Annotated in this window: 55 protein-coding genes (2 of these 55 cut by a window edge); 34 read left to right on the forward strand and 21 right to left on the reverse strand. The window is 49.6% G+C overall.

Features of this window, described 5'->3' with window-relative positions:
* The 4 genes from E1757_RS25765 to E1757_RS25780 form a co-directional block, all read right to left on the reverse strand.
* Positions 1-713, reverse strand: partial view of an ABC transporter substrate-binding protein gene (locus E1757_RS25765; protein WP_133233591.1) — the beginning only. The gene continues 721 nt to the left of window position 1, outside the view; 713 of the gene's 1,434 nt are visible here — the first part of the coding sequence; its start codon is at positions 711-713; its stop codon lies off the left edge, out of view.
* Positions 714-786: 73 nt separating this feature from the next.
* A complete protein-coding gene (locus tag E1757_RS25770) occupies positions 787-1,683 on the reverse strand; it encodes a sugar phosphate isomerase/epimerase family protein (protein ID WP_133233593.1) in 897 nt (298 codons plus the stop codon).
* 4 nt (positions 1,684-1,687) lie between these two features.
* On the reverse strand, positions 1,688-2,590 hold the full coding sequence (locus E1757_RS25775; RefSeq protein ID WP_133233595.1) for a sugar phosphate isomerase/epimerase family protein: 903 nt from the start codon (positions 2,588-2,590) through the stop codon (positions 1,688-1,690).
* A 39-nt stretch (positions 2,591-2,629) separates the two neighbouring features.
* Positions 2,630-3,658 carry a LacI family DNA-binding transcriptional regulator gene (locus E1757_RS25780; protein WP_133233597.1) on the reverse strand — a complete coding sequence of 343 codons (1,029 nt, stop codon included), beginning with the start codon at positions 3,656-3,658 and terminating at the stop codon, positions 2,630-2,632.
* Between the two features lie 256 nt (positions 3,659-3,914).
* Here E1757_RS25780 and E1757_RS25785 point away from each other — a divergent pair, with 256 nt between their 5' ends.
* The 3 genes from E1757_RS25785 to E1757_RS25795 are packed head-to-tail and all read left to right on the forward strand — an operon-like array spanning position 3,915 to position 6,760.
* Positions 3,915-4,865 (forward strand): carbohydrate ABC transporter permease, encoded by a 951-nt coding sequence (locus tag E1757_RS25785; protein WP_133233599.1) that lies wholly within the window; start codon positions 3,915-3,917, stop codon positions 4,863-4,865.
* On the forward strand, positions 4,862-5,692 hold the full coding sequence (locus E1757_RS25790; RefSeq protein WP_133233601.1) for a carbohydrate ABC transporter permease: 831 nt from the start codon (positions 4,862-4,864) through the stop codon (positions 5,690-5,692). Before E1757_RS25785 ends, E1757_RS25790 begins: the two co-directional genes overlap by 4 nt.
* A gap of 51 nt (positions 5,693-5,743) precedes the next feature.
* Entirely contained in the window at positions 5,744-6,760 is a 1,017-nt protein-coding gene (locus tag E1757_RS25795; RefSeq protein ID WP_165972293.1) for an MFS transporter, read from the forward strand.
* A gap of 266 nt (positions 6,761-7,026) precedes the next feature.
* Here E1757_RS25795 and E1757_RS25800 read toward each other — a convergent pair whose 3' ends face one another.
* From E1757_RS25800 to E1757_RS25810, 3 genes are all read right to left on the reverse strand, one after another.
* Positions 7,027-7,404 carry a zinc ribbon domain-containing protein gene (locus E1757_RS25800; protein WP_133233605.1) on the reverse strand — a complete coding sequence of 126 codons (378 nt, stop codon included), beginning with the start codon at positions 7,402-7,404 and terminating at the stop codon, positions 7,027-7,029.
* Positions 7,405-7,487: 83 nt separating this feature from the next.
* On the reverse strand, positions 7,488-8,108 hold the full coding sequence (yqeK, locus tag E1757_RS25805; RefSeq protein ID WP_246079497.1) for a bis(5'-nucleosyl)-tetraphosphatase (symmetrical) YqeK: 621 nt from the start codon (positions 8,106-8,108) through the stop codon (positions 7,488-7,490).
* 317 nt (positions 8,109-8,425) lie between these two features.
* Complete coding sequence (locus E1757_RS25810) at positions 8,426-9,229, reverse strand: MBL fold metallo-hydrolase (RefSeq protein WP_133233607.1); 804 nt, start codon at positions 9,227-9,229, stop codon at positions 8,426-8,428.
* Between the two features lie 265 nt (positions 9,230-9,494).
* Here E1757_RS25810 and E1757_RS25815 point away from each other — a divergent pair, with 265 nt between their 5' ends.
* The 11 genes from E1757_RS25815 to E1757_RS25865 all read left to right on the forward strand — a co-directional run bounded on the left by E1757_RS25815 (position 9,495) and on the right by E1757_RS25865 (position 20,049).
* Complete coding sequence (locus E1757_RS25815; RefSeq protein ID WP_246079499.1) at positions 9,495-10,052, forward strand: helix-turn-helix domain-containing protein; 558 nt, start codon at positions 9,495-9,497, stop codon at positions 10,050-10,052.
* 443 nt (positions 10,053-10,495) lie between these two features.
* Positions 10,496-11,491 carry a Gfo/Idh/MocA family protein gene (locus E1757_RS25820; protein ID WP_133233609.1) on the forward strand — a complete coding sequence of 332 codons (996 nt, stop codon included), beginning with the start codon at positions 10,496-10,498 and terminating at the stop codon, positions 11,489-11,491.
* A 33-nt stretch (positions 11,492-11,524) separates the two neighbouring features.
* A complete protein-coding gene (locus tag E1757_RS25825) occupies positions 11,525-12,481 on the forward strand; it encodes an ABC transporter permease (RefSeq protein ID WP_133233611.1) in 957 nt (318 codons plus the stop codon).
* Positions 12,481-13,362, forward strand: a complete 882-nt coding sequence (locus tag E1757_RS25830) for a carbohydrate ABC transporter permease (protein WP_133233613.1) — start codon at positions 12,481-12,483, stop codon at positions 13,360-13,362. Before E1757_RS25825 ends, E1757_RS25830 begins: the two co-directional genes overlap by 1 nt.
* A gap of 37 nt (positions 13,363-13,399) precedes the next feature.
* A complete protein-coding gene (locus tag E1757_RS25835; RefSeq protein ID WP_133233615.1) occupies positions 13,400-14,911 on the forward strand; it encodes an extracellular solute-binding protein in 1,512 nt (503 codons plus the stop codon).
* 23 nt (positions 14,912-14,934) lie between these two features.
* A complete protein-coding gene (locus E1757_RS25840; RefSeq protein WP_133233617.1) occupies positions 14,935-15,297 on the forward strand; it encodes a cupin domain-containing protein in 363 nt (120 codons plus the stop codon).
* A gap of 95 nt (positions 15,298-15,392) precedes the next feature.
* Positions 15,393-16,148: a sugar phosphate isomerase/epimerase family protein gene (locus E1757_RS25845; protein WP_133233619.1), complete on the forward strand. Its 756-nt coding sequence runs from the start codon at positions 15,393-15,395 to the stop codon at positions 16,146-16,148.
* Positions 16,149-16,262: 114 nt separating this feature from the next.
* On the forward strand, positions 16,263-17,492 hold the full coding sequence (locus E1757_RS25850) for a Tm-1-like ATP-binding domain-containing protein (RefSeq protein WP_133233621.1): 1,230 nt from the start codon (positions 16,263-16,265) through the stop codon (positions 17,490-17,492).
* A 50-nt stretch (positions 17,493-17,542) separates the two neighbouring features.
* Positions 17,543-18,373: a phosphoenolpyruvate hydrolase family protein gene (locus tag E1757_RS25855; protein WP_133233623.1), complete on the forward strand. Its 831-nt coding sequence runs from the start codon at positions 17,543-17,545 to the stop codon at positions 18,371-18,373.
* Between the two features lie 311 nt (positions 18,374-18,684).
* Positions 18,685-19,047, forward strand: a complete 363-nt coding sequence (locus E1757_RS25860; RefSeq protein ID WP_133233625.1) for a response regulator — start codon at positions 18,685-18,687, stop codon at positions 19,045-19,047.
* A gap of 237 nt (positions 19,048-19,284) precedes the next feature.
* A complete protein-coding gene (locus tag E1757_RS25865) occupies positions 19,285-20,049 on the forward strand; it encodes an alpha/beta fold hydrolase (protein WP_246079502.1) in 765 nt (254 codons plus the stop codon).
* A 254-nt stretch (positions 20,050-20,303) separates the two neighbouring features.
* On the opposite strand, the gene E1757_RS25870 is transcribed toward E1757_RS25865, so the two are convergent.
* Positions 20,304-20,657: a DUF1904 family protein gene (locus E1757_RS25870; RefSeq protein WP_133233627.1), complete on the reverse strand. Its 354-nt coding sequence runs from the start codon at positions 20,655-20,657 to the stop codon at positions 20,304-20,306.
* A gap of 237 nt (positions 20,658-20,894) precedes the next feature.
* Between E1757_RS25870 and E1757_RS25875 the strand changes: the two genes are divergently transcribed.
* Both E1757_RS25875 and E1757_RS25880 read left to right on the forward strand, forming a co-directional pair.
* Positions 20,895-21,449 carry a PadR family transcriptional regulator gene (locus E1757_RS25875; RefSeq protein WP_133233629.1) on the forward strand — a complete coding sequence of 185 codons (555 nt, stop codon included), beginning with the start codon at positions 20,895-20,897 and terminating at the stop codon, positions 21,447-21,449.
* A gap of 64 nt (positions 21,450-21,513) precedes the next feature.
* Positions 21,514-22,488 carry a carbohydrate kinase family protein gene (locus E1757_RS25880; RefSeq protein WP_133233631.1) on the forward strand — a complete coding sequence of 325 codons (975 nt, stop codon included), beginning with the start codon at positions 21,514-21,516 and terminating at the stop codon, positions 22,486-22,488.
* A gap of 148 nt (positions 22,489-22,636) precedes the next feature.
* On the opposite strand, the gene E1757_RS25885 is transcribed toward E1757_RS25880, so the two are convergent.
* Positions 22,637-23,116, reverse strand: a complete 480-nt coding sequence (locus E1757_RS25885; protein ID WP_342774597.1) for a ribonuclease H-like YkuK family protein — start codon at positions 23,114-23,116, stop codon at positions 22,637-22,639.
* A gap of 277 nt (positions 23,117-23,393) precedes the next feature.
* On the opposite strand from E1757_RS25885, the gene E1757_RS25890 reads away from it, so the two are divergent.
* The 7 genes from E1757_RS25890 (at position 23,394) to E1757_RS25920 (ending at position 27,838) form a co-directional block, all read left to right on the forward strand.
* A complete protein-coding gene (locus tag E1757_RS25890; RefSeq protein WP_246079503.1) occupies positions 23,394-23,903 on the forward strand; it encodes a CBO0543 family protein in 510 nt (169 codons plus the stop codon).
* A 163-nt stretch (positions 23,904-24,066) separates the two neighbouring features.
* The gene (locus E1757_RS25895; protein ID WP_133233635.1) at positions 24,067-24,525 is read left to right on the forward strand and encodes a DUF4871 domain-containing protein; all 459 of its coding nucleotides are present in this window, start codon (positions 24,067-24,069) and stop codon (positions 24,523-24,525) included.
* A 186-nt stretch (positions 24,526-24,711) separates the two neighbouring features.
* On the forward strand, positions 24,712-24,915 hold the full coding sequence (locus tag E1757_RS25900; RefSeq protein ID WP_133233637.1) for a hypothetical protein: 204 nt from the start codon (positions 24,712-24,714) through the stop codon (positions 24,913-24,915).
* Between the two features lie 461 nt (positions 24,916-25,376).
* The gene (locus E1757_RS25905; RefSeq protein WP_133233639.1) at positions 25,377-25,802 is read left to right on the forward strand and encodes a MarR family winged helix-turn-helix transcriptional regulator; all 426 of its coding nucleotides are present in this window, start codon (positions 25,377-25,379) and stop codon (positions 25,800-25,802) included.
* A 65-nt stretch (positions 25,803-25,867) separates the two neighbouring features.
* Positions 25,868-26,515, forward strand: coding sequence for a DsbA family oxidoreductase (locus tag E1757_RS25910; protein WP_133233641.1), 648 nt, complete (start codon positions 25,868-25,870; stop codon positions 26,513-26,515).
* Positions 26,516-26,634: 119 nt separating this feature from the next.
* Entirely contained in the window at positions 26,635-27,066 is a 432-nt protein-coding gene (locus tag E1757_RS25915) for a MarR family winged helix-turn-helix transcriptional regulator (protein WP_133233643.1), read from the forward strand.
* Positions 27,067-27,088: 22 nt separating this feature from the next.
* A complete protein-coding gene (locus E1757_RS25920) occupies positions 27,089-27,838 on the forward strand; it encodes an SDR family NAD(P)-dependent oxidoreductase (RefSeq protein WP_133233645.1) in 750 nt (249 codons plus the stop codon).
* Between the two features lie 445 nt (positions 27,839-28,283).
* On the opposite strand, the gene E1757_RS25925 is transcribed toward E1757_RS25920, so the two are convergent.
* Positions 28,284-28,637 carry a hypothetical protein gene (locus E1757_RS25925; protein WP_133233647.1) on the reverse strand — a complete coding sequence of 118 codons (354 nt, stop codon included), beginning with the start codon at positions 28,635-28,637 and terminating at the stop codon, positions 28,284-28,286.
* A gap of 151 nt (positions 28,638-28,788) precedes the next feature.
* Here E1757_RS25925 and E1757_RS25930 point away from each other — a divergent pair, with 151 nt between their 5' ends.
* The 3 genes from E1757_RS25930 to E1757_RS25940 all read left to right on the forward strand — a co-directional run bounded on the left by E1757_RS25930 (position 28,789) and on the right by E1757_RS25940 (position 30,264).
* Positions 28,789-29,145, forward strand: coding sequence for a hypothetical protein (locus E1757_RS25930; protein WP_133233649.1), 357 nt, complete (start codon positions 28,789-28,791; stop codon positions 29,143-29,145).
* Between the two features lie 134 nt (positions 29,146-29,279).
* A complete protein-coding gene (locus E1757_RS25935; RefSeq protein ID WP_133233651.1) occupies positions 29,280-29,945 on the forward strand; it encodes a hypothetical protein in 666 nt (221 codons plus the stop codon).
* Complete coding sequence (locus E1757_RS25940) at positions 29,938-30,264, forward strand: hypothetical protein (protein ID WP_133233653.1); 327 nt, start codon at positions 29,938-29,940, stop codon at positions 30,262-30,264. Before E1757_RS25935 ends, E1757_RS25940 begins: the two co-directional genes overlap by 8 nt.
* A 270-nt stretch (positions 30,265-30,534) precedes the next feature.
* Here E1757_RS25940 and E1757_RS25945 read toward each other — a convergent pair whose 3' ends face one another.
* The 4 genes from E1757_RS25945 to E1757_RS25960 all read right to left on the reverse strand — a co-directional run bounded on the left by E1757_RS25945 (position 30,535) and on the right by E1757_RS25960 (position 34,887).
* Positions 30,535-31,689, reverse strand: coding sequence for an alpha/beta hydrolase family protein (locus E1757_RS25945; protein WP_165972294.1), 1,155 nt, complete (start codon positions 31,687-31,689; stop codon positions 30,535-30,537).
* A 45-nt stretch (positions 31,690-31,734) separates the two neighbouring features.
* The gene (locus E1757_RS25950) at positions 31,735-32,565 is read right to left on the reverse strand and encodes a carbohydrate ABC transporter permease (RefSeq protein WP_133233657.1); all 831 of its coding nucleotides are present in this window, start codon (positions 32,563-32,565) and stop codon (positions 31,735-31,737) included.
* Between the two features lies 1 nt (position 32,566).
* Positions 32,567-33,469 (reverse strand): ABC transporter permease subunit, encoded by a 903-nt coding sequence (locus tag E1757_RS36635; protein ID WP_165972295.1) that lies wholly within the window; start codon positions 33,467-33,469, stop codon positions 32,567-32,569.
* 77 nt (positions 33,470-33,546) lie between these two features.
* A complete protein-coding gene (locus E1757_RS25960) occupies positions 33,547-34,887 on the reverse strand; it encodes an ABC transporter substrate-binding protein (RefSeq protein ID WP_165972296.1) in 1,341 nt (446 codons plus the stop codon).
* 504 nt (positions 34,888-35,391) lie between these two features.
* On the opposite strand from E1757_RS25960, the gene E1757_RS25965 reads away from it, so the two are divergent.
* A complete protein-coding gene (locus E1757_RS25965; protein ID WP_165972297.1) occupies positions 35,392-36,846 on the forward strand; it encodes a sensor histidine kinase in 1,455 nt (484 codons plus the stop codon).
* On the forward strand, positions 36,843-38,435 hold the full coding sequence (locus E1757_RS25970) for a response regulator transcription factor (protein WP_133233666.1): 1,593 nt from the start codon (positions 36,843-36,845) through the stop codon (positions 38,433-38,435). Before E1757_RS25965 ends, E1757_RS25970 begins: the two co-directional genes overlap by 4 nt.
* A 400-nt stretch (positions 38,436-38,835) precedes the next feature.
* Here E1757_RS25970 and E1757_RS25975 read toward each other — a convergent pair whose 3' ends face one another.
* Positions 38,836-40,311, reverse strand: coding sequence for an MFS transporter (locus E1757_RS25975; RefSeq protein WP_165972298.1), 1,476 nt, complete (start codon positions 40,309-40,311; stop codon positions 38,836-38,838).
* A gap of 292 nt (positions 40,312-40,603) precedes the next feature.
* Between E1757_RS25975 and E1757_RS25980 the strand changes: the two genes are divergently transcribed.
* A complete protein-coding gene (locus E1757_RS25980; protein ID WP_133233670.1) occupies positions 40,604-42,451 on the forward strand; it encodes an ABC transporter substrate-binding protein in 1,848 nt (615 codons plus the stop codon).
* A gap of 55 nt (positions 42,452-42,506) precedes the next feature.
* On the opposite strand, the gene E1757_RS25985 is transcribed toward E1757_RS25980, so the two are convergent.
* From E1757_RS25985 to E1757_RS25995, 3 genes are all read right to left on the reverse strand, one after another.
* Complete coding sequence (locus tag E1757_RS25985; protein ID WP_133233672.1) at positions 42,507-42,989, reverse strand: hypothetical protein; 483 nt, start codon at positions 42,987-42,989, stop codon at positions 42,507-42,509.
* A 136-nt stretch (positions 42,990-43,125) separates the two neighbouring features.
* Complete coding sequence (locus E1757_RS25990) at positions 43,126-43,704, reverse strand: thymidine kinase (RefSeq protein ID WP_133233674.1); 579 nt, start codon at positions 43,702-43,704, stop codon at positions 43,126-43,128.
* Between the two features lie 194 nt (positions 43,705-43,898).
* Entirely contained in the window at positions 43,899-44,681 is a 783-nt protein-coding gene (locus E1757_RS25995) for a PAS domain-containing protein (protein WP_165972299.1), read from the reverse strand.
* Positions 44,682-45,441: 760 nt separating this feature from the next.
* On the opposite strand from E1757_RS25995, the gene gltB reads away from it, so the two are divergent.
* The 5 genes from gltB (at position 45,442) to E1757_RS26020 (ending at position 53,371) form a co-directional block, all read left to right on the forward strand.
* Entirely contained in the window at positions 45,442-50,034 is a 4,593-nt protein-coding gene (gene gltB, locus E1757_RS26000) for a glutamate synthase large subunit (protein WP_133233678.1), read from the forward strand.
* Between the two features lie 277 nt (positions 50,035-50,311).
* Positions 50,312-51,796 carry a glutamate synthase subunit beta gene (locus E1757_RS26005; protein WP_133233680.1) on the forward strand — a complete coding sequence of 495 codons (1,485 nt, stop codon included), beginning with the start codon at positions 50,312-50,314 and terminating at the stop codon, positions 51,794-51,796.
* A 359-nt stretch (positions 51,797-52,155) separates the two neighbouring features.
* Complete coding sequence (locus E1757_RS26010; protein WP_133233682.1) at positions 52,156-52,476, forward strand: DUF4870 domain-containing protein; 321 nt, start codon at positions 52,156-52,158, stop codon at positions 52,474-52,476.
* A 280-nt stretch (positions 52,477-52,756) separates the two neighbouring features.
* The gene (locus E1757_RS26015; protein ID WP_133233684.1) at positions 52,757-52,912 is read left to right on the forward strand and encodes an anti-repressor SinI family protein; all 156 of its coding nucleotides are present in this window, start codon (positions 52,757-52,759) and stop codon (positions 52,910-52,912) included.
* 132 nt (positions 52,913-53,044) lie between these two features.
* Positions 53,045-53,371: a helix-turn-helix domain-containing protein gene (locus E1757_RS26020; protein ID WP_133233686.1), complete on the forward strand. Its 327-nt coding sequence runs from the start codon at positions 53,045-53,047 to the stop codon at positions 53,369-53,371.
* Positions 53,372-53,680: 309 nt separating this feature from the next.
* Here the strand turns inward: E1757_RS26020 and E1757_RS26025 are convergent, their stop codons facing one another.
* The 3 genes in view from E1757_RS26025 to E1757_RS26035 are tightly spaced (at most 51 nt apart) and all read right to left on the reverse strand, a layout consistent with a single transcriptional unit that may run on beyond the window.
* Positions 53,681-55,891: a hypothetical protein gene (locus tag E1757_RS26025; protein ID WP_133233688.1), complete on the reverse strand. Its 2,211-nt coding sequence runs from the start codon at positions 55,889-55,891 to the stop codon at positions 53,681-53,683.
* Positions 55,892-55,942: 51 nt separating this feature from the next.
* Positions 55,943-56,770 carry a response regulator transcription factor gene (locus E1757_RS26030; protein WP_133233690.1) on the reverse strand — a complete coding sequence of 276 codons (828 nt, stop codon included), beginning with the start codon at positions 56,768-56,770 and terminating at the stop codon, positions 55,943-55,945.
* 50 nt (positions 56,771-56,820) lie between these two features.
* Positions 56,821-57,671: the 3' portion of a glycosyltransferase family 2 protein gene (locus E1757_RS26035; protein WP_133233692.1), read on the reverse strand. It continues 631 nt past the right edge of the window; the window shows 851 of its 1,482 coding nt (coding positions 632-1,482); its start codon lies off the right edge, out of view; it ends in the stop codon at positions 56,821-56,823.

A 57,671-nucleotide genomic window follows, 5' to 3' on the forward strand; every position in this document is an offset into this window, starting at 1 on the left:
CATGTTCCCAGCAGGAAGAAACGCAATTGAATACCGATGCCGTAACGAGTAATTTTATTATCTTTAGTGACAGAAAGTGCTTTTACTGCTTTCGCTAACTCTTCAACTGTTTTCGGCGGCGAATTTGGATCTAAGCCCGCTTCTTTGAAGTGATCTTTATTATAATACATCATGATCGATGAGTTAGAAAATGGCAGGCCAAGCATTTTATTATTATACATTGCATACTGCATAGCATTTTGATTCAAATCATCCAGGTTAATCCCTTTAGCATCTTGCTTGACAAAATCTTGGACAGGTACAATATATTTTGAATTTTTCACATCAAAAATCCCTTTAGAGCTTAGTTGCATAATATCCGGCAAATCTTTCTGAGAATCAGATTGCAGAATAGCCGCTAATTTCGTGGCTGCTTCATCGTAAGCACCTTGAAAAATAGGAGCAATTGTAATTCCTTTTTCTTTACCCACTGTTTCATTATATTGTTTTGCAGTTTGCTCAATCTTTTGTGCGGCTGTACCGGTCATAGAATGCCAGAAGATAACTTCAGTCGGTTTATTTGGCAATAAGTTTCCATCCGTTGGAACGACAGAAGTGGCTTGTTCTTCCTTAGAAATGGCGCTTGTTGAATTTGTAGCTGCGCCTGACGAACATCCCGCTATTAGAGAGATACAGAGTACGATACCCGAAAATTTAGTCAACCATTTGCTCATGTCCACTTACACTCCTCGATAATAGATGAATTGTTCATTGAATTTACTGACCTTATCAGGTTGAGCCTGATGATTATTCAGCAGCATTGGCATGAAATCGATCCACACAATACCGGCCGATTTGATAGGCATACCGAGCCGCTGAATCTTTTAATGCTTCAGGCATTTGCTTCGTTAATCCATAAATTTCATAAGTAAAATCACCCGTGTATCCTATGTCCCACAGTGCATCTATCGCTTCTTCCCAGTTGACAGTACCCATAAAGGGTACAAAATGTTGGTCAGATATTGCCGTATTATCATTAACATGAAGTGCAACTAAGCGACTTCCTAAAACTTTTACCGGACGAGATAAATCCCGATACATACGATGTCCATGACCAAAATCCCAACATACACCAATTCGCTTATCGTTGAAGGAATCTACTAATTCTACTAATTCTTCGGCACGGGCAGAAAATTTACGGTGTTGAGGATATTCAATCATATTTTCAAAAGCAAACCCAACACCTTTTTTAAGCGCTAGTTCAATAGCATCGGCGTAAAATTGTTGATTAAATGCTATACTTGCTTCCTCGTCATATTCCGTTTCCTCACATTGGGTAAACGGATGAACAACAGCCCATGAAACACCCAGCATGCTGCTGGCAAGCACACTTCGTTCCAAGTGTTTTTCGTACAAAAGTCGCTGATCTTCATTTTTCCAAGTTGGCATATATCCTGGATTATACGGTAAATGTGATTGTGAGAACGTAACACCAAGTCGTTCCGCTTCATTACGGATATTATATAATTCATTTTGCCAATCATCTTCCCATAGTTCAGTTCGGGTAAAGAAAAACTCGACAAAACTAAAATCTAAACATTCAAATCCGGCCTGTCTGCAACGTCTCACAGATTCGATATACGGTGTATGCATACGTCCGACGCGGCCTTTTCCAAACAAATTTGTAGATGTCACTAATCGCATGAGACTACTTTACCTTTCCGGATTTAGGTAAACTAGCTAGAGCAAGTAGATATTCTCCTACTTCATAGCAAAATCTAGCAGTCAAATTTTTAAGTTCATCCGGCATGTAATTGTTCGTTTTAATTTCATAAACGAAATCACCTTTATACCCGATCTCTGTAAGCAACGGCATAATCGTTTCCCAATCGATATTACCTAAGAAAGGTAATAAATGATCATCTGTCGTACCATGATTATCATCGACATGAAGGGCAATAATCTTATCGCCTAGAAGCCGAATTGGACGAACCTGGTTTTTATATACGCGGTTTCCATGACCAATATCCCAACAAATACCAACGTGTGGATCGTTAAAGGAATCAACTAAAGTAATAAGCTCCTCTGCGATTGAACCAAAACGTCGTTTATTATTCAAATCCGCCATATTTTCAAATGCAATATTTACATTCAATTTTGCAGCTTCTTCGACAATAGAATCGTAGAATTGATGGTTGAGTTTTAAGTTTGCTTCTTCGCTATGCTCTTCAACCACTTGCTCCGTTAATGGATGAACAACAGCAGCTTTCACACCTAGCACATGACTAGCAACTAGAGAGCGCCGAGTGATTTCATCAAAAAAGGTTTCTTCCTCAGAACCGGCAGGATATGGCTTATTGCCAGGTAAATAGGGTAAATGAGATTGCGAGAATTCAACACCATAATGTTGTGCGGCGATTTTAATTTTTTCAAGCTCTGCTTCCCAATTAGGGCCATTTAATTCGGTTTTGTTATGAATCATTGCACACATATTGAAATCTAGCACAGAGAAGCCTGTTTCTTTGCATCTTTGGATCGATTCAATATAGCTAATGTGATCATCAGTGCCTCTTTTTTCTCGAAATAGGGTTGTCATAGTCGCTAATCTCATATTATCGCCTCCACGATTTTTATAAATGCAATATTGTCTTCACCCCATTACTTTAACCGACCCACGTATGATCATGGATGGTTCGATAATTAAGGTTACCTCTTGTGCATTTTGCTTTTTGATACGATTAATCATCGTCATGCACGCCATTTCACCCAGCTGCATCTTATGTCCATCGATGACGGTTAAAGAAAATGGAGCGTGTGTTGAAAGCACCGACTCTTCATAACTAATGATGGAAACATCTTTCGGTACAGAAATTTCTTGTTCGTATAAAAATCGAATCATTCCTGCGGTAATCCCGTCACTTCCGCCAAAAATTGCAGTTGGTCTAACTCCCTCATTCCACAATTGCTTCAGAGCTTGATATCCCCCCATCCCTGTATACGGCGAATGTATGAAATAAATTTGCTCCATATTTACGCCTTTTTCTGCAACAGCTGCTGCAAAACCATTTTGTTTCTCTTGCGAAATCGAACTATAAGCAGGCCCGCTTATAAATGCGATTTGCCGATGTCCTAGTTCCAACAAATATTTAGCTCCTAAATAACCAACCTTATTGGCGTTAACTGAAACAGAATCAACGCCCTCATGTCTACGTCCAATAATGACAACATGAATTCCTTGTTCAAGGACAAGATTAATAAATGCATCGTCATACAATCCACCAATTAAAAATACACCGTCTACTCGTTTATTTTTAATTAAATCAGGCAGTTTTGCTTGACCCGATACTGAAAACCGTTCAGTAAGCAAACTGTAATCCGTATTTTTTAAACAAGCATTGATTCCGTATGTAACATCATAAAGCAATGTTTCAGGCACAGAGTCCAGTACATAAGGCAGAGATGTCTCGTCTGAAGTCAAAAAGATCAGCCCGAACGTTTTCGTTTGGCTTGTTGTCAACGCCCGTGCTGCCATATTGGGAACATAGCCCAGCTTATTAATCGTTTGCCACACTTTATGTCTCGTTTCTAATTTCACTTTATCACTCTCATTAATGACTAATGAAACTGTACTTTTGGAGACACCGGCAGCCTTTGCAATATCCAAAATAGTTACGTTCATCAACATGCTCCTTTTATTGGAACGTTCCAAAAAACTATCCCTATCGTAAGGTAAGATGATGAAATATTCAATTTAAGATATTGTAAAACTCTAATAAATATTAAGTGTTTATTAATCCGTTGACACTCGTTAAAAGCATAATGTAACATGAACTCCATCGAAGCGGGGTTTATCACATACCTAATCGCTCTAAAACTGGAACGTTCCGATTTTATAGTGATTACTAAGTCAATAACTAGCTGGGGGAAATTTTTTTATGGCGATTTTTACAAGCGCTGCTAAGAAGACAAATGTATTGCCGTCACTTACGCGGCTATCAAAACGAAGAAAAAGAATTCAGACCTTTAAAGCCTATTTATTTTTAGCTCCAATCATCCCATTTATATTAGCATTTGATTATTTCCCGTTTATTCGGACTTTTATTTACAGTCTTTCTAAAGTTAATTCACGAGGTGAGATTGTAGATTTTGTCGGATTGCAAAATTACATTAACATTTTCGGTCGGAAAGATTTTATAAATTCGGTTCTCGTTACTTTAAAATTTACTGCTATGTATGTTCCACTTGCTATTATTTGTCCCTTATTATTAGCGTTAATTGCTTCCCGGAAAAAACCATTTTCTAGCGTCTATCAACTTCTGTACTCCATTCCAATGGCAGTATCCATGGCGGCTACTTGTTTAATATTTGAAAATATGCTGACTCGCAATGGGTTGCTAAATTATATTTTGAGTTTATTGGGATTCATGAGCAATTCAACAGATATCAATTGGCTAGGTGATGCTACATGGGCACTTCCATCGCTGGTCATGGTTTCCGTTTGGACTTTGATGGGATTTGACTTTATGTTATTGCTTGCTGCCGTTCGTAATGTTCCGCAGGATTTAAGTGAATCGGCAGTTATCGATGGTGCTGGCTATTGGACAAAAACGTTAAAAATAACGATCCCCATGATCAGTCCAACCTTGTTTTTTGTCACTTGTACACAGATTATTGTAGGATTAACAACCATAGCGCCTGTCATGATCCTTACCCATGGAGATCCGCTTGGTAAAACCTCTACACTCATTTATTATGTATACACAACGGGATTCCGTAGTCTGAACTATACGGTTGGCAGTACAGCGAGTATTATTGCATTTTTGCTTACACTAGTATTTTTACTTGTTAACTTCTTATATGAGAAAAGAGGGGTTGTTTACGAATGAGTTTACAGCGATCGTGGAGAACCTATCTAAGTACAATATTAAGTATAATTCTTGGATTACTAGTTGCATTTCCACTGTTTTATGCAATCTTCGCGGGGTTTAAAACCGAAGGGGAATTCGGCGCTTATCCACCAACAATATTACCAAATAGTTTTGCTTATCTGGAAAATTTTAAAGAAGTCCTATTTCATACTATGATTCCTAGATTCATGTTGAACTCATTTATGATTGCAATAACAATTACCGCAGTCCGCTTAATATTATCGACTTTAGCAGCCTATGCATTAGCATTTTTAAATTTTCCAGGTCGTACATTCATTTTTATCTTCATTCTTGGAACGATGATGATCCCCTCTGAAGCATTACTAATTTCGAATTTTATTACGGTTAGTAAATTGCATCTTTTAAATACGTATTTAGGAATCATGATTGTATCCTTTGTCAGTGCTACACAAGTATTTATGTTTAGACAAAGTTTTAAGAGCATATCCGGAACGTTAAGAGAAGCTGCTTTCTTGGATGGCTGCGGTGATTTCAGATTTTATGCAAAGATTTGTATGCCTGTATCTGTTCCTATCATTACTTCATTAGGGCTATCCTCCTTCGTAAATGTATGGAATAGCTATTTATGGCCGCTGCTTGTAACGACTAAAGAAGAAATGAGAACGGTGCAGGTTGGAATAACCTTATTATCTGCGCATGAAGGTAGCAACTATGCGCTTGTATTCGCGGGAATCACCATTATCCTGATCCCTTCTATTATCTTTTTTATGTTTTTTCAACGCAATATCATCGGCGGTATGTTTAACGGCTCCGTTAAAGGTTAACTGGCGCCGTTCTTTGCTGACTAATCCAGACTAAAAAGAGAGATGACATATGTGTATGGAAGTAAAATTTGGACAAAAAGCTTCATAGCCATTTGCCTTAGCAGCTTTTTTATATATGTAACTGTTTATATGTTCAACACCACATTCCCGGCTTTTGTCAAAGAAGCCTTTCACGTCAGTGACCGGCAAATGGGCTTAGTCATTACTCTATGGTCGGTGGGTGTTGTCGCTTTTCGGTTATTTTCCGGCCGATGGATCGAACGTTTTGGAATGAAACTTACTGCTATCTTTTCATTAATATTATGTTTTCTGGCTGTAACGATTTATTTAGGCGTTTATGGTATTGTATTTTTACTCTCTATACGCTTGATACATGGCGGTAGCTTTGCGGTCGCTGCAACTGCTACAAGTGCCTTAGCTACAGATCTGATTCCTGAATCTCGAAAAGGAGAAGGCATTGGGTACTTTAGTATGTTCATGAGTATTGCCATGGTCATCGGCCCAGCAAGTGGAGCCTATTTGATAAATGAAAATCGTAACGGTCATGCTCTTTTTACCGTTAGCTTAATTTTATCGGGTCTAGCCGTTATATGCTTACTATTTGTCAGGCACTCACAACAAGCATCTGTAAAACTTGTAACGAATGAAAAAGTGTCTTGGGGTCATTTATTAGAGAAAAAAGCGATTCCAATTTCACTCGCAGGATTCGTTCTGTCATTTTCCTACAGCTCGTTAACCTCGTTTATCTTTACTTATACAAAAGAAATAAATTTAGGCCATTTATCGGGTCCATTTTTTGTTGTTTTTGCTCTTATTATTATTGTTTCAAGACCACTTGTCGGTATGATTTTGGATAATTTTCGAGAACATTATATTGTGTATCCAGGGATAATCAGCTTCGCAATCGGAGTGATACTGCTAAGTCAATCAGAAACAGGATTTATGGTATTACTTTCAGCAGCGATTATTGGGTTAGGTTATGGAGCGCTATTTCCATGCTTTCAGATATTAGTTATTCAATCAGTTGCCCAAGAGCGTTGCTACATCAACCTTTTTTTTATTTTTTGATTTAGGCTTTGGTATTGGGGCATTTGTACTTGGATGGATTGCAAGTATGACAAGCTATAAAGAAATGTATCTTGTTGCAGGAATCGTTGGCTTAACCTGTAGTGCTATTTATTATGTCGTACATCATCATCCATTTCTAAAGAAACTAAATGAGAAGTTCCAAAGCAACTCCAAGTAGATACGAATTGCTAAGATCCTGATTTCCATTTCTGAAGAGTTAATGGCGCTATTTGATGACCTGGCCGGGATCCTTTCGGACCGTTATGTTAGATCGGTTCCTCGCTTATCAGCGTCAGGCCGCAGGAAGGACATTCTTTCGTGTTCGCGGCAATCCGGAATTGGCAGGCGGGGCACCGCTCCTCCGGAATAACGGAGGCGTTCGCCGCCGCTGCCCGCAGGCGGCCTCGTCCTCCGGTAAAGTAGCTGCCGATTCGTTTGCCGTCGACCTCTATGACCTGCAGCTCTTCTGTAGGCAGCCAGACGATCCTACCGTGGGAATCGCTGACCGCCGCTGCCGGAATTTCCGTTGGATCCTCCCAAGGGGACGGATTCCCTCCCTGCCGTCCCGACCGGTGAACGAGGAAACCAGTCCCGATCAGGACATAGCGTCTGCCGGTTGGTTTATGCAGTACGATCGTGGCCATCGTCATTTCCTCCCCGAAGTGGAACTTATACTCATTACCCATCTTTTCCGAAATACGAACATGATGCGGCTCCGTTACCGGAGTCACACCCCGAGCATGACCGACAGCTCGGCATGGGCCTCGGCAAGCCAAGGGTGTACGACCTTCAGCTGTTCGCGACGGCTCCACAAATAATCGATGTAAACGAAAACTCCATGCTCCAGCGAGACGTCCAACTGCTCGAGCAGCTCGGTTAAGTAAAGAGGGCGGCCGGCTTGATCCCATTCGATCTTGTCCGCTATAAATACGATCCGGTCGAGCACGGTGCTGGACGCTTTCAAGGTTGTGTGGCATTCGATCGCATCGAGCACCGCGATGTTCTCTATACCGAATACGTCGCGGGCGATTGTCCGCGAAAGCTTCTGGTGAATAATCATCGGGAATGCTGCTTCCTCGGGAAGAACGTCGATATTGAGCTCCCAGGCGGCGCGGATTCTGTCCTGGTTGGGGATGATTGTGCTGATGTCATGCAAAAAGCCTGCCGCCCGTGCGCTGTCCGGATCACCGCCAAAGCGGGCGGCCAGTCGTTCCGCTTCATAGCCGACTTTGAGGCAGTGCCCGGCGGTATGCGGGCAATGATGGAGACGCAGGAAGCGGCTCGTATCCTGTTCCAGATTGCCTGAGAACGACATGCTTTCTTTCATATTTTGCAGCAAGGGGTACAAGACGTTCACCTCTTTCCAGGGAGTAAGATGGATGTGTGCAGGACAGGCTGACGATTGTGGCAGTTGGGAGACGGTAGAGATTAGCGGCAGGGACGAAAGCGAAGAAAAGTGATGAAGCGGAGCAGGGACCATGATCCTTCGCCGCCGCGGGTAATATTGTGCATTGCCCACCGTGGAGCGTTGTAGATGAGGCGGCACCGGTGCAATGCCATGAAGCGCTGCAGATGAGGCGACGCCGATGCGCTGCTCGCCATGCGTCTGCGGGCTGGTCGAGCGGGGCAGGGGCTTGAATCAAGTGCGCCGCGGACAAGATCGCCTCATGATTCCAATGTAAGCTTCATGCCTGTTTCCGCCAATGTTACGGCGGTGGGAAGCGGGTAGCCGACTCTGACGTCGACGCCGTGGGACATATGGGTGAACACCGTCCTCTGCGGCTGTACTTCTGCCAGCAGCCCCAGGGCTTCGACCATATCGTACACCGAGCGGCCTTCCTTGTCAGCGTGCTCCTCGTAGAAATTCGTGCCGAGCACAAGCAGCCGCAAGCCGCGCAGCGGAACCTTCTGCTCCTCGCTGAGGTTGATGGCATCCGGGCAGTAAGCCCAACTGCAGCAGTCGGCCGCAGGACCGGCAGCCCGCTTGTCGAATCGATACGCGTACGAATAGCCGTTCTTGCCGTGGCATACTTTCCATGGCCGGATGGACCAGCGTCCCCATTCCATTCCGCCGCTGCAATCGTGATAGGCCAGCTGATTTTCCAGCCACGGAAATTGCCGGCGCAGCGTCAGCAGCACGTCGGAGGGCGCATACACATGCCCTTGCTCGCGCAGCCAGCGGCAGGCGTCGGCCCACTCCGGCAGGCCGGCGATATGGTCGAAATGGGCATGCGTAATCAGCACATGCCCGATGGACTTCTTGCCCAGTCGTTCCATCTGCGTCCGCCATTCCGGCCCGCAGTCGATCAGCAGCTCGCCTGCGTCCGTCTCCAGCAGCGCGGACGAGCGTAAACGGCGGTTCCGGCCGGTTGTTCGGGCTTCATTACATACTTCGCAAGAGCAATACACCCTGGGAACCCCCATCGAATCGCCGGTACCCCAAAAGGTTAAACAGTCTGTATTCGTCATTATATGGCGCTCCGTCAGCAAGATGAGATGCGTACTACAAGCATAACAGGAATGAAGGGAGCCAACAAGCCGCCCCGCAGCAAAAAGCGGTATTGGGTCGACCGCCGTCATGCAACGCCTCACCGTGAGCTGGGAGCTTCGCGCGGGTACGGAAGATAGCGGCGCTTGAGCCGGAAGAACAGGAAGAACATAGTTCTTGACGGGTTCCACATTGTATAGTTATGATAAACATTGTTGAATAAAATTAAATTAGGAGACTAGAGCGATGATGGATCTGGGGAATAAGATTAAAAAGCTGCGTACCGAGCAAAACCGAAACTTAATGGATATAGCCAATGCCTGCGGCTTTTCGAAAAGCTTGCTGTCCAAAATCGAAAACGGCAAAACCGTGCCGCCCATCTCTACGTTGATGAAAATTGCCGATGCGCTGGGTACGAAGGTTTCGATCCTGCTCGACGACCAGCAGCGTTCGGGTACGATTTTTACGGATAAGGAGACGAGCACTTCCAAAATGGTCAAAACGGAGAAGGGCTATTCGTTTTTCACCTTTGCCGTCGAGCGGAGCGAGAAGCTGATGCAGCCGTTTTTGTTTATTTCGCGAAAAAAAGAGCATGACAGCAAAAATGTGTACAGCCACAACGGGGAAGAATTCATTTATATTTTGGAGGGCGAGATGCGGTACAAGGTAGGCAGCTCGGAATATACGCTGAAGCCGGGCGACAGCCTTTATTTCGATTCCATCGAAAAGCATACGTTAATCCCGATTACCGATGAGGTCAAGTATGTGGCTGTATTTACCCAATCGAAAGCGAGCGAGGAATAGGCGGGAGAGTCATCGATGGCGAAAACAAGGGGAAAGCGGGACATCCTGCGAAACCTTTGTTTTTTTTTGTAGAAAGCGATTGCAATATAAAAAAAGCTGGTGTACAATGAATGCAAGTCAACATAGTTGAATAAAGTACAACATGGTTAAGTAAATGTAAAAAGGGTTTAAGAAGATGTAAAACGGTTGAAATGAAATTGAAGAGACTCCTGCAGATTGAATTTGAAAAAAGGAGGGATTCACAGCGACTACAGACGTGCAATCCGGCAGCCTGCAAGGGCGGCTTGAGCAGCAGGCGTCAGGAAGGACGACATTCCGCTAATGAAACGCTGCATGCTGATGAGCAGCTGGTATTCAAGCACGGCCAAAAAGAAAACGCTTACACTTAGCTTTTATTTCAATTATTGAACTTATTAATAATTTTAAAAGGTGGAGAACAAAAAATGAAAACGTTCAAAGTAGGTATCGTAGGCGCAGGCGGCGTTACGGAATTGCATTTTGTAGGCTACAAAGAACATCCGGAACGGATCGAGATCACGGCCTTATGCGATCCGAATCCTGAAGCGCTTCATGCGAAGGCGGACAAATACGGCGTTCCGCAGCGGTTTACGGATTTGCGCGAGTTTATTCAAAACAGCGGCATCGATGTGGCGGTTGTGTGCACGCCGACATCCATCCGCAAGGAAATCGTATTCCCGCTTATTGAGGCAGGCATTCCGGTGTTCGTTGAAAAACCGTTCTCCGACACATTGGCCGAGGCGACGGAAATTACCGAGAAAGCGAAACAGCGCGGCGTGCCGATATCGGTCAACCAAAACTTCAGGCGCCATTTCCCGTTCGATCTGATCAAGCAAAAAGTGGCCGAAGGTACGATCGGCAACGTAACCTCGATGATATTCACAAATATCTTTTTCAGGCAGGATGTAGGCTGGCGGCTGGAATGCGAACGGAATGCGCTGTCCGTGATGGGGATCCACTGGTTTGACGGGTTCAGGCAAATTCTCGGCTCCGAGGCGGTATCCGTCGTATGCCAGAACCGTTCTTCGTCCGCCGTCAACTGCGCAGGCGAAACCGACGCCACCGTACAGGTCGTGTTTGAGAACGATACGGTCGTCACGTACGTCCAAAGCTTCTCCTCCACCTTCAACAAGACCGACTTGATCGTCATCGGAGAGACGGGAACGATCGTCGCCAATCACGGCAAAGCCGAGCTTTACCGTAAAGGCGAGAAAACGCCGTCGCAAACATGGGACAACAAAATATCGAGAGAAATCGCTACATACGAAGGCTTGAACCATCTGTTGACCTCCCTCGAAACGGGAAGCGAAGCGCCCAACAGCTCGAGAGACAACCTGAAAACGATCGCTATTCTCGATGCGGCTTACGTTTCCGCGGAGGAGCAGCGCGCCGTCTACTTGAAGCAGGGCGTCCAGGTGTAACATCAAATAAGATTGAAGTGGAAGGTAGTGCGTATGGATACACAATCGACTGCTTTACAATCGGCCACGGCGGAGAAAAAGAAGCGGAACGCGCTATTATCCGATCTGCGGCGCGACAAATACCTTTACTTGCTTGTCATACCCGGAATTATCTTTTTCATTGTTTTTAAATATGTGCCTATGTGGGGGATCATTATCGCTTTTCAGGAGTATTCCCCGTATGCCGGTATTTGGAGCAGCGAATGGGTTGGCCTGGAGCATTTTATCCGTTTTTTTTCGAATCCCGATTTTTATTTGCTATTTCGCAATACGATGATGATCAGCTTGTTGAATCTGGTGTTTTTCTTTCCGCTCCCGATCGTGCTTTCGCTGCTGCTGAACGAAGTCAACAATCAGGTGTTCAAAAGGCTTATTCAATCGATCGTCTATTTGCCGCATTTTTTGTCATGGGTTATTATTGTCGGCATTTCGTTCCTGCTCTTGTCCCAGTCCTCCGGCGTCATCAATATGATGATGGTGTCGCTGGGCTTTCCGAAGTACGATTTTCTGACGAACACCGATACGTTCTGGGGACTGCTCGTGGCGCAAAACATTTGGAAGGAGACGGGCTGGGGGACGATCATCATTTTGGCTGCGATTACGGCCGTCGATCCTCAGCTTTACGAGGCGGCCAAAATGGACGGGGCCAACCGGTGGCTGCAGGCATGGCATGTCACGCTGCCGGGCATCCGGAGCGTCATTCTGGTGCTGCTCATTTTGCGGCTCGGCCATATTATGGATGTCGGCTTCGAGCAAGTATTTCTGATGAGCAACGGGGCGGTAGCCAAATATGCCGACGTGTTTGAAACGTATGTATACCGCAACGGGATTCAGAGCGGGCAGTTCAGCTACAGCACGGCCGTCGGCCTGTTCAAATCCGTGGTAGGCCTTATACTCGTTGTTTTCGCGAACAAGCTGGCCAAACGGCTTGGCGAGGAGGGAGTCTACTAATGCATGTAAGCCTGGGTGGGCGCATATTTAATGTCATTAACGCGGCACTGCTCGTTGTCGTAGGACTCGTTACCTTGTTTCCGCTGTACTATGTATTTATCGTATCGTTCACCGATCCGCATGAATTTTTGCAAAAAAACGGCTTTGTCCTGTTTCCGCAAACATGGTCGTTAGGCTCGTACCGGTACTTGCTGGACACCGATACGTTTAAGAACGCGACGCTCGTCAGCGTATTTCTGGCGACGGTCGGGACCGGGCTGAGCTTGATTTTCACGGCCGCCATGGCGTTCGGGATTTCCCGGAAAAGGCTGAGAGGCCGGAAAATCATGATGATGATGATTTTGCTGACGATCTTGTTCAATGCGGGCATTATTCCGAACTACTTGATCGTTCGCGATCTGGGGATGATCAACAGCGTCTGGTCGCTCATCATTCCGGTGCTGGTCAGCGGATGGAACGTGATTTTGATGAAAAGCTTTTTTGACAGCATTCCCGTCGAGCTGGAGGATGCCGCGATGATCGACGGCTGCAATGACCTCGGCACGTTTTTCCGGATTGTGCTGCCTCTGTCCGCGCCGGCTATGGCGGCGTTCGGGCTGTTTTATGCGGTAGGCTATTGGAACACGTTCTTTAATGCGATTTTGTTCATCAACGACTATACGAAGGTGCCTCTGCAGGTTGTACTCCGTACGATGCTGATCGATTCCGAAACGTCGACAGGCGGGGCGAGTGCGGCCGAGATGGTATCGGAAAACCAGCTTCCGAAGCAAACGATCAAAATGGCGGCTGTCGTCATCGCAACGCTTCCTATTCTGGTCGTATACCCGTTTTTGCAAAAGCATTTTGCCAAAGGTGTCATGCTCGGCTCCGTCAAGGGCTGATTTAATCTCAGTTTTTATATTATGGGGAGGGTCAAATATGAAAAAAGCTTCAAACAAACGCGCGCTTGCGGTCGCATTATCCGCTTTGGCGGTGCTGACGGCGGCGTGCTCCGGCGGAGGAGGCGGCGGGACGGCTAAATCGGACGACGGAGGAAAAAAGGAGGGGCCGGTCACCCTGAATATTTTCAGCAACTTCTCGATTGCCCAGCCGCCTTCGCCGGATAATCCGGTAACGAAGGAATTCGAGAAACGGACGAATACGAAGCTGAACATTACGTGGGTATCCGACACCGTGTTTAACGATAAGCTCAACGTATTGCTCGCCTCGGGCGACCTGCCGGACATGATCCGGCTGCCGGACACGACCGTTCCGCAGTTTTTGACGATGGTGAAGCAGGGCGCGTTCTGGGATCTGTCGCCGTACTTGAAGGATTACAAAAACTTGATGGACTCGCCGAAGAGCATGTGGGACAACTCGAAAATTAACGGCAAAAACTATGTCGTGCCCATTGTGCGTCCGATTGAGGGCGGAACTACATTTTTCATTCGCAAAGATTGGATCGATAAGCTGGGTCTGAAAATGCCGACGACCTTGGATGAACTGTACCAGGTCATGAAGGTGTTCAAGGAGAAGGAGCCTGACGGTAAAAAGGGTACTTTCGGCTACACGATGCGTACGAACGACCAGATTGAATTCATTTATACGGGCGCGAGCAGCAAATGGAAGGTGAAGGACGGCGGTTTGGTCGACATCAATTTCATGCCTGAAATGAGAGAGTCCATTTTGTACAGGAAGAAGCTGTTCGACGAGCAGCTCATTCCGCCCGATTATTCCGTCATGAAAAATGAGGAATGGGTCGATCTGGCGACAAGCGGGAGAGTGGGCATAACGACCGAGACGATCGAAGCGATGTGGCGGTGGACGTACGATCAATGGAAGCGCGATTCGAAGGTGAACTGGGAGCCGATCGTCTCCTTGGCCGCAGGCGCAGGGCCGTTTCAGCAGCAGAACAGCGGTTTCATCGGCGTCTTTGCGATACCGAAGAGCGTCCCGGAGGCGAAAATGCGCAAAATTTTGTCGCTGCTTGACTACGGCGCTTCGGAGGAAGGCAGCACCTTGTCGCAATACGGCATCGAAGGCGTGCACTACAAGAAGGAAGACGGCTTCTTCGTCACGAACGAGCAGGCGGTTAAAGACAATCTGGGAACCGGGTCGTTCGGCAAGCTGTTCATGAAGCACGATCCTTATATGTACGCTTATGCGCCGGGCATGCCGAAGGAAATTTTTGAGAAGAACAAAAAAATTATCGACGCCAAAGCGAAAATCAGCGTACCACGGCCAGAAATCGGGCTCGTTTCGGAAACGAACAACAAGCTCGGGGCCGATTACAACAAGAAGCTCGCCGATTTGAAAACGCAAATTATTATGGGCAAGGCCGGTATCGAGGCATGGGATAAAATGGTTGCCGATCTGAAGCAGGACGCCAACTATCAAAAAATTATCCAGGAAATGAACGCAGCCTATAAAGAACGTCTGGCAGCTAAGTAAACCCGAAAAAGGAGAATGAGTGTATGGCTACCATTACTGATTTGAGAAAGCAAGACAAGCAGCGCGTGTTGAATGAGAATTGGGGCAAAATCCAATGGCTCTGCGGGCAGGATATCGATGCGGCGAGCGAGATGACCTTCGGTATGGTGTATATCAACGCAGGCCAAGCCAATCCGAGACACGTGCATCCGAATTGTGAGGAAATTATTTTCGTACTGTCCGGGGAGTGCGACCATACGTTGGGTGACGAGACGTTCCATCTCGAGCCCGGCATGATGTTGCGTATTCCGCGCAATGTGCCTCACAATGCGACAACGACGAGCTGGGAGCCATGCCGGATGATTATCGCCTATTCGGCGCCGGATCGGCAGACGATCGGGGAATAAGGAGAGCCTACAGTTCATCGACAATCTCCAAGGATTCCGTTTTCGTAGTTCTATGAAACGATTTGCAAGATATATATGTTAAGAGGAGACTTGCTATGAGCATAAAGCTGGCATTTTCAAGACCTACCTCCACGGCGGAGGAGCAGGCTCTGCTGTTTCGGCAGTACAGGGCAACCGGTTATGAGGGCTTGCAGCTGAAGGGGGCGCAATACGCCCCATATATCGCGGATCCGGCGGGCTTCAAGGAAGCGTGGGGCGATGCGCCGGGGCTTGGGTCGGGGCTAATTGCCGGCGGCCGGCTGGACGAAAGCGGCATCGAGCAGCTTCGCAGCGTGTTCCGGTTTGCGGCGGGGATCGGCACGGAGCTGATCGTCTACTGCCACGGAATTCCGCGGGCGGAAGTGACGTCGGACGACATTCGCCGGTATGCGGACGTACTGTCGGAGCTGGGGCGCGAAGCCTCGCAGCAGCACGGAGTCAAGCTGTCGCTGCATCATCACTATAACAACCCGGTCATGCATCGCGACGATTTCGACCTGTTCTTCGACAGAATCGCCGATCGGTCGGTCGGCTTGACGGTCGACACCGCGCATCTCGTGAAGTCCGGCATCGATGACGTCGCCGAAGTGATCCGCAGCTTCGGTACTGTGATCGATAACTTTCATATGAAAGATTTCGAGCAAGGCGACTGGCGGGTGCTCGGGCAGGGAGCCATTGATTTCAAGCCGATCTTCGGCGCGATCCAGGCTATCGGCTATAACGGCTGGATGTCGGCGGACGAGGAAAGCGGCGGCGAGGTGGTCGAAGGGATGAAGGCTTGCTATGCATTTATGCGCAGCGGGCTGAAGTAAGCGAACGGCGGCTGGAGTGAAGCACGGGTTGGCGAACGGATGAACGGTTAAGAAAGAAACCGGCTGAATGATTGGACCGAATGAATGAACAGAACCTTGAAGGGGTTGATGTTTATGGGGAAGAAGGCCGTATTGATCGGAGCTATGGACACCAAAGGGCAGGAATACCGGTTTGTCCGGGACACGCTGGAAGCATGCGGCGTCGAGACGTTCGTTATCGACACCGGCGTGCTGGGGGACCCGGTATTCCAGCCGGATGTCGCTGCGGACGAGGTGGCGCGTGCTGGGGGATCGAGCATTGAGGAGCTGCGCAGGCTTAACGACCGGGGAACGGCGGTCGCCGTCATGACGCGCGGGGCTGCCGGGCTGATCGCCGGTCTGGAGGCGCGCGGCATCGTAGGCGGCATGTTCGGCATGGGCGGCACGGCCGGAACGACGGTTGCCGCTTCGGCGATGCAAGCGCTGCCCATCGGAGTTCCGAAGCTGCTCGTTTCGACCGTGGCCTCAGGCAATACAAGACCTTATGTGGGCGTTAAGGACATTATGATGATGTATTCGGTCGTCGATATCGCGGGTATCAACCGGCTGTCGCGCCGCATCCTGAGCAACGCGGCCTATGCGCTGGCCGGCATGATCCGGCAGCAGGAGCTGGAGGAGGAAGCTGCGGACGACAAAGTAACGCTCGGCATTACGATGTTCGGCGTAACGACTCCGTGCGCGACACGCGTCCGGGAGAGGCTGGAGGAGAAAGGGTACGATCTGCTCGTCTTCCATGCCACCGGCACCGGCGGTCTGGCGATGGAGGAGCTGATCAAGGCCGGCTACATCAAGGGCGTCGCCGACATTACGACGACGGAGCTGGCCGACGAGCTGGTCGGCGGCATCTTCACCGCCGGGCCGAACCGGCTGGAGGCGGCCGGCTCGGTCGGCGTTCCGCAGGTCGTCTCCGTGGGCGCGCTCGACATGGTTAATTTCGGACCGCCGGAGACGGTTCCGGCGCAGTTTAAGGACCGCAACTTTTATCAGCATAACCCGACAACCACCTTGATGAGAACGACGGTTGCGGAGAACCGGGAGCTGGGCCGGATACTGGCCGGCAAGCTGAATGCGGCCGCATCGCCGGCGGTCGTCCTATTTCCGAAAGCGGGCGTCTCTTTATTGGATATGGACGGCAAGGCGTTCGACGGCAAGGTGGAGCGCCAGGCTTTATACGACGGCATCAAGCAGCATCTCCGGTCGGACATCCGGATGCTTGAGATGGATACGGATATTAACGATCCGGTCTTCGCCGATACGATTGCGGACCATCTGCTTCGTCTGATGGACGGCGTCCGGCAGGCTTGACGCAAGCGGCGCAAGCGAAATAACAACAACGAAAGGAAGAAAAACTGACTATGGCGATAGCAAGACAAGAGATTATTAGCCGGCTTCGCTCTCAAATCGAGCAGGGCCGATTCATCGTAGGCGCCGGCGCCGGGACGGGCTTGTCCGCAAAATGCGCCGAGACGGGCGGCGTCGATATGATCATTATTTACAATTCCGGCAGATACCGGATGGCGGGGCGAGGCTCGCTGGCCGGGTTGATGCCGTACGGCGACGCCAACCAAATCGTCGTCGACATGGGCGGAGAGGTGCTGCCGATCGTGCGCGATACGCCCGTATTGGCCGGCGTTTGCGGCACCGACCCGTTCCGGTTGATGGACGTATACTTGAAGCAGCTGAAAGAAATGGGCTTCTCCGGCGTTCAAAACTTCCCGACCGTCGGCCTCATCGACGGCACGTTTCGGCAAAATCTGGAAGAAACTGGAATGGGCTACAATCTCGAAGTGGAGATGATCCGCAAGGCGCATGAACTGGATCTGCTGACCACGCCGTATGTGTTCAATGAAGAGGATGCCATCGCCATGGCGCAGGCCGGAGCGGACGTGCTGGTCGCACATGTCGGACTGACCACGAAGGGCAGCATCGGGGCGAAGACGGCATTGACGCTGGATGAGTCGGCCGACCTTGTGCAGCGCATTCATGATGCCGGCAAGAGCGTCAATCCCGACATTATCGTCATTTGCCATGGCGGTCCGATTTCGGAGCCGGAGGATGTCGACTATGTGCTGAGACGGACCAAGGGCGTCGCCGGATTTTTCGGGGCGTCCAGCGTGGAACGCTTGCCGACCGAGGTCGCGATCACGGAGCAGGTAAAAAGGTTTAAATCCTTAACAAATTCATAAGCTTCCGGATGCACAAGAAGCAGCCGGCCCCGACGCAGTCCTGTTAACAGGCCGCGGTGGAGGGCGGGCTGTTTTTTTACTTGAACGTATAAGTTTTGTATACTTGGCTTCGCACAACTTTGGCAAACGCGCTCGTCCCTTAAGATTGGCGAAGCCGTTTATCCTGATCGGCCCCTGGGGTCGGCGGCTTTGTTAGCAAAATGTTAAGAAATTTCATATCCGTTTCGATTTATTCTAAAATGAATCCAATTCGTTTTTGCCATAATGAGTCTAAAGTCAGGATTCCAATTTGAGAGATGGGGGAATGAACGATGGCCAAAGTTATGGTTGTGGACGATGCGGCTTTCATGAGAATGATGCTGAAGAGCATGCTGACGGAGGAGGGGCACGAGGTGGTCGCCGAAGCGGTGAACGGGGTAGAGGCGGTGGCCGCTTATTTGTCGACCAAGCCCGATTTCGTCACAATGGATATTACAATGCCTGAAATGGACGGGGTGGAGGCGGTGAAGGAAATCCGCAGGCTGGATCCGGCGGCAAGGATCATTATGTGCTCGGCGATGGGTCAAAAGGCGATGGTGGTCGATGCCATTACGGCCGGAGCGAAAGACTTCATCGTCAAACCGTTTCAAAAAGACCGGGTCATCGAATCGGTTAATAAAGTGTTGGGGGCTTGATTCTCCGTCCGACACCGGCAATCGAGGCCCCACTGGCAGCTCTTCACTTCCCTTTTGGCCGCATTTCCTCGGCGTGGACGGTTTTTTCATGTCATAATAAGGAATACTTGTATTGTACGGACTATGAAAAATGAAACCGTTCAACAGGAACCGGGCATATCTATGACCAGAAGGGAATACCGGATATATTTGCGCGGGCAGGAGCCCTGCCGGGGTGCGAGTTGAGGAGGAGCCATCTTGTGGACGAGACGGAATCTGATCTTATTGCTGCTTTTGCTGGCGGTGCTTGCTTTATCCGCAGTGGCCAAAGCATTGATGGAACCGTATAAGCCTGATGCGGCAGCGCTGGAGGCGATGAAAGGCGGCGAGGGGGTCGCCGTGACGGAGAGCAAGGAATGGATCATATTCGAGCCGGGGAAAGGGAAGAAAGCGGAGCCGGATATTTTGTTTTATCCCGGAGGCTTGGTCAGGCCTGAGAGCTATGCGCCTCTGGCGCTATCGCTTGCCAAGGAGGGCCTCCGGGCATGGATTGTCAAAATGCCGCTGAATCTGGCGATCTTCGGCGAGGACCGGGCTAGCCGGGTGATTGAGACGGAGCCGGGGCGTGACTTTATTATCGGCGGCCATTCGCTCGGAGGCGTCGTGGCGGCGCGGTATGCCGTCAAGCATCCCGAGCATTTGAAGGGCGTCTATTTACTGGCTTCGTATACGGACCGGAAAGGAAACTTGCGCGGGCTGACACTGCCGGTGCTGTCGATCGTCGGCACGTTGGACGGCGTATTGAACGGGAATGCGTTCGAGCAAGGAAAACGCTTCTTGCCGGACAAGACGGAGTATGCGGAAATTACCGGCGGCAACCATGCGCAGTTCGGCAGCTACGGCAAGCAAAAAAACGATAACCCCGCATCCATCCCCTCCGAAAAGCAGCTCTCGATAACCGTCAGCTTAATTGTTAACTGGCTTGAGCGCCTGGAACCCCCGGGCGGCGGCTCTCCCAAATAGTGAACTCGTTCAGCTTTGCTGAACATCGGGGAAACAGATGGGGACTCTACCCCACCTGATTCAAGGCACACCTTAGAGGTGGTATCTTAACCCGATAAAGTCGTAATCGGATAAACAAAAGCATGGAGACCTTGGTTGAATACGAAGGTCTCCATGCTTTTTTTGGAATGGGGGTCCGTCATGCCCCGGGTTAACGAATCGCCCGCGCCGGGCGAGCCGCCGATAGAAGCGCAAAGGTCGGGAGCGGAATCCGCTCAAGTAACGCCTTCGGCAGTGCCGGGAACGGGCTGGGCCGGGGCTAACGGCTCCCCGTTCTTATAATAGAGTGAGGGGCTCAGCAGCACGTAGAAGATATGTACCTGATCATAGCCGCATTCGCATAGCAGCTTATTCAACGCAGAGGCCACGGCATCGTGCACCTCTTGCTTTCGCGGAAACATCAAAATTTCCACGCTGCAGGGCACCTGGGTAATCGTCTCTGTAAGCAGCTGTTCGATCTTGACCTTCTCCTTGGCAATTCCGACAAGCTGGGCGAACTCGTCGACCACCCGGGGGGCAATCGACCTGAGGAGATCGCCGGTGAAGCCTTTAAATCGCAAGTATGGCATGATGACCGTCTCCCTGATTGATGATAAATGCGCTTCCTGCCAGTGGGCGCGCATCGGGTTGTCCGCAGCAAGGGAATGGCGGCGAATCGCCAATGTTGCGGGCAAAGTTCGTACAAAGCGGTTCGGATGAACGATAGTATTCCGGTTGATTATATGTTCATTTTTACATATAATTAGGTTCGACAAAATAGTACTATGGTTCAAATCATATGTCAATAACCGAATGGTGGAGGTATTATGAATACTCTATCCTATGGATTGCTCGCGATGCTGACCGGCAGCCCGCGTACCGGCTATGAGCTCATGCAGCAAATTCAGCCGCTTTGGAGAGCGAAGCACAGCCAGATTTATCCGCTTCTTGCCAAATTGGAGAAGGCGGGCTATGTCCGGTTCGTCACCGTAGAGCAGAAGGACAAGCCCGATAAAAAAATATATTCCATCACGGAGCAGGGGCTAGCGAAGCTGTGCCGATGGATTCCGGAAAAGACGGACGAGCCGGTCAAGCGCGACGAGCTGCTGTTGAAAGCGTACTGCGTTTCGTTGACGGACCCGCATACAGCCCGCAGCCTGATTCAACGCCGCATCGAGCTGTACGCCGGCCGGCTGGGCAAATACAAGCAGCTGCTGGACGATTTGAAGCAAGAGGAGGCCGGGGAGCCGGGCTTCGGTTCGCCGTCATTCGGCAATTATATTTTGCTGCAAAGAGCGGTAAGCAATGCGCAGGCCGAATTGGATTGGTGCGATTGGGTGACGGATCTGCTGATTAGGCAGGAAGGTTTTACCATGCTATAATCAGTGTAACAGGAAAAGACAACGTAAGGTTTGCGTGATTCTATATTAGTGACGGAGGACATGCATGTTTGCACGAGCTTCTGCAAAAATCGTTTGTTTAGGCGAATTGTTCATTGATTTGGTGCCGGAAGAAGATGCTTCGCTGTCCCCGCAGGAAGTATCGTTCCAGCAGACGGCGGGCGGATCGCCGGCGCAAGTGGCCGCCGCGGTAGCGAAGCTGGGAGGAGCTTCGCGGTTTATCGGGAAGATCGGCTGCGACGCGCAAGGCAGCTATTTGCGCGGCGTGCTTGACGACGCGGGGGTGGATACGGCGCTCGCCGAGACGGAAGCGGCGGCGACCGCAGTCGCAGCCGCGGCGCCCTGCGCCGCTGGGGAGCCGGACGGCATGTCCGGCTTCGAGCCCCGCGCGGACATGCTGCTGGAAGCGGCGGAGCTGGAGGCCGCATGGCTTGACGATGCGGCCGTGTTCCACTTCGGCTCGGCATCGCTGGCTGCGGAGCCGTGCCGAACCGCGACGCTGGAGGCGGCGCGCAGAGTAAAGGCGGCCGGCGGAATTATTTCATTCGCTCCGAATTTGAAGCCGGCCTTATGGCTGGATCAGGAGGCGATGCGCCGGGAAGTGTCGGCGCATGCCGCACTTGCCGACGTGCTGAAGCTGGCGGAGACGGAAGCGGCCGCCTTGACCGGCCTGGAGCCGGCGGAGGCCGTGCAGCAGCTGCTCGAATCGGGTGCCAAGGCGGTGGTCGTGACGCGCGGGGAGGACGGCTGCTGTGTTGTGACGCGCAAGGCGATGACATTGGTCCCCGGTATTCGCGTGAAAGCCGTCGATAAGACGGGGGCGGGGGACAGCTTTGTCGGGGCAATGCTGTTCCAGCTGGTGGAACGCGGAATTAAGGCGGACCGGATCGAAGACGAATTGACGGATGAAGAGACGGTCCGGCATATTTTTTCCTTCGCCAATAAGGTCGGCGCTATAACGACTACCCGGAAGGGCGTGCTTCAGGCATTGCCCGACTTGGCCGAAATCGAATCGGTTTAAAGCGCGAAAGCACGTGCCTTGCAAAAAGACCAAATGCCTGGAATGCAGTATCTGCTGCTTCCGGCCATTGGTCTTATTTTTCATCCGCTTGCGATCGGACGATCGCAAATTGATCAACGCGCCGCGCGATGCGAAGCTGCTGCGCCGTCTATTCCGCAAAACGGTCCGCGACCGAGCTCGCACCGAACGACAGCGGCTTGATGCGGGCCTCGTAGCCTACCGAGGTAACCCAGCCGCATATTTCCTGGATCAGCACCTTTGTATCCCCTTTGCTGCCGATATCGATATGAATTTCCAACGGCCACTCGGAGGTTAAGTCGCTGATGCCGTTTTCGCGGTTAAGCTGCTCGACCAGCTGCAGGCTCAGCTCGGTTTCCCGGTAAATTCGCGTACGCAGGTCGTGCAGCGGCCGGCTGTTCAGCTTGCGGTAAAAAAACCTTGCGCCGCTGCCGACGCGGTGAATGATGACGGCAGTAACCAAGGTCGTCCGCGATTTTGTCGTATGGGAGTCGGTGCCGATGACCAGCTTGTAGGCAGCATCAGGTTCCTGCTCCGCATAAGCGCGAAGTTGGCTAACCATCGTCTCAAGGGAAACGGCGCCTAGGGTCGGGCTTATAAATTGCATCATCTTGATCAACTCCTTCACAAAGTATAAAAGACTCCCTATATCCAGTTTACGTAAAATTGCAAAATTTAGGCGTCAAACCGTCCGGCGCACGATTCGAACCGGAGACATGCATGCCGGATGCATGTTCAAGACGTTGTGAGCGCAGCAGGTCCGAGCCATCTTTTAGCAGGAAAATGACGAAATATAAATAGGGCATGATTATTTTTTACAAAATATGTAAAAAATGGGAATGATGTGATTACGGACTCGAGAGGCTGATAAAGGGATGCATATTGCGATGGCGGTTATAAGCTTGCTGTCTGTTTGGTGTCTGGGGGATTGGAGGCATTGGAAGCTGTATCATCCGGCGATGCTTTTTATGGCTGTCGGAAATCTGTTATACCAGTTTTTTACGACCAATTATTTTTTGTGGCGGTTCAAGCCGGATTTTTACCTCAATCATACGACAACGGAACTAATATATACCTTTATTACGTTTCCCGCAACGGCGTTATTGTTTATCTCCCGATTTCCCGGCAAGAGAAGGCGGCAGTACATCCATATTACCGTATGGATAGCTATCTATGCCATTATGGAATATGTGTACATGCTGGCGGACCGGATCGAATATCGGCACGGCTGGAGTCTGGGCTGGTCGGTTATGTTCGATTGCGTCATGTTTCCTATGCTCATCTTTCATCACAAACATCCTTTGGCGGCTTATGGAACGTCCGTTATCATTTGCGTTACCCTGCTCTGGCTGTTTCAGGTACCGGTTCATGTGCCTACTGAGCAAAGGACCGGATGAAGCCCCGCCGTTCATTCGCACTGATTACAATTTTTACCCGCCTGGATACCATTTAAACCGCTGGCATAACGATTTTCGTTAGGACAACCGCCGACCGTTCTGGTATATTTAAATCATGGGAAGGATTGAAACGGATTACCGATAGCATGGGGGGCAGGCCTTAATGATCAAAAAACTGACGGCTCTTGGCGGACTTATTCTATTACTTTCCATCGGGTTTTGGTATAGCGAGCACCAGCTGTCCCAGACACGCGGCAGTCATTGGGAGGAAAGCCCCGTCTTTTCGTATTTTTCGATGACCTTGCGCGGGGAAGAAGGCCGTCTGGCTATTACGGATGCCCCTTTTAACGTGAAGAAGCAGGAGCGGTATTCATGGTTTTTTTGGACAGACCCGCAATCGCTGTTCGGCAAGCCTTTTCAAGTAAAAGGAATTAATTGGAAGTCAGGTCAAAGTCACTTGCTGTATGAAGGCGAGATAGGCGTGCCGAACCGGAACATAGGCGGGACGGCTCGTGCGGCCAGAGCTTTTTCGACGCTGGCGCTTCCGACGAAAGGCTTGTGGAAGCTGGAGGCGGTCGTCGACGGACAACAGGTGGGTAGCATTGTGGTCGATGTCAAATAAAACGGGACCCCGTCTTGTTAAGGTGGCCGGTAAGACAGCCTTTTGAACGCAAGCGGAAAAATATTGGTGAAATCGTTAAGTACAACCCCCGTTAATATGAAGTCCGGTACGAATTCGTCTGATAACGGACAGCAGTCCGCGGAAGTGGGTGCATGGCCGGCATAACGGCAATCAGGCGGTGGGTGTATGAACGTTTCGAACTGCAGCGGCTGCGGGAAATTACAGCGGCAGGCTGCCGGCTCCATGTGCTCCGGCTGTTTAAGGCGGCATATTGAGGACAGCCATACGGTAAAAGCGTTGCTTCAGGCGAACCCGGGGGCCAATATCATGGATATTGCGGAGCGGACGGGCTTCTCATTGAAGAAAATTAACGAACTGGTCGGAAGGTGAGCCCTGTGCAATGGCATAGGCATACCGGGGACCGGTTTTTTTGTTTGAACGAGCAAGCATGGCGAGTCGATGAAACGGCTACAATTGGGGCACGAATCTTCATAAGCCGCGCGTCTGTGCCAAATTAGTGAACTCGTTCAGCATTGCTGAACATCGGGGAATCAGATGGGGACTCTACCCCACCTGATTCAAGGCCCACCTTAGAGGTGGGGGTCTTAACCCGATAAAGTCGTAATCGGATAAAATATGCCATACGAAGCGGGTGGGATTACAGACAGGAGAAAAATATAATGAACATAGCAAACGCCGACTTTCTTAAGGATGAATTAAATTTGGATCTTTAGCATTATTTCATATTACTTGCACCCAATAGAGCCGGCCCCCCTTTACAACATTCGGAAAACAGATTATATTTGTATGAACAAACAATTTGAAGCTCCACCAGAAAATGAGGTATCGTCATGCTGGAAATTTACTTTAAAGAGTGCTTATACTTCACGGCCAATCGTCTCGGCAGAGTCCTCACCAAGATGGCGGAGGATGCGTTTATCGTAACCGGATTGTCTCCCACCGCCGCCTTTTTGCTTATGGCGGTCTATGAGAAGGATGGTATCTCTCAAAAGGAGTTGGGTCAGTACCTTCATCTCCAGCCCTCCACGGTGACGCGCGTCATTGAGAAGCTCGTAGCCAAGGGCTTGCTGTATAATCGGATGGACGGCCGGCTGTCGCTGATTCATGTCACCGAGAAAGGCAAGGCGCTGGAAGAAGTTATTCACCAGTGCTGGCATCAATTGCGGGACCGGTACTCGGCTATCATGGGAGAAGGAGGGGACGAACTTTCGCTTCGCCTTTACGAAGTGAGCAACCAACTGGAAGAAGTTGAATGAGTCATCATTTGTTTTTTTAAAAACATTTGATTGTACAAACAATTTAAAAGCGAGGAGGAATTACAATGACTTTGAAAATTAAAGCCTATTCCGATTTTGTTTGCGCGTGGTGTTTTGTCGGGAAGATTTCATTAGAAGAGGCTGTACAGGGCAAAGACGCGGAGATTGAGTGGATGCCGTACGAACTGAGTCCCAGTCCGGGTCCCACAGTCGATATTTTAAACGACCCGGTGAAGTCGGGCGGGATTAAACGTGTTATTTTTCCCATTGCAGAAGAACTTGGCGTTACCATGAATTTGCCCCCGGTTTCTCCCAATCCTTATACGCACCTGGCCTTTGAGGGATATCAATATGCCAAGGAGCAGGGGAAGGGAGGAGCATACATTCATCGCGTCTTTAACGCCTATTACCAGGAAGGAAAAGACATCGGCAATGTGCTTGTATTGACGGCATTAGCCGCCGAACTCGGGCTTGATGAAATCGCGTTCAGACACGCATTGGAAACAAGACGCTACCGGGAAGCCCACCAGAAAGCATTGCATCATGCTTATTATGAAAGCAAAGTTAGAGCGGTACCCACTTATATCATTGGCAGCCAGGTACTCCAAGGCTTTAACCGAAAAGAGACTCTGGAGAAAGCCATTCTAAAAGAGTTGGAAGCAGCGGACCATCCGGAAGGCGGAAGCTGTGGAATCGACGGGAATTGCCTGTGAGTTAGGGATGGAACGGAGGTTGAGCTATAGATAATCGTTAACGGCCTGTTTACTTGAGCTTTCCAATCGCCTATAATAAATAGTAAACTAGTTGACTAAATAGTGGGACAAGTGAACCTATGATGAAGCAGGAACCCAATTTGGATATTATCATGGATACGTTTAAAGCGTCGAATTTGCTTTCGAGATGGGGGGGCAAATTAGCGTCCAAGTGCGAGCTTACGAGCGTACAGCAGTGGCTGATACTCGGGGCAATCGCTCAGCCGGGAAAAACGTCTCTGGGCGATTTGACCAAAGATACAATGGTTACCAAGCAAAACATAACGAAAATGGTCGAACGGATGAAAGCATCGGGGCTTGTACTTACGTATCAGAAGCCGGGCGATAAACGTTACGTTTACGTAGAATTGACGAAGCTTGGCTATGCACGTTTGGAACAGTTGGAAGAGATGCGCACGGAAATGGACGGGAAATTGTTAAGCGCATTTACGGAAGAAGAGCTAGGGACATTTTCCCGGTTGTTAAATAAGCTGATTGATGAGCTTAAATAAAATGAAGAAAAGGAGGGGTTGTATGAAGACTGCAGCAAAAGTGGCCCTTATTACCGGGGCTGGACGGGGAATCGGCGCGGCGACAGCAAAAGAGTTGGCCGCTAGCGGCATTAAAGTGGCGGTGAACTACTTGTCCGGTCAAGAAAGTGCCGAGCGGGTAGTAAGCGACATTTTACGTCAAGGCGGCGAAGCGGTAAAAGTCCAGGGAGACGTCTGCGAGGCCGATCAGGTGGCGCGGATAACCGACGAGATCGTCGACCGGTGGGGGCAAATCGACATTATGGTCAGCAACGCTCATATCCCGTTTGCGGTCAAGCCTTTCCTTGACTTGACCTGGCCGGAATTATCGCAAAAGCTGAATCGGGAAATTCAGGCTGCGTACAATTTATCGCAAGCGATCTTGCCGATTATGAAGCAAAACGGGTATGGACGCATCGTCTATGTCGCGAGCGGAGTTGCTAAAAATCCGGGAATAGGCTTCATGGCACATGGAACGGCGAAAGCGGCGCTTGTCCAATTTGCGAAATTTATCGCGCAAGAGTTCGGCGAATTCGGCATTACAGCAAATGTCATATCACCGGGAGCGGTACAAACGGAAGCTTCCAGAGCGCAGCTCGAGAAGATGAGCGCGGCGATTGTGGCGGCGACCCCGGTAAGAAGAATAGCCCAGCCCGAAGATATCGCCAAAGCTATCGCGTTATATGCGAGCGAACAGTCCGGGTTTATTACGGGGTCCTATGTTCCGGTCAATGGCGGGAAAGATATGGTTTAACAAGTGGGAGTACCGTGTGAGAGGGGTCTATAGATACGATAAACTTCTTAATACAAAGAGCAGTTGTTTTTGGTAAATTGCTGTTTGTTCAACATCTCGGTTTTTCAGCCCTCGTAAAGGCAATGGCCCCTTTTTCCAAAGCCGAGGCTTTCCTTTCCACATGACCTTTGTTCATTCGCTGGCGTATGACAGAGGTAGGGCTGTCGGATTGATATTCTGAATAACAATTTGTTGGTAAACTCGAACGAGCCGGTTCCCCTGAAAAGGAAACAGGCTCGTTTTTAGCGTACCTGTGGAGTTGAAAACGGAAGAACCGCGGGATGTGTCTCAAGGTCCATCATGGTGGTAGCATCATAATTGGTATACCTGTTCGATTGAGTGGAATGAAAGCGATGTTCCCTGACACCCGGCATGTGGAATCTGTAATATTGATGGTGCGAAAAGATTAAGACAAAAATCCTGTTAAAGGATTCATAAAGTTGTAGTTGATAGTGATCTCACCATCTGCATTAATTTCAATCTTTCTTATCAAGTTATGTAGGATATCTCGTAGCGTTTCTTCGTCAGGAACATCCAGTTTGACAAACTTGCTTAACTCACTTTGAAAAGATTGCATGTACTGAGTCGAGGATTCTTCATTTGATAACAACTTTTCTAACTCCGCGGCGCAAGACTTTAATGCTTCCTGCTCTCTCGTGATTTCAATGATTGTCTCATCGTAGATTTCCTTATACTTAATCCTTCGGATGATGCCAATTGTCGGGTTACGGTCACTGGAGATTACATATAAAGGTGACAAGTACCACCCTCACATGCATTGTTTATTGATATGTCAAAATAATTTCTTATCGGATAAAGCTATATGGAATATATATTCCCTTAAACGTGGTAGGGTATCGAGGAAATTTTGTGTAGAAGAAATCCTAATTCAGAAAATTTGGTTCTTGTTGATGAACGGACAAGTTGCGAACCTTAAAAATATAGAATCTATTGAACTTGGTTACTCCTGCATGATTGATAAATTCCGTGATGAGGATTATACAGAGTTATTCAAATACATCACTAAGAACGATAATGGGAAAATGACATATGAGCAATTTACTATTTTGAGGGAAGCGCTACAAAATAAGCGCCAGATTCAAGGATACGGCTTGTTACATCGGATTAGTGATGACCAGTCTGAAGCAGTTGAAGAAGAAGTGGCAGCGATATACGCTGAAATAAGAAGGGAACTCGATAGTGATAAACTGAAAAATGTACGTACAGTATTATTGGCAAGCCGTCGATATCATGGCAAAAAAGACTGAATAAGAAGATAAAGTCCGCCATTCATGGTGGGCTTTTCTAGATACATTAGAAACTTCTCGTCCCAAAAAGAGGAATTTCATTGTTAAAAACAAAATACTAACTAAGAGAAAACGAATAAATGGGAGTTGCTTCGATGCCACCATATTTTTCAGTACATTATTCATTTCCATATTCAAGTTTTACACAGGATTTTGTAGACGAGATTTACAACACAATATTTAGTTACTTTCCTTTTAAATCAGGTTATTGGATGTCAGAAAACAATACGCTCGAAGAAATAATAAGTTGGAATACCTCCCTTCTTTCTAAGAAATTCAATCTAGGATTTGACCAGCATGTAAAGCATGATTATAAACAAATTCTCCTTGATTCTGATTTATACAGCCATCTTCGTTTATTTTGGATGTACCAATCTAACGAAATTATTTTACATCTGATTGTCCCTGAAGATGATATTTTCTTGGATGATGAATTATTGAGGTACAACAGTTCGAAGCTATTACCTCTCCTTAGTCTTGCTGTTAAGATATGGAACTCATTTGGAGTTAACACAATTCAGACATATCATGAGTTAGGTGCACCAACAAGTTATAAGAAACTCTTGAATGGCCAACAGCCATCGACGGAACCATTCAGCATTTTATTGCCTGAAGCGTTTAGTCGATTTGAGGAAGTGTTAAACGACAAGTTCTTAGTAAAGAAATTTATTCAAGGTGTGTTAATAATTGAGAAAAACTATTTTGATTTAGTTGATACATCTATATTATCCCAACACCTAATGGGGGAGTGCAATGACTGAATTAAATCGAAATTATAAAAAACAAATAAGTAAACAATACGAGAGTCACTTTTTAGAATTAAGAGTTATTGTTAACTCTTTTGACCCTTTGGGCTTAGTAGCCGGAGGTGCTCCAGAAAACGAACATGATAACATTACTCAGAAACTCATTTCTCTGTTGTACGATGACCGCCTTGACGAAGTGAAAAGCTTATTGAAGGATTGTTATGAAGAGTACGGCTTCAACACTAAAGAAGAAATTAACGAGAAGTTCAAAAATAAAATTGAAAGTACATATAAACAAGTTGAAGATTGGTATAAGCAGTTTCGGCAAATCTAAACATCATAGCAATTTTTATGTGTAGGCTTTTAGGTGAACACTGCCACATCCACATCCATTTAGTTGTTGTCAATAATGCTCAATCCACACATGTGGAGCGCTGTTCGCTGTGAAGTGCGGAGGGACAAATTAAATCGGAGATATGTTGGCGGAATAAGCAAAGAGGGGCGGAGATCCCCTCTTTTTCGTAATTGTATTGCAAGCTATACTGGTAAATGCAGTCGATGGCGAAGAATATGGAAGAAAACGTGAACTTAAGAAACCGTATGACTACTTCATCCATTGATCAAACCAGGAGAATGCGTCTTCCTGCATGTTCACATTAAACTCATGCGGGTTGCTGTAAAATTGACTTTTTAATTTTCCCGAATGTCCCAGCCTTTGATAAACTTTTTCGATCTGGGCATTGGCCTCATGCATTCCATCCAAATGAAATAAGTGATCTTCGGAGCATTGTTGAATAAATAAAGGATTGGGTGCAGTTAGAGTTACTACGTCCGGCAAATCTAAGGAGGAGGTTAAATTGGGAATATAAACCATATAGGTATGGTTTCTTAAACGGTTCCATTGCAAGGAATGATAGGAGGTCATCCAGCCGGCAACCACCGTACATTTTATTCTTGAATCAAGCGCCGCCAGATGCGCCGCCCTGAAACCTCCGATGGATAGACCGCAGCAGCCGATTCTTTCGATATCCACTTCTTTTCTGGTATATAAGTAATCGACACATGCTCTATCGTCATGAAATAATATTCCGGGCCACGTTGTTCCGGAAATAAAGATGTGTTTCACGAGCAAAGATTCGAAGTAACCGCACATTTTATTGTACGTATTGATATATTCATCCGTGCCCGGCGTCAAACCGTTCAGCTTGTACGGGCAATTTTCCAGCGCCTCATCCGTTAAATGATTGATGTCAAGTTTTCTCGAGCCAAAATAGAACCCGTCAATACTTAGTACAATATATCCTTTTTTGACCATTTCATTTGCCCAAGAACGACCGCCGTAATATGTCTTTTTAAAGTTCTTTAAGAGATCAGACTCTTCTTCCTGAGCTATTATTTTTTCTCTTCCCAGGTAATAGAACCCCCCATGATCGTGGATTCCGATAATCGCCGGAAATGTCTTTCCGTTCCCTCTGGGAATAAGCAGAGTTCCTCTTACTCTTACGTTTTTTGCCGTGCTGAATTCGATCTCTTCCTGGATAAAATCTGCTTTTTCAAATACATTCAATACTTTGGCATCTAACGGTGCCGGCTCGGGAAAATAATTCAGAAGCTTAAATAGATGCGATTTGGCTATCGTTTTCCATTGTTCGAAGTCAGCCCATGAATCGGAAAAAAAAGAAAGCGTCTTTTTTTGCTTCCCGCTGTATGCTGTCAGAAACGTATAAAAATTGCTTATATCATTTTTTAAGCCATCCATTATTTTATTAGCTCCTTCGTCACGGAGTCCCGTTTTCATAAAGATTTAACCTTTTACCGCTCCGCCTGCAAGCCCGCCGATAATCAAATTTTGCATAAACAGATAGAGAATAGTGATCGGCAGCAGAGATAGGAAACAAGCAGCGAAGGTCATGTGCCATTGTTGAAAAAAATCGTTTTGGACAAATGAATAAATTTCTACGAATAATATTTTCCATCGGGTTGTACCCAAGATGGCCATCGGCTGAATAAACGAGTTCCAAACATTAATACTGAAAAAAATGATGACGCTGGCCGTACAAGGCTTCAATAACGGAAATACCATATTAAAGTAAGTCCGGTACGGTCCGCAACCGTCCATAAATGCGGCTTCTTCAATCTCTTTAGGGATCGTTTTCATAAATGCCGTGTATAAAAAGACGGAGAGAGAGGTAAATTGGGCGATAAAGGTAAGCATTAATGCTAACGGAGTTCTTAATATTCCCAATATACTTAATAGCTTGACTAAAGGAATCATATAGATTTGGAACGGGATCAATACTCCGGCAATAAAAAATAAATACAGAAATCCGTTAATTCCAGACGATCTTCTGATCAAGGCATAGGCTGTCATGGATGAAAAGATGACCAAAAAAGATACTACAATAACAGTAGTGATCAGACTGTTTTTTAAAGCTTCTAAAAAATAAGTTTCTTCAATCACTTTTATAAAGTTGTCCAAGCCCCATTTTTCGGGAAGAAAATAAGGGTTGACGAGAGCTTCCTGATACGATTTAAACGAATTGACAACCACGATATATAAAGGAAAAACGTATATAACGGCAAGAATCAAAAAAACGAGATCGACTTGGAAAAATTTTTTTATACTATGACCCATCTTAATACTCCACTTCCCTTTTTCTCAGAAGTTTTACCTGAACGAAAGAGATCAGCAATATAGCCAGAAATAACACGAACGATATGGCTGTACCGTAACCTTGCCGGGATCCGAGGAATCCTGCCCAGTATATATAGTAAGATATCGTTTCGGAAGCAAATCCCGGACCTCCCTGGGTTAAAATGAGTGCCGGCTCGAAGGTATTCAATCCCCACGCTACTGAAATAATCGCATTCACGGTGAAAGCCGGCGCGACCAAAGGAAATGTGATATGCCTGAATGCCTGAAAAGCCCCGGCGCCGTCAATATAGCTCGACTCGTACAAAGAAGATGGGATGGTTTGCAAAGCTGCCATGTAGATTACCAGATAAAAACCGATAAAGGCCCATATATTAATTCCTGCCATCGTGAAAATGACGAGACTCGGCGAACCCAGCCAGTCGACAGCCAAAAATCCGAGCCCGATTTTTTCCAGTATGATGTTAATAACGCCTTCCCGGTAATTCAGCATGTAATTCCAAATCACGGCTACTATCACGTAACTGATGATGTATGGGAAAAAATAAAGCCCCCGTAGAACACGTTTGATTTGCGGGATTTTTGATTTTTCCAAGAATACGGCTAACAGCAATGCAACAAAATTAAAGAAAAAAACTTGTATAAAAGTGATGACTAACGTATTCCAGATTGAATTATAAAATCTTCTATCGGTAAATACCTCTTTATAGTTTTGCAATCCCACAAAATGGATTTCCGAGCTGATTCCATTCCATGAAGTGAAGCTGTAGAGAAACCCCAAAACGGCTGGAATAGCAAAAAATAACGAGTAAAGAACCAATGAGGTGCCATAAAAAGTAAATGAGGTTAAATGATATTTAAAGGTTGCTTTTTTTCGTGTGTTCACCCTTATTCCTCCAAGCCATTGGAAATGGATACTGCAATCGAATGCGAGGATCCGACTGCAATATCGCAATCCTTAACTTACTTCTTTTTCATTTGTTGCACGCCTTTATCCCATTGCTCATCAAATAGATTCATCAATTGATCGAGATTATCGTTGCCTGCAGCGAGCTCTTGGACGATCTTTTCCGACATTTCTCTGGCGCCTTGAGGCCAAATGTTATCTCCTTGGGCTGCATGAGCATGAGCTACGGTTCCGTGCTTGTCCATTGCCGCCCTAATCTCTGCGACCATTTTGGCCGCTGTCGGATTCTCCATAGCCGGTTTATAATTTTCGAAACCTTTAACGGTCGGCATCACAGCGTTAGCATTTAAAAATTGCTCGTAAATTTCTTTGGAATAGAAAAACTTCAAGAAGTCCGCGACTGCCTGCAATTTTTCACCGCTTGCATTTTTGTTGATCACCCACATGTTGTCTCTGTAAGTATTGATTTTTCTAGTCTCAGCTTTATCTTGCGGTGGAGTCAGATACCCGATTTCAAAGCCGGCTTTCAGCTCCCCCGTATTTACTTCCGCAGCGTTATAAATTCCGCCATTGGCCATAATCGCTACTTTGCCGGAAAAAAATAACCCTTTGACCTGATCGGCAGTTGCACTTAAAGCGCCTTTCTGCCAGTATGGCATCGATTCCTTCAATTGTTCCAGAGCTCTCCTGGTAACGGGATTGTTAAACTTTACTTTTCCTTCCGTTCTTAGCTTCGGCCAGTTCGGTTCGGGACCATACGTAGCAGGCGCCCACAGGAAAGCAAAATGTCCTGCAATAAAGAATCCGCTTTTTACAGACATGCCTATCGGTTCGATGCCGATCGCCTGTATTTTTTTGCATGCCGCGATAAATTCGTCCCAAGTTTCCGGCAGCTTTTCAATACCGGCTTTTTTGAAAATTTCTTTATTGTACCACATGCCTAACGCTCCTTGATGCTGCGGCATTGTATACAGTTTGCCGTTGATCCGGCCAAACTCCGGATCGATCAAGGTATTCTGCAGATCTTGCGGAATTTCTTGAATGACGTCGGCATCGATCAACAGTGCCGGCTGAAAAACTTTGGCTACATCCGGAAATTCGCCGGCTGCCAATTTGGTTTTGTAAAATTGCTCGGGCGAATCGGATGCCGGTATATTTTCTAAAACCAGGTTATACTTGGGATATTTTTCAGCAAATTTTTGTTCGAACATCTTCCAAAATTGTTTCGAAGGCAGGGTGTTGAACCCGTCTGTCACATGAATTTTGATTTTTTCTTTGTCTCCTTTTCGTTCATTCGTGTTTGGTTGTCCGGTTAATCCCGAATTACCGCAACCGGCAACAAGCAAGCCTAAGCACAAGACGATCAATAACGTAAATACGAGTGGACGTGTTTTCATGTTCATTCTGCTCCCCCAAAATAAGTAGTTGGAAAAACCATCAAACTGAACAACAGATGATTGACTTCCTCCTCCATCACAGATTAGAATTGAATCTACTCTTAGATTATAAATACCGAATTGTAACTATTTCCACCGTATTTATTTGAGATATACTGGACTTATTAAACCCGGGGGATATCGATTATGTTTTCCAGATTGTACAGGAAACACTTTGAACGATTTATTTTCCGCAAATTGATATTTGCTATAGGCCTGTCTTTGCTTATGCTCTTTTCGGTACTGGGGTTTGTTACATATCACAGCTTTTATTTGCTTCTGGAGGAGAAAGAACAGGAGTTATTGGTTGCACGTACAGACAACGCAAGAGATTTGCTCCATGAAAGTGTTGTTCAATTTAAAAGGGAGAATATTTCTCTCTATCCATCCAACCCCCAATTGATCGGGATTAATCAGTACTTCTTGCCAAATAACGTTCCCGGTCCCGGGGAAGAAAAAAAACATATGCTCGAATCGATTTATTTTTCCGATTTGATCGAAACTATGTTAAAGCGTAATCCCGGAGCATTGGGATATGTGCTATACCGTCTGGAAGACGAGCAAATTTTTGCAGGTTCAAAAGGCGACGATCAATTTAATCCCCAAATGGATTTCCACTCGTTTTTTTCACATTTTCCCAAAAGCTATTCTTTTCCGTTTATAGGTTTGAAAGAAGGTATTTTTAAAGATCAAGCTTCATCGAATATTTATGTAATCAGCCCTATTATGGATTTGGATCATATCGATAAGAATGATGTATTGGGATATTTTATGATGATTTTGGACAATGCGTCGATTTTTCATACATTCCATGAAGATCCGACCTTGGATTATCGACTTGATTTAAAAAAACAAAATTGGACGATGCTGGACAGCTCGCTATCCGATCGGATGGACGAGCAGGAGCAAACGGGGTTTCTGGTTCATCAAGCGAAAACTCCGGATTATAACGATTACCAGTTTCAGGTCACCGGTTATAAAAATAAAAATGCGATACGCGCGCGTCTGAATACTGTTACCTTCGTCTCCATTCTCATTTTGGGAACGGTATGGTGCATTTCACTGATTTCCATTTATTTGATTCAAAAAATAGTGGTCACCCGCATACACAAGCTTACCCGGCATTTCAAAAAAGTGCAGACGGATCCTTTTACCGGACCGGTGGAAGTAGGAGGCAAAGACGAAATTTCGGACCTTGCAGCCCGATTTAATCAAATGACAGCGGAGCTGCAAAAATATATCGACAAAGTTTACATCGCGGATATTCAAAAGCGCAACGCGGAATATTACGCTTTGAAGATGCAGATTAACCCCCATTTTTTGTACAACACCTTGGAATCATTACGAATGTATGCGATTGCTCGCCAGCAGCCTTTTTTAAGCAATAAATTATACTCGCTCGGCCGCCTGTACCGCTGGCTTCTAAAATCGGACAACGACCTGATCCCTATTGAGGAAGAAATCACTCATACGGAGTATTATCTGGAGCTATTGATGTTAGGGAAATCGAATCCGATTGAGCTTAGGGTGGACAGCAAATTGGATGTGGCTGAGTACAAGGTGCTTAAATTTATTTTGCAGCCCATCATTGAAAATGCGATTATTCACGGAAAACTGGAAAATGTCGAAAATCCGTTCATTCGCCTGACCATTTACCGGCAAGACCATCTGGTCATTGAAATATATAACAACGGACTTCGCTTGTCCGAAGATGAGCAGGCGAGCTTGCAAAAAAAATTGCAGACATCCGAACATTTCCATAACGACCATCTGGGATTGAAAAATATACATGAGAGAATCAAATCTTATTTTGGTCATGATTATGGCTTGCAAGTCGAGCCGGTGTTTTCCGAAAACGGTTTTTGTGTGTCTTTGAGACTTCCGGCAGTTAAAACAAAAAGGCAGGTGCAATCAAGATGATCAAACTTCTGATAGCAGAAGATGACGGATTAATCAGGGAAGGTTTGAAGTGCATTATTGATTGGCATGAGCTTGGCATCGAAATTGCAGCGGAGGCTCGGAATGGGTTAGAGGCATTGGATCTATTCCGCGAAACCGATCCGCATATCGTGTTAACCGATATTCGAATGCCGCACAATGACGGACTGGAGTTGATAGAAAATATTCGGGCCGGGAATTCCGGCACGAAAATCGTCGTTATCAGCGGATACGATGATTATCAGTATGTTCGTCAGGCTATGAAATATCAAGTCGAAGACTACCTGCTTAAGCCTATAGATCCGGAAGAATTAAAGGAAATCATGAAGACATGCTGCCAACAAATTGAAAACGACTTCATACGCGATCAAATGAACAGAGAATCTTTTCAACTGTTAAAAAATAACGTATTTCTTCGCTGGGTTGAAAATCGCATCGATCCGAATCAATTGAGGGAGAAGCTTGATCTGCTTAAAATCGATTTTATGAACGCCGACTTTTACCAAGTATGCGTCATCACCTGGCATCAGCCTCAAGAGGGGACTCTTTCCGCCGAGGAAATCAATTTCCGCTCTTTTGCAATCCTAAACATTATGGAAGAACATCTGGACAAGCTGCAAAGAGGGTATGCCTTCCTGAACAACGACAGGCATATTGTGTGCATATTGGGAGGGTACGGCGAACAAGAGCATTTGTTTGTCGAGCAAAACTACAATTTATTGAATCAGCTATGCATGCAGTATTCCTCCATGCTCAAATCACCATGGTATTGCACTCTTGGAAAATTGCGCACACAAATTCATCATGTTCATTTCTCTTATCAAGATGCATTGTCTTTACAAGATTATATGAATTACTCGGACTTTGCTGTATGCCTGGACGAACAACATATGCAGCTCGTTTATCCTTTCCCTGAAGAGGAGTTTCCCAGCTTATCATGCCGTGATTCTATTCTTCATGCCGTTCTGGCTGGAAACAGAGAAATTTGGAACGACTTCATCGAACGGGATTTTCGTTGGGTTCAAACGCAACCGAAGCCGTTGGCAGCCGGCAAATATATCGCTATGGAATGGTTAGTCTGGATAAAGCAAAATGTCAGAAACGGGAAAATACCGGATATGAAACCGTTTATGAAAGTACGGCATGTTGCAGATATCGTAAACTGCGGCTCCGCTCAAGAGCTGAAAGGGATCATTTATAATGTATTAATCCAGGCGGAAGAAATCTGCCAAGGACAACTGAAGAGCCCTAAAATGACAATCATCGATCAAATCAAACAATATGTTTTGGAGCATTATGATCAACAGCTATCCGTACAGATATTAGCCGACGAATTTCATTTGAATAACATCTATCTTGGACGGTTGTTTAAGGAGCAAACCGGGGAATATTTTAGTGATTACCTCAATAAGATTCGAATCAACAAGGCAAAAGAGTTATTGGAGACTACGTATTTGAAAGCCGCAGATATCGCCGTCCGTGTCGGTTTTTTGGATCCGAATTATTTTTACAGGAAATTCAAGCAAATTACAGGAGTATCGCCAATAGTATACAGAAATATGAACAAATAGCGAACGTCTACAATGTCCTTTCCCGGGCTCGAATTAAAGTTCTGAAGCCCCTCAAGCTTCTCCACTGGAATTATGACAACTTTAAACGTCTTTGATCCGTAATAGCAACTCTTTGAGACTGTCGATTAAAAGAAGGGAACAGGCTTTGGAGATGACTTCGAAGCTCAAACACGTTTTATTAAAAAACTCGCCCTTAAGCCATTCTCCAAGCCTTTATCCCTATTAATCGACAGTCTCTCTTTCAACATTAAAATACATCGAATCGATATATACTGTATATCGATTCGATGTATTTTACAATAAAACCATCAGGATGCTGATTCCGGCCAAAAAAGATGACCAAGTACTGGAGAGCTTCGTTCTTGCGAAACAGATGAGGCCAGATGAATGTCCCATTATTTCATGAGCGATAGGATGCGCGGTCGCGGACGCGCATAAATAATGCGGCCCATGCCGCAGCGAACAAAAGCAGCAGTGCGGCGCATGCTCCATACAGCCCGACGAGCCCGATCCTATCGAGCAGCGCGAAGCCGAGCAGCGGGCCGATCGCGGCTCCGACATCGACGACCGTCGTGTAGGTCGTCATGTAAGCGACGCGCGATGGGCCTGTCGCTTCATCGGCCGCCAGCGCGTCGGAGAGCGTGACGATTGCGGTGTTCGCCAGCTGCGCGAGCAGCAGCAGCGCGAGCCAAGCCGCAAACGGCAGCTTCAGCGGCAGCAGCGCCAGAGCCGCGGCCGCGACGACGAGCGAGGCGGCGTAAAGCGGCTTCCGGCCGAGCGGGCCGTCGGACCATGCGCCGATCCGCGGCGACAAATATGGCGACCAGGCCCAGCGCACGGCCTGGACGATGCCGGCGGCAGAGGCGGCGCCGAGCGTGACGCCGAGCAGCGTTATCGTGCCGTTCGGCCCCGGCAGATGAGCCTCGATGACGGCGCTCAGCGTGGCAAGATAGGCGCCGTAGAACACGATCGCCATGCCGGTACCCGAGGCCAGTACGAGCCATGCGGAAGGGCGCATGGCCATCAAGCCTTCCGTCCAGCTCCGGCTTCGGCTGCCTTTGCCTTGGTTGTATTGGACGGGAGCGGCGGCTGCGGACGCGGCGTTACGGCTTCCGCCGTCAGCTTTCATGGCGGAGACGGCGTCCTGGCTTCCCGCATTTGGAGCGGGAACGTCCGGGGCACCTGCTCCGGCAGCTCCGCGTTGGTCTTCACGGCCGCCGGTACCGCTTGGTCCGGGTCCGGCTGAAGACCCTTGTACAGAGGCGCCAGGGTCGCGGTTACCGGTTGCGCCGGGAACGTATTTCCAGGCATATGGAATGCCGGCAATACTGACGGCGCCGAGCAGCAGCGCGACCGGGCGGGCGCCGATCGCGTCCGCGAGCAAGCCGCCGGCGAGCATGCCGATCAGGCTGCCGAAGGCGATGATGCCGTTGTAGCTGCCGAGCAGCTTCCCGCGGTTATGGCCGGTCGAGGTTTCCAGCACCGTCAAATATCCGCCGATGCGCAGCAGCGACCAGGCGGCCCCCCACAGGGCTCTCGCCACCAGCAGCGCCGCAAAGCCGGATAAGCAGCCGTAGCCGATCGTGGTCAGACAGGCCAGCACAACGGCCAGCATAACGCCGGCGCGCTTGCTTATCCGGCTGTACAGCCAGCCCATCAGCGGATTGAGCGGCAGCCTGACGAAGCGGTTAATGGACAACAGAAATCCGACCTGCCACAGCGAGTCCAGACCGAATTGCCGCCAATATAAAGGAAGCACGATATAGTACATGGAGTCGCCGAGCAGACAAATAGCCGTTACCCAAGCCAATATGCGGACCTGCTTGCCTCCGTCCGATGGGGATAAGCCGGGTTCGGTAGTTGAGGTTGTGGCCATAAGCTGCAGCCTCCTTGGCGGATTTGTCATTTTCATTTTATTGTAGCTGGAAAAAGGGGAATAAAAAGTGTAATCTGAAAACATACATTTTCCCCTTTTGGCCTGGGCCGTTTGGGCGGCTCGTCCAAACGGTCCAGGCTCCCGTCAGGCGGCGCGGCCCCGCACCGCGGCGCCTTTTGGATGGAGCCGCTCGAACATGACAGTTTGCCTGCCGGACAACCTGACATTCGTTGGCAGCACGCCCTGATTGCACGCTAACAGCCCAATTCCAGACAGAAAGGAGCATCCATCCATGCAGCTGCTTGAACATTACGCGCGGCTTTACAGCGAATTGAAGCAGGGGCGTCCTCATCTGCAGCGGCGGGAAGAGATCGAGGTCACCGTCTCGCGTATTGCGGCTTGTTTGTTTTGTACGGAGCGTAACGCCAAGCTGCTCATTCGGGCGATGCGCGAGCGCGGTTGGATTGCCTGGTCGCCGGGCCGCGGCCGCGGCAACCAGTCCCGGCTGACGCTGCTGGCAGAGCCGGACGAGCTGCTGCTGGAGCAAGCGTCCGTCCGGCTGGCCGACAACCGCATCCAGGAAACGGTCGCACTGCTTGACACCGCATGGCTGACGGCGCAGGGACGCGAAAGACTGCTGCTCGCGCTGCAGCAGTCTTTCGGTTATGTGCGCATGGCGGCAGGCGCCGGTACACAGGGACGGCAGCAGCATATCATGCGTTTCCCGTCCTATCGTTTGCCGGGCTTGCTGGACCCGGCGTACGCCATGCGCCGTACCGAGCTTCATTTCATACGGCAATTATTCGATACTTTAATTGAATATGACAGCGACCGGGAGCGGTATGCTCCAGGACTTGCCCATCATTGGGAAACGGATCGCCATGCCGAAGTTTGGCGCTTTTATTTACAAAAGCACGTGAGGTTCCATCATGATGCGCCCTTCACCGCAGAAGATGTCAAGTATACGCTTGACCGACTGCGAAGCAGTTCCTGCCCGTCGCCGTATCGTGAGCTCTATTCCGGTATCCGGGAGGTCATGCCGATTGATGAGCATATTGTGGACATCAGACTGTTTGCCGGACAGCGTCATATGCCGGCATTGCTGGCTTCGACAGCCGCCAGCATCATCCCGCATGAGAGGGCTCACGCGTCCGCCCTCGAATCGTCCCTGCCCTTAGGGACGGGGCCGTTCCGGCTTACGTACCGCGACGAAAGGCAGCTGGTGCTGGAAAGCAATCCATTCTATTACAGACGGCCCGCTCATGTGGACCGGATTGAGATGTGGTATATACCCGAAGTGTACGAGGAGCAGTTCGCAAGGTCCGGTGAGCCGGATCAGGAAGGCGAGGGAATGAACTTCAAGCATTACGGGGCGACGCCCGAGGACAGGCAAACGTGGGAGCTTGCGGCAAGCACGGATCGCGGCTGCAAATATGTGCTGCTGAACCGTGCCGCAGGGGGACTGCTGGAGCAGCCGGGGCTGCGGCGCATTGTTAGCCGGGTGATCCGCGCCAACGATGCGGCGAAGCGGCTGGGCGGCAACCGGGGGGAACTGGCAGACTGCTTTATTAACGGCTTGTCCGGCTTCGCAGCTCCGGAGCCCGATGCCGCCCTTGATCCGCCGTCGGAATCGAACGGCGCCGCCGCCCCCGACTCGCCGCTGCTGCGGCTTGTCACCTATGCCGGCGCCGGACACGAGCGCGATGCCGACTGGCTGCGGCAGGCGCTTGAAGCGCATCGCATCCGGCTGGAGATCCGGCTCGTGCCTTACGAGCAGCTGAGCGATCCGGCCGTGCTGTCGCAGGCCGATCTGCTGCTGCTGGAACAGCCGGTGGACGCCGACGCAGAGTGGACGATGCGGGCCATCCTCGGCAGCGGACAATGCCCGCTGCGCCACTGCCTGCCCGCGGACCGGCTGCCTGAGCTGGACCGCCGGCTGGCCGAGCTGGCGGATGTGCCGTCGCGTGAAACGCGCTTGCGGGAGCTTGTCCGGCTGGAGCGCGAGCTGCTCGACCAAACGGTCATTTTATGGTACCGCTGGCGTCAGACCGCATCATTCCCGCCTCAGCTCCGCGACGTCAGGATCAGCGCCTTCGGCTGGGTCGATTATAAGCGGATGTGGTTTGCCCATGACACGTGACTCCGGCCGGGCGGAAGGCGGATCATACCGCCGGCGCCCGGCCGGTCCCGCAAATTTACGGTTTGGATTGTCGGTCCGCGTCGGAAGAGTCGGAGTCGCTTTTTCCGTTGAACAGCGTTTCCGTCACCGACTTCAGCTTATCCATGACTTTGCCGTAGCCGAAGCCGACGAGAAACGCGATTCCGATTTTGGCAAGCACGGAATTGCCGGTCTGCAGCAGCATGACGCCGCTCTCGAATAAAATAATGGTCATGACCGCCGCTCCGGCGCAATTGATCGGCCTCAGCAAATACCACAGAACCCACCGTTCCGTTAAACTATCGTAAAATTGATGAAACAGCCGCATCGCATATAATGTGCCCCCGATCGCTCCCGCCGCACCGTAATAAATATAATCCTTGAGCAGCACCAGATCGATCCCTAACGCGTGTTCGAACAAGCCGCTGCTGATTGCGGCCATCAGCCAGAAGCAGCCTGTGAACCAAAGGATCAAGTAAGCCAATACGCTCAGCTTGTACAGACGCTCTTTACCCGGCATGACACCACCGCCCCCGAATGAAATATCGTCATTTCATAGTATGTGGCAAAGGAGTTAAGCGTGCAGGCAGCAAAAAGAGGACAAAGCAAGCGGCCCGAACCATCTCGCTTCATCCTCTTGGCATAGAACCATGCTGTTACAGCTTATGAGCTTGTTTTCGTTTTGATGTATAGCATTTGCGGCAAACCGGCAAATAGCTTTCATTGCCGCCGATCTGAATTTGCTCGCCTTCAAATACAGGCTGCCCGTCCGAGCAGCGCATGTTCATAATCGCTTTTTGATCGCAATACCAGCAGACCGTCTTAATCTCTTCGATTTTGTCCGCGATCGCGAGCAGGTGATAGCTTCCTTCGAACAGGTTGCCAAGAAAATCGGCCCGAAGACCGTAAGCGATTACGGGAATGTTTAAAGTGTCGACGATTTCCGTCAATTGCCGAACCTGCTCCTTGTTCAAAAACTGCGATTCATCTATTAAAATGCAGTTCGGCTTTTTGGCCGCCGCCAGCTCGATCATGTTCGTATGGTCGTCGATAATGATCGCTTTCTTTTGCATGCCGATTCGCGATGCCACCGTACCGACCCCATGACGGTTGTCGACGGATGGGGTAAACAGCAGCACCTTTTTGCCCTGCTCCTCATAGTTATGCGCGGTCCGCAGCACTTCGATCGACTTGCCGCTGTTCATCGTGCCGTACCGGAAATATAGTTTAGCCACTGGGTAGACAGTCCTCTCTGCTGAAATATGTCATCCTATCATAGCACAAGGACGCACTCTTTGCGTATAGACCCTTGATCGCTTTGCGGGAATCTCCGGCGATTCCGGTCTGCCGGACCGCCGGATGCGGCCTGTTTCGCTGTGCGGGGATGCAGGGAAGCGGCATGTCTGCCCCGTTTCGCTCCGATGACGCTTTACGGTTTTTCCGGTGAGGAACGCTCGCGCCAAAATAAGCAGACTCCTTCCTTGGTGGGCTGGCAGCTGATCTCGTACCAGCGCTTTGCTTTCTCGTCAAAGTGGTGATGGCGAATAAGGCTTTTTTCTTCCATGGCGCGCTGAATGACGGAATAGAGCGGGGTGGCGGTCAATTTCGGGAACGATTTCCAAATATTTTGACCTAGTAATTCCTCGCGTCTGCGGTTTAAAACGGGCTCGGATGCTTTGTTCGCGTAGCTGATTTCACCGTTCGCTTTGACCAGCATGAGCGCAAACGGGATGGACTCCAATAGCGCGCTCATCGTATGGACGGCGGTTTGAGAAGTGGCTTCGAGCTTTTTCCTGTCATCGATATTTTGCGTCAGCATAAGCAGATAGCTGGGCTCGCCGTGTTCATCACGCAGCAAAGTCGCATAAACAAAGCACCAAACCGGTTCGCCGGACGGCTTCAGAAACCGCTGTTCGGCTTGAAACGAGGGGATGGCGCCGGCTGCCAGCTGACTGGACAGATGCATGCAGCGCAGCAGCTCGTCGGGATGGACGAGGGCCGATAAGTTGACTTGCCGCATCTGCGTCTCATCGCAGTCGAGCATGCTCCTGAAAGCGGGATTCACCTCGAGAAAACGGCATTCCAGACTCAGTATTGCCGCTCCGAAGAGCGGTTGGGTAAACCATTGACAAGTCAGTACATGCAACCAATGCGCCGATGTGTCGGCTTTGAGCAGGTTCAATATACGGGTCGAGCCGGAAGAGTCATCCATATACCTAATTCCTTCCATGGGAGGGTTACATCATGCGGGGTGTGTCGGTTGTCGCCGGAAATCGTCGATTCTCAATAATTTCTACAAGAAACGACAATTTCCCTCCGGAGCTTCGTGTCTCCGAATAAAAAAATTTACAATTGTTACAATATGAGAACATGTATGGTTAACCGATCGCGGCCGCAGGCTAAAAAGCGGTATGCGGGCGATCGGGATGAAAGGCTCGAGCCAAGTGCCCGGCATTGTCTTGTATACAGGTGACAAATGGCGGCAGCCGCGTTCACACTCGACGACCGGAGGAAGCATGTATTCCGCGCGGCTGGCGGATTGCCGGATTTTCCGCGTAAAATCGGGGCTGCAGGGCGGTCGGATTGGGGAGAAGCCAGTGTCAAATGGGTTTTATGTTACATATAATGTAAGGTATTTCTGGAATACAAGATTTTTGTAGAAAAATTGTTTGTTTTAAATTGATAGTTTAGGTCTCAGATGTTAATATAAAACATATTAATCTAATAGAGGTTCATAGAATTGGTCAAGGTTTGAACTGATTTTAGAACGGATGATGTGCCTGTTCTTCCTATCTAATGTGATATCGGCATGTTTTGCAAGGGACTCGCGGACTTATGTTACGTTCGTTCGAGGCAACTTGGCGATTATGTATATCAATTGGGGAGAATATCTCCCAGGCTGGCGGAACCGCTTCGGTTCAGGCTTGTGAACAATGGTACAAACAATTACAAGGAAAGAAAGGTTGTACAACATGAACAGAAACGGATTACCAGTTAAGCAGGGTCTTTACGACCCTCAGTTTGAGCACGACGCTTGCGGGATCGGGTTTGTTGCCAACATTAAAGGTAAGCCTTCTCATGAAATTGTCGGTCAGGCTTTAAACGTATTATGCAATCTGGATCACCGCGGCGGTCAGGGCAGCGAGAGCAATACGGGGGACGGAGCGGGCATTTTGCTGCAAATTCCGCACAGCTTCTTGAAATCGGAATGCGCGAAGGAAGGCATCGAGCTGCCGGAAGCGGGCAAGTACGGGGTCGGCATGGTATTTTTGCCGCAGGATGCCGCGGCGCGTACAGCCTGTGAGCAGGTGCTGGAAGCGAAGATTGCGGAAGCCGGACAGCAGCTGCTGGGCTGGAGAACGGTTCCGACCGACAATTCCACGCTGGGCGAATCCGCAAAATCGGCGGAGCCGTTTGTCCGTCAAATCTTTATCGGCTCTACGATCGAGAGCGGCGACGAACTGGCGTTTGAACGCAAGCTGTACGTTATCCGCAAATTGACGGAAAATGCGGTTCGTGCGCTCGATTTCAATGAAGCGTTTTATTTTTCCAGCCTGTCGAGCCGGACGATCGTATATAAAGGAATGCTGACTCCTGAACAGGTGGACAGCTATTACGTGGAGCTGAAAAACCCGGCGTTCGAAACGGCGCTGGCGCTCGTCCATTCCCGGTTCAGCACCAACACGTTCCCGAGCTGGGAACGCGCCCATCCATACCGCTATTTAATTCATAACGGCGAAATCAATACGCTGCGCGGCAATGTCAACTGGATGCATGCCCGCCAGGCGATGTGCGAGACGGAACTGTTCGGCGAAGATTTGAAAAAGATTTTACCGGTCATCGATACCGACGGCTCGGACTCCCAAATGTTCGACAATACGCTGGAATTTTTGATGCTGACCGGCAGATCGCTGCCGCATGCGGCGATGATGATGATTCCGGAGCCTTGGTCCAAGCATGAGTCGATGAGCGACGAGAAGAAAGCTTTCTATGAATATCACAGCTGTTTGATGGAGCCATGGGACGGCCCGGCCGCGATCTCCTTTACGGACGGCAAAATGATCGGCGCGGTGCTCGACCGCAACGGCTTGCGTCCGGCCCGTTATTATGTAACGAATGACGACCTGATCGTGCTTGCCTCCGAGGTCGGCGTGCTGAATATCGCGCCGGAGCGGATCGTGCGCAAAGACCGTTTGCGTCCGGGGCGGATGCTGCTAGTCGATACCGTCAAGGGGCGCATCGTATCCGATGAGGAAATCAAAGGCTCGATCGTCGCCGAGCAGCCTTACCGCGACTGGCTGAACGAGCATTTAATTTCATTGGAAGAGCTGCCGGAGCCTGCGGAGGTGCCGCAAACGGATCACGAAACGGTACTGCAGCGCCAGATGGCGTTCGGCTACACGTTCGAAAATTTGCGCAAAATTATCGAACCGATGGCGAAGACCGGCGTAGACCCGATCGGCTCGATGGGCTTCGACGCGCCGCTTGCGGTGCTGTCCGATCGGCCGCAGCTGCTGTACAGCTACTTCAAGCAGCTGTTCGCACAGGTGACGAACCCGCCGATCGACGCGAACTTTGAAGAAATTATTACGGCGCAGGGCACGACCGTCGGCCCCGAGCGCAACTTGATCAAGCCTGAGCCGGAGAGCTGCCGCCAAATCCGTTTGGCGACGCCGGTATTGACCAACGCGGAGCTGGCGAAGCTGCGCGAAATCAAGCGTGACGGCTTCAAATCCGTCACGCTGCCGATCCTGTTCAAGGCGTCCGAAGATCCGGGCGCATTGGAGCAGGCGATGGATGAGCTGTATGCGGCCGCCGACCAGGCGATTGCCGAGGGCGCTACGCTGATCATCTTGTCCGACCGCGGCGTGGAAGCGCAGCTGGCGGCCATCCCGGCACTGTTGGCCGTTTCCGGCCTGCATCACCATCTGATCCGCGAAGGCACACGCACAAAGGTAGGCCTGCTGCTTGAATCCGGCGAACCGCGCGAGGTGCATCACTTTGCGCTGCTGCTCGGCTATGGCGCAAGCGCGATCAACCCTTATTTGGTGCTGGAAACGCTGGAGGATTCGATCCGCTCGAACAAGCTGAAGGATTTGACGGCGGAAAAAGCGGTCTACAATTATATTAAAGCCTCGACCAAGGGCGTCGTAAAAGTGTTGGCCAAAATGGGAATCTCCACGATTCAGAGCTACCGCGGCGCGCAAATTTTCGAAGCCGTCGGTCTGGATCAATCCGTTATCGATAAATATTTTACATGGACTTATACGCCGGTTAGCGGTATAAAAATCGATGTAATCGCCCAGGAAGCCATTCTTCGCCACCGGCGCGCATTCTCCGAGCAGGAGGGCCGCGACCGTGCGCTTGATACCGGGGGCGAGCTGCAATGGCGCAAAAACGGCGAGGATCACCTGTACAATCCGGAGACGATCCATGCGCTTCAGGCGGCCGTTAGAACGAATAATTACGACATGTACAAAAAGTTCGTGAAGCTGGTTCAAAAGGAGAATGAGAAGTACGCTGCGCTGCGCTCGCTCTTCTCGTTCAAATCCGGCCGCGGTCCGATTCCGATTGACGAGGTCGAGCCGGTAGAATCGATGTTCAAGCGGTTCAAGACCGGTGCGATGTCCTACGGTTCGATCTCCAAAGAAACGCACGAAGACTTGGCGATCGCGATGAACCGTATCGGCGGCAAATCGAATACCGGCGAGGGCGGCGAGCACTACGAGCGGTTTCAGCCGGATGAGAACGGCGATCTGCGCCGCAGTGCGATCAAGCAGGTAGCTTCGGGCCGCTTCGGCGTAACGAGCAATTATCTCGTTAATGCGGACGAGATTCAAATTAAAATGGCACAGGGCGCAAAGCCTGGCGAAGGCGGCCAGCTGCCGGGCTCCAAAGTGTACCCGTGGGTAGCCGAGGTGCGCGGCGTTACGCCGGGCGTAGGCTTAATCTCGCCGCCGCCGCATCACGATATTTATTCGATCGAGGATTTGGCGGAGCTGATTCATGATCTGAAGAACGCCAATCCGCGCGCAAGAATCAGCGTGAAGCTCGTCTCCGAGGTCGGTGTCGGCACAATTGCCGCCGGCGTTGCCAAAGGGAAGGCCGACGTCGTGCTGATCAGCGGCTATGACGGGGGGACGGGCGCATCGCCGCAAACGAGCATCCGTCATGCCGGATTGCCTTGGGAGCTCGGCCTTGCGGAGACACATCAGACGCTGGTGCTGAACGATCTGAGAAGCCGGATTACGGTAGAAACCGACGGCAAGCTGATGACCGGACGCGATGTCGTCGTCGCGGCGCTGCTCGGCGCGGAAGAGTTCGGCTTTGCGACCACCCCGCTGATCGCTCTTGGCTGCATTATGATGCGCGTCTGTCATCTGGATACTTGTCCGGTCGGCGTTGCGACGCAAAATCCGGATCTTCGCAAAAAGTATACGGGCGACCCTGAGCATGTCGTCAATTTTATGAATTTCGTCGCCCAGGATGCGCGCGAACTGATGGCCGAGCTCGGCTTCCGGACGATCGAAGAAATGGTCGGCCATACGGAGTATCTGGAAACGAACCAGGCTGTCGCCCATTGGAAAGCCAAAGGCATCGACTTATCGCCGCTGCTTCATCAGCCTGAGGTTGGTGAGGGTGTAGGCCGCTTCTGCTCGATGGTACAGGATCACGGTCTGGACCGTTCGCTCGATATGACGCAGCTCCTTGAAATTTGCAAACCTGCGATTGAGAACAAGGAGCATGTGCACGCGATTTTGCCGATTCATAACGTGAATCGCGTCGTCGGAACGATTCTGGGCAGCGAAGTAACCCGCCGCTACGGATTGGAGGGACTTCCGCACGATACGATTCGGATTCATTTTAACGGTTCGGCAGGCCAAAGCTTTGGCGCCTTCGTTCCGAAAGGCATCACGCTTTCCCTGGAGGGCGACGCCAACGATTATGTCGGCAAAGGCTTATCCGGAGGCAAGCTCGCGATATTCCCGTCGGAGCAATCGATTTTTGAAGCCGAGAACAACATCATTGTCGGCAACACGGCATTTTACGGAGCTACCGGCGGCGAAGCCTACATCCGCGGAATTGCCGGCGAGCGCTTCTGCGTACGGAATTCCGGGGCCAGCGTTGTCGTGGAAGGCGTAGGCGACCACGGCTGCGAATACATGACCGGCGGGCGCGCTGTCGTTATCGGGCCGACCGGCCGCAACTTTGCGGCAGGGATGTCCGGAGGCATCGCTTACGTGCTCGACGAGGATGGAACGTTCAAAGACAAATGCAACAAAGAAATGGTTTTTCTGGAGCAGGTCGAGGAAACCTTCGAAGCTCAGGAGCTGCGCAACCTGATTCAGCATCACGAAACGTTCACGGGGAGCAAGGTTGCAAACCGCATCCTGAAAAACTGGGAAATGTATGTTTGGAAATTTGTGAAAGTCATTCCGAAAGACTACAAGCGGATGTTCGAAGCGATCGAGCGCGTCAAACGTTCCGGCTTGAGCCAGCAGGAAGCGATGCTTGTTGCGTTTGAGGAAAACATGAAGGACGTATCTCGAGTAGGCGGTAACTAATAACGATTGCATATGGAAAACGACAATTTCATCTGGCTTAGACTTACACATGCGGTGACTTGATGAGAAGAAACTGCTGCGAGTCGATCGCATCTGCCCGAAAGCTGCCGGAACAGGCGCTCCGTTCGATATTTGAATATGGAATGGACGACTGTGCCAGGAGGCATATACAATTGGAAGGAAGATGGACGATTCGCAGCGGTTTCTTTTTTGCAGCGAATGTAAGCGCTGTATCTGGAAGAAAGACGGTTTTCAATAATGGGCAGGAGGCAGAAGAATGGGTAAACCAACCGGATTTATCGATTACCAGCGTGAAACTCCGAGCGAAGCGGCTCCCTTGATGCGAATCAGCCACTGGAACGAATTCAGCACGCCGTTATCCGAGGAAAAGCTTCAGCTTCAAGGCGCTCGCTGTATGGACTGCGGCATTCCGTTTTGCCATACGGGCAAGCTGATCAGCGGCATGGCAGCGGGTTGCCCTGTCAACAATCTCATTCCCGAATGGAATGATCTCGTATATCAAGGCATGTGGCGCGAAGCTTTGGATCGCCTGCATAAAACGAATAATTTCCCCGAGTTTACCGGCCGCGTCTGCCCGGCTCCATGCGAAGGCTCCTGTACCGTAGGTATTAGCGGAACGCCGGTTACGATCAAAAACATCGAGAAATCGATTATCGACAAAGGCTTTGCCGAGGGCTGGGTCGTGCCGGAGCCGCCTGCCGTCCGAACGGGCAAAAAGGTCGCAGTCATCGGCTCGGGACCGTCTGGCCTTGCCTGCGCTGCGCAGCTGAACAAAGCCGGTCATAGCGTGACCGTTTACGAGCGTGCGGACCGGATCGGCGGTCTGCTTATGTACGGCATTCCGAATATGAAGCTGGATAAAAAGTACGTGCAGCGGCGCGTAGACCTGCTGGCCGCCGAAGGCGTCAAGTTCGTGACGAATACCGAGATCGGCAAAGACATTCCTGCATCGCAGCTGAAGGAACAGTTCGACGCTATCGTCCTGTGCGGCGGTGCGACCAAAGGCCGCGACCTCCAGATCGAGGGCCGCGAGCTGAAGGGCGTTCATCTGGCGATGGAATTTCTTTCGAAAAATACGAAGAGCCTGCTCGATTCCCGGCATCAGGACGGGCAATATATTTCCGCCGAAGGCAAGGATGTTATTGTTATCGGCGGCGGCGATACGGGCACGGACTGTGTCGGTACGTCGATCCGCCACAAATGCAAAAGCGTGACGCAATTCGAAATTATGCCGAAATCACCGGAAAAACGTCCGGCGAACAACCCTTGGCCGGAATGGCCCAAGGTGCTGAAGGTCGATTACGGGCAGGAGGAAGCGGCCGCACTGCAGGGGCAGGACCCCCGCCAATATTTGATCAATACGAAGAAGTTTGTCGGCGATGAGAACGGGCATGTAAAAGAGCTTCATACCGTGCTGATCGAATGGAAGAAGGATGATCAGGGGCGGTTTGTCCCTGTGGAGGTACCAGGCAGCGAGAAAGTGTACCCGGCGCAGCTCGTTATGCTGGCGATGGGCTTCATGGGTCCGGAAAATACGGTGCTGGACCAGCTCGGCGTCGAGAAGGATGAACGCTCCAACGCGAAAGCGGAATACGGCAAGTTTGCGACCAACGTAAAAGGCGTATTTGCCGCCGGGGATATGCGCCGCGGGCAAAGCCTTGTCGTGTGGGCGATCAACGAAGGCCGTGAAGCGGCCCGCGAATGCGACCGATATTTGATGGGCTCTACCAATCTGCCGTAACGTCGGCTTATACCGAAACGATAAGGAGCGCGCGCCTACAGGCGTTGGCGCTCCTTATTGCCGAACCGGCCAACGAAGCAGCATTTTGGATCGGCATTAGACGGAGCCTGAGCATAAATGTTTCTTTGTCCCCTTGACCGTGAACGTCTTACGATCCGGCTGCAGCCAATCGCTATGACTTTATTCCTGCGAAATAATAGGAAAAATAAACAATTTGACTTAAATTTTAGCGAAAATTGTCACAATTTTGTAAAAAAGGGTTCTTTACTTCAAATTTATCTGATATACTGGTGCATAAATATGCCAAATACATAATAGTTATTAATTGATGGACAACACTCGGGAGGTGTCGGTTTTTTATGTCAAGCGAAGACAAAACATTGGCCTTATTATCGCATATTTTAAGCTTGTTTGTCGGGTTCATCGCCCCGCTCGTCATCTGGCTTATCAAGAAGGATCAATCTCAATATGTGGCCGAGCAGGCAAAAGAATCGCTTAACTTTCAAATCTCGCTATTGATTTATTATTTTGTGGCGTGGATATTGACGTTTCTGGTGATTGGGCTGATTCTGTTGCCCGCGCTTTGGGTTTTCTCGGTTATCGTTGTCATTTTGGCGGCGGTCAAAGCTAACAGCGGGGAAATGTACCGTTATCCGCTGACGATCCGTTTTGTGAAGTAATCCGTATGCAGGCATGGAAGCCCGTTTGAGTACAACGCTCAAGCGGGCTTTCGATTTGCGGCGTCCGTCGGGACAGGCCGTGCAGCAGGCGGCTGCAACGGTTCGATCCCTCGGGCTGCTGCTGTTGCTCCGGATAAAGGACGGTCCGGCTGAGCGGAGTTTGGTCCGGCCGAGAGCCATATGCATATATTGTAAATATGCGTTTCACCCTCTTTAATCGGAAGCCGGGTACGAATATTGTAATCAAACCAAGTTTTCCGATATCTGGAGGGATAAGGCTATGTCCTTTTTACGAGCGCTTGAACCCAACAAGAATCTCGACGATAACTGGGTGCATCTCATGATTGCGGCCCGCAATATGGGAATTTCGAAAGAAGAAGTGCAGCGATTTATTCGTCAATCGCAAAAACAAGAAAATTTAAAACATCAACCATAAAAACAAAAAATTTTTAAATATTAATGATAGCGTTTTCAAACAAAAATTTTCACATTTTCTTAGCCAAGACCCCACAAAATTTGCTAAAATAGTACTATAGACGTCATACAGATCAATAAAGGGGCAGCTACCATGATAGGCAAACGCGTAAAGCAGTTGCGAATCGAGAAGGGACTCTCCCTCTCGGAGCTGGCCGAAAAGGCTGGCGTCGCGAAGTCGTACTTAAGCTCGATCGAGCGGGATATTCAGTCGAATCCGTCGATTCATTTTTTAGAAAAGGTGTGCACCGTTCTTGAAGTGCCGATCGAATCCTTTTTGCAAAACAAAACGACTCCCCATCAGGAATTGGATGAGGAATGGTTGAATCTTGTGCATGAGGCTATGGTTTCCGGCGTGAGCAAAGAGCAGTTTTTGGAGTTTCTGGAGTACAACAAGTGGCGCAAAAACCAGCAGAAATAATTTGGGGCAGCCCGGAAACCTTTTGGAGCCCTGGAAGCTGTAAGACAGCATCCAAAGGGCTTTTTTTGCATTTGTGCGGAAAGAATAAGATGGATGGTGCGCAGCGGATGGCCATACAGAAGTCCAGCCGGAATGCGAGGCAATGAAATGGAAAAGCAGCGCCGATCCGCTATATTAAGCGGGATCGGGCGCTGCTTTTATTTTGAATAGAAAGTTTATATTTTGTTCCATACAACCTGGAAAAATGTGCTCGTCCTTTGGGTATGGTGCCAGCCGCTTACTTAGGCTTAAGTCATCGCCGTCCGAGTGCTATTTGATTTTCTCGAAGGCTTGCTTCATTATATCGTAGCTTTGCTTCACGCGCTCGGTGTATTGGACCTTGTTCCACCCGTCCCAACGATAGATGGGAAGCTTGGATACCGGAAATGCGCCGCCGCCTCCATTATCCAGGCCGATCACCGAATTGTCGGAACGCTTGACGATCCAGGGGACAAAGCGGATGCCCTCGGTCGAACGGGCGAACAGCTTGCCGTCCTTCTCGCCATAGCTGATGACCTGCTTCGAGCTGGGGTCAGAGAAGCCGAGCAGCATCCAGGGGATGCGCAGCTCCAGCGTCGTTCCGCTCGTCTGCCACATGGTCAACGAATTAAATTTCGTCGAGCCGACCTTCGTCGAGCCGCGCAGCATATTTCCGGCGGGAACATCCTCGAATGGATTATACTTCTTGGAATCCGGCGGTATCAATTCCAGCCCGACGGCCAGCTTCCAAGGGTCGAATATGCCGGAGTCGTCCTGAAACTGCTCGGGCTTTACCGGCAGCATGCCGTACAGCTTGCCGTACAGACGGGTGTGTAGATTGTAATTGGAGGCAATCTTGACTTGGCTTTCGTTATCTTTGCCGAGTACGATCACCGTCTCCAAGCCCTCATCCAGCGTTTTCCCGCCCAGTTCCTTGGCATGCTTGTTGCCGCCCGGGATCGTGTCTACGCCGAGATACAGCTGCTCCTGCTCGGGATCGAACGGATGTTCCAGCTGCGCATTGACATACACATAAGCCTCGTCGTGCGTGACGCTGATTTCTTTCCAGCCGGGCATGGCGCTCGTATCCAGCTTCTGAATCTCGGAAGACTTCAACGAGTTCCAGTCGGACGGGTCTCCGTCAATGACGAGCTTGCCATCTTTGCCCGACAGCTCCGCCAGCAGGCCAAAATGCTGCTCGTTGGTCAGTACGTTATGCCACAGTCTGCGCCGATCCTGCGGGATTTCATAATACATTGTATTCCATGTCTTTTTAAACCACTCGTCCTGCCATGAAAACACGATCGCCCCCGCCATGCCTTCGCTATGAATATCCTGCAGCAGCGAAGCGTCGATCCGCCCTTGCGCTTCTTCGTCATGCGAGCCCTGATGGCGGTCCATCGTGCCCAGATGAGCGACGCCGAGCGATGAAGGAACACCGAATTCCGTAATCATAACCGGTATGTCTTTATGGTAAGCCTTGAGCTTGCGCAAATAGCTTTTGTACATGTTCGGAGTTCCGTCCGCTTCCTTCACATCCTTCAGCGTATCATCCAACCGGAAAAAGTCGGGATAATACGGATAGGCATGATAAGCGGCGAAATAGCCGCCTTCCCAGTTGTTCACCTGAATATGGCTGGCGTCTACGCTGACCATATCCTCCTGGATAAGTACTTCTCCGGGATGGCTGAGCGGGTCGGTCGTGACCCAGTTGGTGAAGGCGAGCGGATGGCTCCAACCGAATTGCGCTTCGCTTACGGCGAGGTAATCGAGCATCGTGGCCAGCCAGTTTTCGAACGGAGATGCTTCCGGTTTGGCGGACAGATGAGTGCCGACAAACCCTTTTTTGTCCGGATGCTTCTCATTCGTATTTTGGACCATCGTGGGATCCCATTCGGTCCCGATATGCCAGCCGAGCAAATAAGGCCCGGCATTATACCGGTACGTGCCGCCGGCTTTTCCGAATTCTTCCGGAATGTTCGCGCTGCCGTAGACGACGCTGACCGCGTCATAAATTTCCTTTTCAAACTTGTTGTAAATTTCGTCGAGGTAAGCGTCTTTCTTCTCGATCAAATCTTCCTCGGGCGACCATACCCCTTGAATAAAATAAAGCGGCCGGTCTTTATGATCCTGATTATATTTCACGAGCGCTTCATAAAACGCCGGTTGCAAAATCGTATAGACGCGGATTGTATTGGCGCCCATGTCCTGAATCATTTTGAACCATTGCAAATAATGCTCCTTCGTGATCGGCAGGTCTCCCGGGTCGTAACCCGGAAGAGCCGCGCCGATATTTACCCCTTTGACGAAAAAGGGCGTCCACTTATTATTGCTGTAAATTTCCAATCGGTCTTCCTGCGTTCTGAATTTAATCTGCGCTCCGTCGGCCGAATGGACGGTTTCCACTTTAGCGGCCGGCCAATAATGCCATATGACGAAACCGGCGAGCAAAACCAAGGCGAAACGAAGCAGCCATTTGGCCGCAGTGGTTGTCCCTTTCATGACGATGAGCTCCTTTGGTTTCTATTTCGGTTCATATAATGAGATCGGACTTCAGGCGAGCAGCCTGCGTATCCGGGCTTCCAGCTCCACGGGCGAGAACGGCTTTTTGATCACATCGGAAACGCCCAGATCGAAGCATTTGCTTAATTCGTGATCCAGACCGAGATCGGTCAGCACCATAATTTTGCACTGGTTTTTGAGGCTTCGCGATTGGCGGATCCGGTGAATGAGCTGATAGCCGTCAAGGGCCGGCAGCGTCAATTCGGTGATGACAAGATCGGGAGTCGTTTCATTGATCAGATTCAGTCCTTCCAGGCCATCCTGTGCCGGGCGGACGTCGTAGCCCTGAAACCCGAGCCGGGTTTGCATAAAATCGAGCAGATCGGTATTTTGGTCGATCATGACGATCGAGGGCGTTTCGTTCGCCGGGGCTTGCCGGGAATAGACGATAATGTCCTGTTCCGGGGCTGCCTGCTCTCCTAATACCAGTGCGATGAACTCGGACATCGCTTCCTCATCGGGAGTCGCGCTTTCGGGGAATGCGGCTACAGCCATTTTGCCGGCCAGGAAGCCGGCATTTTGCAGAAACGATTTGGCCGAGAGCGACAGGAAGTGCGTATACGCCAACGTTTGTCCCGGCAGCGCTACGAGCAGCAGCTGCTCCCGCTCCTCATAGCTGAGAATGACAGATAAGGACGTATCCTCGATACGCAGCCGCGTTTCGAAATCCTGAAGCTCCATCGAGCCCATCGGGTTCGCTTGTACAGCGATAACGCCGCAGCTCTCCCAGACGGAGTCCTGCAGCAGGCGATGCACTTGTTGATACAGATGACGGGATAAGACGGAGGGGGCCGATTTGGACAGCGATGACGTATTCATTAGGGAAAACACTCCTTTAAAATGGATTTTAATTTAGAAAAGGCTATCAGCTACATGGCCGGCGCTTTGGCCGTTTTGGTATCTGCGGCTTTTCCGGCGCCATTGGTTGCGGCATCGCCGGAGTCTGTCGACTCCTCGGTCCAGCTGCGGCGTACCATATTGCCCCAGTTGTTGTTGCGGCGCGCGTAATCGACATGGCCCTGCAGCTTCCAAAACGCATTGAGCTGATCGTAGCCGAGCGCCATCACGATGGAAAAGCCGATAATTTTGAACAAGTCGCGTGTCGTGACGCTTTGCCGGAAAGCAATTTCCTCGATAATGAGGGAACCTGCCGTAAAGACGAGACCGATCAGCAAATTTATAAACAGGAAGGCAAGCAGAACCGGGTACTGGGTCATGTCCATGGCGACATATGCGATCAAGGCGGCCAGACCGGACAGCTTGATATACGGGCTTAAAGTTTCATAAGCGATCGTATAGGGCAGAGCCAGCCATCCGATAATCTTGTACCTCGGAATGAACAGCATACCGCGGAAGTGAAGCACATTCCACAGGTTGCCCCGTATCCAGCGCCGGCGCTGGGCGCCCAGTACGGCCAGCGTGTCGGGCGCTTGCGTCCAGCAGACGGCGTCGGGGCAGAAGATGATCCGATACGGCAGGTTTTGCTGCAGCATATACCGGTGAAGCTTAATGACGATGTTCATATCCTCGCCGGGACAATCCTGCTCATAACCGCCGACGCGGATCAGGTAGTCTTTGCGGAACAGTCCGAACGCCCCGGATACGATCAACAGTCCGTTCATGGCGCTCCACCCGATGCGGCCGCCGAGAAAGGCGCGCATATACTCGACATATTGCATGGCAGGCAGCCATTTGGAGGATACCCGCACCGAGCTGACGC

This window comes from Paenibacillus piri, from assembly GCF_004354045.1.
Taxonomy (GTDB): Bacteria; Bacillota; Bacilli; order Paenibacillales; family NBRC-103111; genus Paenibacillus_S; species Paenibacillus_S piri.

Excerpts from the sequence above, each read along its gene's own strand:
- E1757_RS25860 (WP_133233625.1), top strand. The coding sequence starts at position 18,685 with ATGGCCAAAGTTATGGTTGTGGACGATGCGGCTTTCATGAGAATGATG.
- E1757_RS25770 (WP_133233593.1), bottom strand. The coding sequence starts at position 1,683 with ATGCGATTAGTGACATCTACAAATTTGTTTGGAAAAGGCCGCGTCGGA.
- E1757_RS25810 (WP_133233607.1), bottom strand. The coding sequence starts at position 9,229 with ATGACGAATACAGACTGTTTAACCTTTTGGGGTACCGGCGATTCGATG.
- E1757_RS25970 (WP_133233666.1), top strand. The coding sequence starts at position 36,843 with ATGATCAAACTTCTGATAGCAGAAGATGACGGATTAATCAGGGAAGGT.
- E1757_RS25910 (WP_133233641.1), top strand. The coding sequence starts at position 25,868 with ATGACTTTGAAAATTAAAGCCTATTCCGATTTTGTTTGCGCGTGGTGT.
- E1757_RS25840 (WP_133233617.1), top strand. The coding sequence starts at position 14,935 with ATGGCTACCATTACTGATTTGAGAAAGCAAGACAAGCAGCGCGTGTTG.
- E1757_RS25995 (WP_165972299.1), bottom strand. The coding sequence starts at position 44,681 with ATGGATGACTCTTCCGGCTCGACCCGTATATTGAACCTGCTCAAAGCC.
- E1757_RS25915 (WP_133233643.1), top strand. The coding sequence starts at position 26,635 with ATGATGAAGCAGGAACCCAATTTGGATATTATCATGGATACGTTTAAA.
- E1757_RS25835 (WP_133233615.1), top strand. The coding sequence starts at position 13,400 with ATGAAAAAAGCTTCAAACAAACGCGCGCTTGCGGTCGCATTATCCGCT.
- E1757_RS25940 (WP_133233653.1), top strand. The coding sequence starts at position 29,938 with ATGACTGAATTAAATCGAAATTATAAAAAACAAATAAGTAAACAATAC.
- E1757_RS26010 (WP_133233682.1), top strand. The coding sequence starts at position 52,156 with ATGTCAAGCGAAGACAAAACATTGGCCTTATTATCGCATATTTTAAGC.
- E1757_RS25855 (WP_133233623.1), top strand. The coding sequence starts at position 17,543 with ATGGCGATAGCAAGACAAGAGATTATTAGCCGGCTTCGCTCTCAAATC.
- E1757_RS25920 (WP_133233645.1), top strand. The coding sequence starts at position 27,089 with ATGAAGACTGCAGCAAAAGTGGCCCTTATTACCGGGGCTGGACGGGGA.
- E1757_RS25790 (WP_133233601.1), top strand. The coding sequence starts at position 4,862 with ATGAGTTTACAGCGATCGTGGAGAACCTATCTAAGTACAATATTAAGT.
- E1757_RS25775 (WP_133233595.1), bottom strand. The coding sequence starts at position 2,590 with ATGAGATTAGCGACTATGACAACCCTATTTCGAGAAAAAAGAGGCACT.
- E1757_RS25890 (WP_246079503.1), top strand. The coding sequence starts at position 23,394 with ATGGCGGTTATAAGCTTGCTGTCTGTTTGGTGTCTGGGGGATTGGAGG.
- E1757_RS25980 (WP_133233670.1), top strand. The coding sequence starts at position 40,604 with ATGCAGCTGCTTGAACATTACGCGCGGCTTTACAGCGAATTGAAGCAG.
- E1757_RS25895 (WP_133233635.1), top strand. The coding sequence starts at position 24,067 with ATGATCAAAAAACTGACGGCTCTTGGCGGACTTATTCTATTACTTTCC.
- E1757_RS25780 (WP_133233597.1), bottom strand. The coding sequence starts at position 3,658 with ATGAACGTAACTATTTTGGATATTGCAAAGGCTGCCGGTGTCTCCAAA.
- E1757_RS25935 (WP_133233651.1), top strand. The coding sequence starts at position 29,280 with ATGCCACCATATTTTTCAGTACATTATTCATTTCCATATTCAAGTTTT.
- E1757_RS25870 (WP_133233627.1), bottom strand. The coding sequence starts at position 20,657 with ATGCCATACTTGCGATTTAAAGGCTTCACCGGCGATCTCCTCAGGTCG.
- E1757_RS25885 (WP_342774597.1), bottom strand. The coding sequence starts at position 23,116 with ATGATGCAATTTATAAGCCCGACCCTAGGCGCCGTTTCCCTTGAGACG.
- E1757_RS25830 (WP_133233613.1), top strand. The coding sequence starts at position 12,481 with ATGCATGTAAGCCTGGGTGGGCGCATATTTAATGTCATTAACGCGGCA.
- E1757_RS26015 (WP_133233684.1), top strand. The coding sequence starts at position 52,757 with ATGTCCTTTTTACGAGCGCTTGAACCCAACAAGAATCTCGACGATAAC.
- E1757_RS25975 (WP_165972298.1), bottom strand. The coding sequence starts at position 40,311 with ATGGCCACAACCTCAACTACCGAACCCGGCTTATCCCCATCGGACGGA.
- E1757_RS25850 (WP_133233621.1), top strand. The coding sequence starts at position 16,263 with ATGGGGAAGAAGGCCGTATTGATCGGAGCTATGGACACCAAAGGGCAG.
- E1757_RS25800 (WP_133233605.1), bottom strand. The coding sequence starts at position 7,404 with ATGGCCACGATCGTACTGCATAAACCAACCGGCAGACGCTATGTCCTG.
- E1757_RS25820 (WP_133233609.1), top strand. The coding sequence starts at position 10,496 with ATGAAAACGTTCAAAGTAGGTATCGTAGGCGCAGGCGGCGTTACGGAA.
- gltB (WP_133233678.1), top strand. The coding sequence starts at position 45,442 with ATGAACAGAAACGGATTACCAGTTAAGCAGGGTCTTTACGACCCTCAG.
- E1757_RS26020 (WP_133233686.1), top strand. The coding sequence starts at position 53,045 with ATGATAGGCAAACGCGTAAAGCAGTTGCGAATCGAGAAGGGACTCTCC.
- E1757_RS26025 (WP_133233688.1), bottom strand. The coding sequence starts at position 55,891 with ATGAAAGGGACAACCACTGCGGCCAAATGGCTGCTTCGTTTCGCCTTG.
- E1757_RS26005 (WP_133233680.1), top strand. The coding sequence starts at position 50,312 with ATGGGTAAACCAACCGGATTTATCGATTACCAGCGTGAAACTCCGAGC.
- E1757_RS25900 (WP_133233637.1), top strand. The coding sequence starts at position 24,712 with ATGAACGTTTCGAACTGCAGCGGCTGCGGGAAATTACAGCGGCAGGCT.
- E1757_RS25785 (WP_133233599.1), top strand. The coding sequence starts at position 3,915 with ATGGCGATTTTTACAAGCGCTGCTAAGAAGACAAATGTATTGCCGTCA.
- E1757_RS25825 (WP_133233611.1), top strand. The coding sequence starts at position 11,525 with ATGGATACACAATCGACTGCTTTACAATCGGCCACGGCGGAGAAAAAG.
- E1757_RS25965 (WP_165972297.1), top strand. The coding sequence starts at position 35,392 with ATGCTCGAATCGATTTATTTTTCCGATTTGATCGAAACTATGTTAAAG.
- E1757_RS25950 (WP_133233657.1), bottom strand. The coding sequence starts at position 32,565 with ATGGGTCATAGTATAAAAAAATTTTTCCAAGTCGATCTCGTTTTTTTG.
- E1757_RS25905 (WP_133233639.1), top strand. The coding sequence starts at position 25,377 with ATGCTGGAAATTTACTTTAAAGAGTGCTTATACTTCACGGCCAATCGT.
- E1757_RS25930 (WP_133233649.1), top strand. The coding sequence starts at position 28,789 with ATGAACGGACAAGTTGCGAACCTTAAAAATATAGAATCTATTGAACTT.
- E1757_RS25960 (WP_165972296.1), bottom strand. The coding sequence starts at position 34,887 with ATGAAAACACGTCCACTCGTATTTACGTTATTGATCGTCTTGTGCTTA.
- E1757_RS25815 (WP_246079499.1), top strand. The coding sequence starts at position 9,495 with ATGATGGATCTGGGGAATAAGATTAAAAAGCTGCGTACCGAGCAAAAC.
- E1757_RS25875 (WP_133233629.1), top strand. The coding sequence starts at position 20,895 with ATGAATACTCTATCCTATGGATTGCTCGCGATGCTGACCGGCAGCCCG.
- E1757_RS25880 (WP_133233631.1), top strand. The coding sequence starts at position 21,514 with ATGTTTGCACGAGCTTCTGCAAAAATCGTTTGTTTAGGCGAATTGTTC.
- E1757_RS26030 (WP_133233690.1), bottom strand. The coding sequence starts at position 56,770 with ATGAATACGTCATCGCTGTCCAAATCGGCCCCCTCCGTCTTATCCCGT.
- E1757_RS25985 (WP_133233672.1), bottom strand. The coding sequence starts at position 42,989 with ATGCCGGGTAAAGAGCGTCTGTACAAGCTGAGCGTATTGGCTTACTTG.
- E1757_RS25845 (WP_133233619.1), top strand. The coding sequence starts at position 15,393 with ATGAGCATAAAGCTGGCATTTTCAAGACCTACCTCCACGGCGGAGGAG.
- E1757_RS25945 (WP_165972294.1), bottom strand. The coding sequence starts at position 31,689 with ATGGATGGCTTAAAAAATGATATAAGCAATTTTTATACGTTTCTGACA.